Source organism: Telmatospirillum siberiense, assembly GCF_002845745.1.
Classification (GTDB): domain Bacteria; phylum Pseudomonadota; class Alphaproteobacteria; order Rhodospirillales; family Magnetospirillaceae; genus Telmatospirillum; species Telmatospirillum siberiense.
In genome coordinates this window covers 1-46,954 of record NZ_PIUM01000043.1, presented here as the reverse complement: position 1 = coordinate 46,954, position 46,954 = coordinate 1, and the positions used below count along the sequence as shown (strand labels likewise).

The window sequence follows — 46,954 nt, the reverse complement described above, 5'->3', positions numbered from 1 at the left end:
GACCAAGGCGCCCCGCCCTTTCGGCATTGACGCAGGCCGGCCTTGCCTCCCCCGAGGCGGTGGTGGCCGCCGTCTGCATGGCGCGGCGCCTTGGTCCGACCCGCATGGAAACCCTGATGAACTCCCGCCGGGCGGAAAGCTTTCTGCTGGACCTGACCAGCCACGTCCGCAAAAGCAACATGCGATCCCTGGAATCCGCCGAGGAAATCCAACGGGCGCTGAAAGAAATTCTCGACCCGCTGATCACCAGCTATTTCAGGGCCTGATACCAGATTTCGCTGAGGGCGCCCGCGCCTCACCGGGCCGACAGCGCCGCCTGAGCCTGCCAGGCCAGCTTCAAGGTGGTGAACAGGACGATTTCCTTGATCTGGTCCGTGCTCATCACGCCGGCCAGTTCCCCCCGGGCGAGATGCACCAATTCGGTGGGCGCGCTGGTTGACGACAGAAGGTTGGTCAGCAATTCCTTGCGGATCAGCGGCGGGAACCGCAGAACCTCCTTCAGCAGGAAGGTCTTTACCGGCAAAGGCACGTTCTCGCTGCCGAACAGGCGGTCGACACACATGGAATAGATGCCGAAATCCAGCTTTCCGGCGACGACATGGGTGAATTCGACGAACTCGTCCAGAAATGCGGCTCCGGATATGCGCTTGTCGACCAGCATGCGGATGATGTCGAGAAAAGCCCGGTAGCGAATCCGCGCGGGCCCGACCACTCCCCCCAATTCATCGACCAATTCGCGGATCTGCGATTCGCGAAAGCGGGAAACGATCAAGGCGTCGGCCGATTCGCGTATGGCCGGGTCGAAGGCGGACTCCTCGATCAATTGAAACAGCCGCTCGAAGCGCTGCCGGTCGAGATGCCCCGCCCCGCTGGCGGCGACGCTCAAGGGAATCATCGCCGCCCGGGCCACCTGGCCATCGCGGGAAACGATGGCGGCGATGGTCAGGGCGGCCGGATCGGCGATGGTTCCATTCAACAAATCGTCAGTAATCACCAAACGCTTTCCGGGCGCCAGGCTGAGATTGGTATTGAGCGCCCCGCACTCCAGGAAATGGCTCGCCAAATCCGCAGATGGACTGAGTGTGATTGGCGGAGAAATATTGTACGGTATTTCCATCGGGACATTGAGACATAAGCCAAGACCGGCGACAAGACCATTGCCGCCCGATCTGCCCTATGCCACGCGCACCTTTTCCAGAAATGTCCGCACCAGCGCCCTCATCTGCTCGGCCTCCCGCGATAACTGCGTCGAGGCGGCCAGAACGTCATGGGCGGAATGCCCTGTGTCGCCGGCGGCCTGGTTGACCCCTTCGATATTGGCCGTCACGGTTCCGGTGCCTTCGGCGGCCTGTTCGACATTGCGGGCGATTTCCAGGGTGGCGGCGCCCTGTTCCTCGACGGCGGCCGCCACCGCGGTGGAAATCTGGGCGATGTCCTGAATGGTCGTGGTGATCGCGCCAATGGCGCCGACGGCCTGTTCGGTCGCCTGCTGAACCGAGGCGATCTGCTGTGAAATGTCATCCGTCGCCCGGGCGGTCTGATTGGCCAGGTTTTTGACCTCGCCGGCGACCACGGCGAAGCCTTTGCCGGCGTCCCCCGCCCTGGCCGCCTCGATGGTGGCGTTCAGGGCCAGCAGATTGGTTTGGCTGGCGATGTCGTTGATCAGCGAAACCACTTCGCCGATCCGCCGGGCGGCCGCTTCCAGCCCGCTGACGATTTCGGACGTGCGGGTCGCCTGGTCGACGGCCTTCTGACTGACCATCGACGCTTGGGAAACCTGCCGGGAGATCTCACCGATCGAGGAACTCAGCTCCTCCGCCGCCGAAGCCACCGTCTGCACATTGCTCGACGCCTCCTGCGCCGCCATCGCGACGGCGGTGGCTTGCCGGCTGGTCTGTTCGGCCGCGGAAGACAGACCGCTGGCCGTCGCCTGCATGTCGCCGGCCGCGGCGGCCACCATATCGATCACCGAACTGGCGGCCTGATCGAATTCCTGGGTCAGGTCGGTCACCATCGATGCCCGGCGCTCCTTCTCGGCGCGTTCGGCCTCCTGTTGCGCGGCCAGGCGGTTGGCCGCCAGCATGCCGTCCTTGAATACCAGCACGGCCCGCGCCATGGCGCCGACCTCGTCCCCACGGTCGACGGCGGGGATGGAAACGTTGGTATCGTGCCTGGCAAGCTGTCCCATGGCGCCATCCAACTGTATCAACGGCCGGGCGATGACGGTCCGCAGGACAATCCCCAGGGCGACGGCCAGAGCGGTAACCACGGCGAGGACCAGGGCGATGATGGTCTTGGCGTTGTCATAGGATTTTTCCGCCGCTTCGATCGAGCGCTTCGCCCCTTCGTTGTTCAGGGCCACCAATTTGTCGGCGTCCTCCAGAACCACGCGGAACAACAGGCGGACCTCCTTGACGGCGGCGTCGATGGCGTCTTCTCCCCGCGCGTCGCGAACGGCGGCGAACATCTTGTTGGAGGCCGTATCGAAGGTCGAATAATCACTCATGAGCTTGTTGAAGGCATCCCGTTCCACCTGCGACGAGATCAACGGCTCGTAAGATTTCCGCGTTTCCTCGAACGATTTCTGGACGGTCACCACCATCTTATAGGTGTCATCCCGATCACCGGGCTTGGCGAGCAAAACGGCCAGCTGGTTGGTGCGGAGCCGGGCCACCTGATATTGCATCGCTCGCGACTTTTCGACGCTGGGCAGCCAATCTCTCGACAATTCGAGAGCGGCGGCATTCGAATCACCAAGAGCCGAAAAGGCCACCCCTCCCAAAATAGCGACGAGAAGTAGAATAGCCGAGAATGCTACAAGAAGTTTCCGACCAACGGACAGATTGTTAAACCAAGCCATTGGCTCCTCTCCAAATTACTTAAAATTACTACAAATAAGTGACGCAACAATACTGCACACCCATAATATATGCAAATCCGTTTCCGGCGGCGGGAACGGCCTTTCGGACGGAGGTCTGAAACGAAGGCGCGGAGAGGAAGGCGGGGGCGTCAGGCCAGGCCGGCGAGACGCAGCGCTTCGGCCTGACGACGCGCCAGCGCGGCGACGTCGAAATCCCGGATCAGATCGTGAAACAACCGATGCCAATTGATTTCGGCCTTGAGGCGCAGAAACACCGAGCCCAGGCCGATGGCGGCGCGATCGACCAGAACGAATTCGCGGGGAGGCTTGACGCCGCCCACCCGCCGCAATTCGGCATGAACCTTTTCGGCGACCGCGCGGCCGTAGGATCCCCCGGCCGTTTCCTGAATGGGCCGCGACCGGTCATCGAGAAGCGGCCCATAGACGAATCCGGCCCAAAGATTGAGGACGTCGATCATTTCGTTGGACAGATTGGCGAACCCCCATCGTTCGTAAGCATGGACGGCCAACTGCCGGTCGTTCGACTGCAAGGCCCGATAGAGATCGATCACGCCCTCGACAAACCCCGGTGAAAAAACCCGGACGCACCCGAAATCCAGCAGATTGACGTCATTGTCGGGCCGCACCGTATAATTGCCGAGGTGGGGATCGCCGTGAATGACGCCGAAATTATAGAAAGGCACATACCAGGCCCGGAACATGTTGTAGGCGATGGCGTTGCGGACATCCTGGCCGGCATCGACAAATCCGAGAAGCGACGAACCGTCGAGCCAGGTCATCGTCAGCAGACGGCCCGTCGACAGATCCGGCACGACCTCCGGAACATGCACATGCGGCTCGCCGGCCAGCATATGTCCATAGAGACGCATATGCCCGGCCTCGCGGACATAATCGACCTCTTCGCGCAAGCGCTCGCTCAATTCGGCATGGGCATTGGACGGATCGATGGCATTGTCGTAGCCGCGGTACAGATTGAAGATGAGTTGCAACTGCCAAAGATCGGCCTCGACCGCCGAGGCCATGTCGGGATATTGCAGCTTGCAGGCCAATTGCCGGCCATCGAACCCTTGCGCCCGATGCACCTGGCCGAGCGAGGCCGCCGCCGAAGCCTCGTGATCGAAAGAGGCGAAACGCCCCTGCCAATCGGCGCCCAGTTCGGCGGCCATCCGCCGTTTGACGAACAGCCACCCCATCTGCGGCGCATTGGCCTGCAACTGGGCCAATTCGTCGGCATATTCGCGAGGCAGGACATCGGGAATGGTGGAGAGTATCTGCGCCACCTTCATCAACGGCCCCTTCAGGCCACCCAACGCCGTCCGCAATTCGGCGGCGCGCCGGGCATTGTCGCCCTTGATCCCCAGCACCTTCTCGCCCGCCACCCGCGCCGCCAAACCGCCGACGGCCGTCGACACCTTGGCATAGCGCTTCACCCGCCCCCCCAGCGAACTGGCTTCGGCCCGGGGCGGCGGCGGGGGTTTTTGTTCGGTCATAACGGAAAATGCACCGGAATTGAGGAAGGGGCTTCGGTCTTTAGGTGTGACAGGAGAAGCCTTCCGTCAAGCGATGGGGCGCCGGACCGTCGCATTACGGTGATATGGGCGGAGGGAACGGAGAGCTTTTGGGGCGCAAACCCTGGACGATTGGCCGGATAGCATGGAGCGCGCTTTCCTGGTAGAGCCGGACCAAACGGATAGCTACCTCGCGGTATTCGCAAGCTGCTCCAGTTCGATGCAGACATTTTCAATTACAGACTGCCAATCGCCCGATTTTGGTTGTCTAAACAACCGAGCGCTCGGATACCAGGGGGAATTCTCGCGATCCAGTAGCCAACGCCAGCATCCGTTAAAACGCGACAAGATCCAGACGGGTTTATTAAGCGCACCAGCCAAATGGGCGACCGAAGTATCAACCGTGATTACAAGGTCTAGATTTTCCACCAAGGCGGCAGTGTCACTAAAATTTGTAATCTCAGCCATGTAGTCGACCGGCCGTGATTCGGGTGGGACATGTTGTAGCTGAGATGCTGGCGTCCCCTTCTGCAGACTGATGAAACTCACACCCGAAACCCTCAACAGCGGCGCCATCTGTGCCCAATGTAGGCTTCTGCGGCGATCCATCGTTGCCGCGTCAGGATCGTGAGGGCGCGGATTTCCACCCCACACAAGCCCGACTTTCAGGCCGGGGAGATGCGCAAGCTTCCTTTCCCAGATAGAGACCTTCGCAGGATCGGCCGAGATGTACGGCACTAAAGATGGCACCGTGTCCAATCTGGTTCCAAGGACGAAAGGAGCGCTCATGAGAGGAAGATGAAAGTCGCATTCAGGAATTTCGTCGCCCACCCCGATAACTTGGTCTACGCCCCTTATCGTTCCTAACAATGCAGCGAGTGACCGGTCCACGAGGACCACCGTCCGCGCCCCAAGATCTGCAATGATGGAAATATATCGTGCGAATTGCAGCGTATCTCCAAAACCGTCCTCTCCATCATATAGAAGTATACTTCTGTTATGAAGGCTTTCCCCTTTCCAACGTGGGAATTTATATTTCGATTTCTCTCTATCAAAGATAGACCCACTATCCCGCCATTCCAACTCCTTCCATCCAGAAGTAAAGTCCCCTTTCAAAAGGAGCGCGATACCAAGATTTCTGTGAGCCGGCGCATAGTCTGTATTGGAGTGAATTGCCATGTGATAACACTCCAATGATTCTTCCAGACATCCCAACTCCTGTAGTATATAACCTCGATTATTATGTGCTTCAGGCAGATCCGGTTTAAGGAGGATGGCCCGTTCGGAGCATATTATTGCATTGTCTAATTTATCATGTTCCTGAAACACAGCAGCGAGATTGTTATATCCCTCGGCATAGTCCGGTTTAAGAGTGATGACGCGCTCATAGCATGAAACAGCTTCATCAAAATTTCCCTGATCCCGAAATGCATTTCCCAGGTTATAATAGGTGTCAACATCATTCTGCACGTGCATTAGGGCTTGCTTATAGGCAGAAATGGCTTCATTTAACTGTCCAAGGCCTTGAAACATGCGACCAATATTGTAATGTCCGACCGCGTAGTCCGGCTTAAGTGTGACGGCACGCTGATAACATTTAATTGCTTCGGCCATTCTGTTTTGTTTTTGGAGAGCATTTCCGAGATTGCAGTAATATTTTTGCGCTGTGCTGTTGATAGCGATTGCCTTGCGAATCCGATCCACTGCAACATCATTTTGGCCAGCCTGATATGCGACAATCCCAAGACAATGCAATGCATCGGCATTGTAAGGATCTGAATCAAGAATTTGCCGATAAAGCCGCTCGGCATCGGCCATTTGACCCGCACGATGGTACTGCATTGCTGAGGCGAACAGGTTAGCAGGGGGAGAAGACCTAAACATCTTCATTGAAATTTCTCCTGTCTCCTTAGGAAATGGCGCTGAGTTTATCGTATTATTTGGGAGTTAACTGGTAAAATACTATAACGATCTTCTGCCGACTATTTTTCCGATGCGTCGAGTTTTAAGTCCATGGTCACGAAGCCAATCGCTTCAGGCAAGGTCAAAACTCTCTTAGGGCCGATGTTCGAAACACAACGTTTCTTCAATTGATGCCCATTCCTGAGCTTGTCCAGGGCCTTGGATCATCGCATTATGGTGATACTGGCGGAGCGGAGAGCCTTTCAGGCTCAAACCTGGACCGATTGGCCAGGGTCGACACGGCCCATCACCAACCCGGGATGGCATGGAGCGCGCTTTCCTGGTAGAGCCGGACCAAACGGACATAGCCAAACAGCGTCGTGACCTGTTTATGGCCCGTGGTGGCCTGGATGGCGGGCACCGAGGCGCCAGCCGCCGCAACGCTTGAGACGAATCCCGCCCGCATGGAATGGCCGGCATAAAATCGTGGATCGAACCCAAGCCGCTTTGCCGCCTTCTTAACAATTCGAGCGACCGAGCCGGCCTTCAACCGCGCCCTTCCCAATTTTCCGGAATTCAGATCGATCGGACGGAAAAGAGGCCCTGAGCGAAGCTTAGCCACCTGCATCCATTTCTGCAGCAAACGCACCGGGCATTTCCGCCCATCGCGGCGAAGCGGAATAGCGATGGTCCGCCCCGCCCCCTCCTGGTCCGTCTTGCTGCGATTCAGCACGATCTCCATCCCCTGGCTGGTAAACCGGACAAAACCCGGCGCCGTCTCGGCCTCATCGCAATCGAGACCGACAACCTCCGACCGCCGCAGCCCTGCCGCCCAGGCTACGGCAAGAATGGCACGGTCGCGATGTTCACGTATGGACTTGGGCGTGTCCGCCAGGACTTTTTCCAGATCGTCGAGCAAAAGCGGGCGCTTTTTCGTCGGCGCGACGCGCTTACAGCGATTGATGCCGGAAAGCCAAAATCGCAGCGACAGCCACTGGTATCCGACTGCTCGGCTATTTCACCAGATGCAGCGCGGAAATTGGGCATCGGTGGTTAATGATGTTAGAAATTCGCTAAGTACATTTCTTATGCAGAGTCTCAGGGTGCCGTAACCGCCCAGGACCCGCTAACACATGTTATAATATACTGTAACTCTTGATCCACATAAGTGAGTGGAAACGAAAAACCGTTGGCCGCGACGGATTTATAGGTGTTTAAAGTGAACTCCCATACGGCACCGGGAATAATATAGGTGCCACCGTGTGTTACTTCGGAGTCTGGGAGCGTAATGTTGTAAACATACAAGCCATTTATCTGGCCAACGTATGTCCATGGACAACTCGCTGCAGCGCTTGCCGCGCTGCTGCTCGCATAACCGGCGTTATTAGCATATCCGCTGCTGTTCGCATAAGTGGCATTGGCCGCGTTCGTTGCATTCGCTGCGTTGGTGGCATTGGCCACCGCGCCGGAGACTTGGGTGCCGGAAATCGTGCAGGTCGGGCAGAGGGCGTTTGCCGTGGTCGCGGTGGCGGCGTTTTGGGCCTGGCCGGCGTTGGTGGCGTAGGTGGCGCTGTCGGCGGTCGAAGCCGAGGGTTTTTGCCAGGGGATGTTGACGGGGGCGTAGCTGGTCGAATCGGCGGCCAGCCCGTGGGTGACGGGAAGCGCGCAAAAAGTGGCGAGGACGAGCGAGCCCAGGAGCCGCGAGGGGGTTTTCCAATGCATGACGTTCTCCTTCAACTGCGTCAGCCGCATTTGGTGAATGCCAGAAGTTTGCCGTAGGTGCTGTTCGGATAGACCCAGCCGCTTTCGGTGCGCAGGCGAAAGCCGACGGTCCAGCTGCTGGTGCCGTTGGGGGTGGCCCAGGCCTGATAGCCGGCGAGCGTGCCGCCCGTGTCGTTGTCGGAGCCGACCGACTGGGCGAGCCCGATGGACGGCCCGGTGCTGGTGCCGGGGCACGTCGGCATGGCGACCGTATCGCCATTGGACACCAGCCCGAACCAGTAGACGCCCTGACTGGCCTTGACGCTGCCGGCGTCGGTCAAGGTGACGTCCTTGGCCTCGATTTGTCCGGCGGAGGTGATGTCGTTGCCATTCATGATGATGGCGGTGTGCATGGTGTTGTCTTCGAGATTGCCGGTATTGAAGCGGTTCAGATATTCGCTGATCAAATCGCCGCCGTTGAAGAACATGCCGAGCGACAGGCCGCCCGCGGCTGGGGCGGCATAGGCATAGGCCGGCGCGCTCAGCGCGTCGCTGCGGCTGTCCCTGGCGTCGGGGGCGCAACTGGCCGAATGGGTGGCCCCGCCGAACAGCCCCAGATCCACGCACCAGCCGCCGTAGGAGCCGCGCGCGGTTCCCCCGTCGACGACGATGCCGGCGTTGGCGCCGGCGGTGACGGCAATATGGCTGGCATGGGCGGCATCGAGGGCGGCGCCGCCGGTGGTCACCACGACGGCCTCGAGCAGAGCTTTGCAATTGATGCCGTCGGGCTTCTGGACCAGGGTTTTCGTCGTGCAGCCCGAACTGTTGTCGGCGACGATCCGCAGCAAGACCACCGGCTTCTGCTTGAAGGGATTTTCCGTCGCGAAATTGGCGGACAGATAGCCCGCACCGGCCAACTCGGGGATTGTCAGCAGATCGCCCCCAAGGCCACCGCTGTAAATTCCGGCATAAAGCGCGGCGAAATGATCTTTGACATAGGCGCGCGTCGCCTCGCCCACCGCCTTCAATTGCAGGGCGGCCACCTGATCCTGCGTCTCGCGCGTCTGCTGATTGACGATGGCGATCACGCCCGGCAGGGCAATGGCGGCCACCGCTATTCCCAGCAGGACATCCGTCAGGCCGATCACACCGGCCTGGGCGCGCCGCCGACGCCGACGCGCCCCATGGGACACACCCCACCGGCAGTTCCGCGTCGGCATCTCAGCTGAGAGTAAAGACGATGACGTTCGCCGCGCCCGCATTGCAGGCCGCGGTCGCGCCGGCCATCGAGAAGGCGGCGGGGGCCGCCCCGTTGACCGATGTCGCGCCGGCCACCGTGCTGTCGGACATGGTGTTCCACACGGTGGTCAGGAACTTCACGCAGGCGTCGTCGGGAATGGAGGTATAGCTGATGGTGAAAGTCGTGCCCGTTCCGGCGCCGGCCACGGTGATCGGATGATTGAAGGCCGACATCAGGGAATTGCCGCTGCGGATCAGCGGTCCCGGCGCGATCTTGCTGGTCGCCAGGGTGACATCGGTCATTCCGGCGTAGTTCGACCCGGCGGCGTAATAGGCCGAGCGGATGTTGCCGACCAGAGCGGTGAAATTGGCGACTTCGTTGTTGGTCTTGGCATTGACCGAACTGGTCTGGAAAAACCCGACGACGCCGACCAGGGTCAGCGTTCCCACCACGACGGCCAGGGCGGTATCCGACAAACCACCGATCGCCCCGGCTTCACCGGGATAACGGCGGGAAAGATCCCTTCGCCGGCCGAGACGTTGCGATGAGCATAATGCGACCGCTTGGCCCTCATGCATGGCTTCCCTCCTGTTGACCACCCGCACCCGGAATGAAGGCGGAGCGGACGAATTCACAAATCGCCGCCACCCTATCATGCGTTGACAAAAGAATCCATTTAGGAAACACGAGGGGACAAAAAAACCCGCCTGTGGGCAAACCGGCGGGCGCCATGACTTTGATTGAGAAGATCAGGAACCGCCCCCATCGGGGGAAAGGGTCAGCCGATCAGATCGAGAGACCGTTTCTCGGTGCGCGAGATCGAGCCCAGGGCGGCGGCGGCGGCCTGATAGCTCTCCGAGGCGGTGGTCAAATCCACCAGCTGACTGGTGGTATCGACCTCCTGTCCGGTCGGCTGGACGGCCACCCGCATGCCGGGCGCCATGGAAACGGCATTGGCGCGAAAGGCCTTATAGCCCGTGCTCTCGACATTGGCGATGTTGGAGGCCGTGGTGGAGACCTGGGTCTCATAACCCTTCAACGCCGAAGCGAGCGTGGGGACGGAAGAACCAACGGATGAAACGGGTGTCGTCATGAAAGGCACCATAGCATTTTTCGCGGCGGCCGGAAACGATTGCGTTCCCTGGGTCCGGGCGATGGCGCCCTTCCCGACAGGTTTTGACGAGGGATCGGGAAAGGAAGGGTCATCGCGCCGGCAGCGCCGCCAGCCCGGCAAGCAGCGCCTTGTGAAAGGCCTCCGGATCCTGCATCTGCGGAGCATGCCCGAGATCGGGAAACTCCACCAGCGTGGCATGGGGAATAGCCGCGGCGGTCCGCTTGGCCAAGTCCGGATAATGACCGATCCGCGCGCGAACCTCGGGCGAGGCGAATTGCTTCCCGATGGCCGTGGTATCCTTGTCGCCAATCAGCAGCAGGGTCGGCATCGACAGGCGCCCCAACTCATAGACCACCGGCTGGGTGAAAATCATGTCGTAGAGAAGCGCCGAATTCCAGGCGACGATCCGCCTCCCCGGCCCACGATACATTCCGGCCAGCATCCGCACCCAGGGCTCGAAGTCGGGACGCCATTGTCCGGCGTAATAGGTCGACTGCTCATAAGAACGGATCGTATCGGCCGACGTCTTCAGCTCGCGTTCGAACCATTGATCGACGCTCTGCCATGGAACGCCTTCGGCCTTCCAATCCTCGAGCCCGATCGGATTGGTCAGCACCAGTTGCTCGACCTGTTCGGGATATGCCAGGGCATAACGGACCGCCAGCATGCCTCCCGTCGAATGACCGACCAAAGTCACCCGCCCGACCCCGATGGAGTCCAGAAGCGCCCGCGTATTGGCCGCCAATTGCTGGAAACTGTACTGGTAATGCGCGGGCTTGCTGGATTTGCAAAAACCGATCTGATCGGGCACGACAACCCGGTATCCCGCCTGGGAAAGCGCAATCATGCTGGCCTCCCAGGTAGCCCCGCAGAAATTCTTGCCATGCAGCAGGACCACCGTCCGGCCGTTGGGCCTGGCCGGCTGAATGTCCATGAAAGCCATATGCAGACCGGCGCCCTGCGAGGCGAATTTGAATTGATTGACCGGAGCGGGATAGGAGAAGCCCTCCAATTCGGCACCGTAGGCCGGCCCATCGGCGGCCGACGCCGACGCCGGCAGGACGACGGCGAGGATCAGAAGCAACAGCGCATGACGAAACATTGGCGGGGCCTTCAGCGGAAAACGGAAATTAAAGACGAGACGTCGGGAAAGCCGACCGGGGGGGGGCCGCCATCTCACGTCATCAGTTCGGCGAGCAATGCCAAGTTGGCCCCGCAAATAATCGCAAATAAGGCCCAGCCGGCAAAAGCCGCCACCCGCGAATTGCCCAGCGCCCCCATCACGGCGCGACTGGAGGTGAAGCTGATCAGCGGGAAGAGCGCGAACGGCAACTGAAGACTGAGCGCCACCTGACTGAGAACGAGCAGTTTTCCGACCGACTGATCCCCCAGCCAGGCCACTCCGGCGAATGCCGGAAGCAGGGCCAGCGCGCGGGTGATCAGGCGCCGCTGCCAGCAAGGGATCTTAATATCGAGGAACCCCTCGAGGATCACCTGTCCGGCGATCGTCCCGGTAAAGGTCGAATTCTGGCCGGACGCCAGAAGGGCGATGGCGAACAGTCCTCCGGCAAGGGAGGTGCCCACGATCGGATCGAGCAGATGGTAGGCGTCCTCGATATCGGCGACCGTTTGATAGCCGTTGGCATGGAACGCGGCGCCGGCCAGGATGAGAATGGCGGCATTGACCAGCACGGCGAGGAAGAGCGACACCACCGTATCGAGCCCGAGATAGCGGATCGCCTGCCGCTTGGCTTGCTCGCCCTGGCCGACCACCCGGGTCTGCACGATGGAGGAATGCAGATAGAGATTATGGGGCATGACCGTGGCCCCCAGAACGCCGATCGCCAGATAGAGGGCATCCTTGTCGGCAAGCACCCGCCAGTCCGGCAGCAGTCCACGCGCCACGTCGGGCCAAACGGGCCGGATCAGCCATAACTCGACCAGATAACTGGCGCCGATGGTCAGGATCAGACCGAGGACGATCGCCTCCAGCTCACGGAATTTTTGTCCCTTCAGCCCAAGGACGAGCAGGGTATCGAGGGCCGTCAGGGCGATGCCCACCAGCAACGAAACCCCCAGCAACATATGAAAAGCCAGGGCGCCGCCCAGCACCTCGGCCAGATCGCAGGCCACGATGGAAAGTTCGGCCAACAGCCAAAGGCAGAGATTGGCCTTCCGGCCATAGCGTTGACGCGACATCTGCGCCAGATCCCTGCCCGTCACGACGCCGAGACGCATCGACATCCACTGCAGCAGCATCGCCGCCAATCCGGCCAACACCACGATGAACAGCAGGTCATAGCCGTATTTCGAGCCGGCCTCGATGTCGGTCGCCCAATTGCCGGGATCCATATAGCCGACCGAAACCAGAAGACCCGGCCCGGCGAAGCGGGCCAGTTTCGACCAGGGGGACGCCCCCGGAGCGACTTGGACCGAACCGCGGACTTCGGAGGGACAAAAGGGAGCTGTGGCGGTTTTAGGCAACCGGAACATCGGGCAATCGCATCCAAATTTGAAGACGGGCGGGGCAATCGCCGGAGGACCGGCGACCGGGCGATCAGTTAAGCTATAGATTCGCCACGTTTGTCCGGAATCAAGCGTCTTGTCGAGGTTTTCCTGATCGTCCGTCCCGGGGCAAGCGGAAAACCCGCTTGCCCCGGTTTAAATTGGTGTCCCTCAGGCGCCGGGCGGTGGACATCCGTCCACCTTGGCTGCCTCCGCTAAAGCTTCGGGGCAAGCGGCAAACCCGCATGCCCCGGTTTAAATTGGTGTCCCTCAGGCGCCGGGCGGTGGACATCCGTCCACCTTGGCTGCCTCCGCTAAAGCTTCGGGGCAAGCGGCAAACCCGCATGCCCCGGTTTAAATTGGTGTCCCTCAGGCGCCGGGCGGTGGACATCCGTCCACCTTGGCTGCCTCCGCTAAAGCTTCGGGGCGCGCAGTGCGCCAACGCGGCGAGTAAAGCTTCGAAAGGGCAGCTCGCGCGCGTTTAGCCGATTACCCTGGTCGTCCGCCCCGGTGAAATCTTTGTCCCGATCCGCCAACTCGGCTATTCTCCCCCGCGTTCCCATTCTGGCGGCCGTTTCTCCCATGTCCAACCCCGCTTCCGCCTCGTTCATCGACGCCATGACCCACCACCAGGCAGGGCGCCTCGCCGCCGCCGCCGATGGCTATCGGCGCGTCCTCGCCGAAATGCCCGGCTATCCTTACGCGCTGCACGGACTGGGGGTGATCGCCTTGCAGTCCGGACGGAGCGACGAGGCCCTGGCGTTGATCGAACGCGCCCTCGCCATCGAGCCGGAATTTGCCGAAGCCTATGTCAACCGCGGCAATCTGCTGCGTAAGGCAGGCCGCATGGCGGAGGCGCGGCAAAGTTACCGCCATGCCACGGATCTCCGGCCCGGCGACGCCGAAGCGCCCTACAATCTCGGCACGCTCCTGCAGATGACCGGGGAAGGAACCGCCGCTTCGATCTGCTACCGGCGGACCCTGGACTTGATCCCCGCCCATGCGAAGGCTCTCAACAATCTGGGCATCCAATACAAGCTGGAGGGACGCAACGAACAGGCGCTTCGCTGTTTCCGCCGCGCCGCCGCGGCCCAACCGGAGTTCGCCGAGGCCTGGTACAATCAAGGTGTAACGCTCGCCGGATTCGTCGACGCCTTTCCCGAGGCCAGCCGGGCCTACCGCAACGCCATCGCACTCCGGCCGGCCTATGCCGAGGCCCATAACAATCTGGGACTGGCGCTTTCCCATCTGGGGCGGGCCGGAGAGGCCGAAACCGTCCTGGTCCGCGCCCTTGTCCTCTCCCCCGGCCGCCCCGAGATTCTGAACAACCTGGGGATGGCCTGCCAGGGCCAGCGGAAACTGGATGAAGCGCTCGCCTGCTATGACCAAGCGCTGGCGCTCCGTCCCGATTTCGCCGAGGCGCACAACAACCGGGGCATGGCGCTTCTCACCGCCGGCGATTTCGAGGAAGGATGGCGGGAACGGGAATGGCGTTGGCGTACCCCGCATCTCGCCCAATCCCAGCAATCCTTTGCACAGCCTCTCTGGCGGGGCGAACCGGCGGCCGGCGCGCGCATCCTGATCCATGCCGAACAGGGGTTCGGCGACAGCATCCAGTTTTGCCGTTACATACCGCGACTCGCCGATCGCGGCCTGCGCGTGATCTTGAGCGTTCCCCAGGAACTGCGCCGGCTGTTGTCCGGCCTGCCGGGGATCGAACAGCTCCTGGAGGAAGGGGACGCCCTTCCCCCTTTCGACCTGCACTGCCCGATGATGAGCCTGCCGCTGGCCTTCTCCTCCACCTTGGCCGACATTCCCTCCCGGGTCCCCTATCTCTCCGCCGCCGACCGCTCCGTCGACGCATGGCGTCGGCGCCTCCCCGACGACGGGCGCTGCAGGGTCGGACTGGCCTGGGCGGGCAATTCTCGATCGCACATGGCCGATCTCGCCGCCCTGGACCGCAGGCGCTCCCTGCCTGCGGAACGGCTGACCATCCTTGGCGATCGGCCGGACGTCACCGCCTACAGCTTACAGAAAACCGAGCCGCTCCCGCCGCCGGGTTCGCCCGTTGTCGACCATATGGGAAGCATCGACGATTTCGCCGAGGCGGCGGCCTTGATCGCCAATCTCGATCTGGTGATCTCGGTCGACACGGCGGTCGCCCATCTGGCCGGCGCCTTGGGCAAACCGATCTGGCTGCTCAACCGCTTCGACAACTGCTGGCGCTGGCTTCAGGGGCGCGACGACAGTCCCTGGTACCCGACGCTTCGGCAGTTCCGTCAGCCGCGCCCCGGCGACTGGGAAGCCGTGCTGGCCGCCGTCAGCCAAGCCTTGACGGAACAAGCCCCGTCGCTGACCCGGTGGCGCCGGACGAAGCCCTGACTCCATCGGGGACACACCGGGCGGAATGGGACGCACAGGCCACGGAAGTGGCCGCGCGATGTGACGCCCCGTCCACCAGGCCGGAAACGATCATCGCGAACAGCAAGGCGACGCCGGCCATGGTTACGACCCGGCGGGAGGCGCGCCGACGCGACGGCGAGCCGGAATTGTTTTTTCTGGAACCGAACATGTCCTGCATCCTGAACCGATTCAAGCCACGCGAAATCCGTGGTGGAGAACAGGAATAGCAGAGCTGGATGTCACGGCGAATTCAGTCCGGTTTCACCGTGTAACAGCCAATCCCGGACCAACCGGGCCTATGAATTCATATAAAGAAACCGCCCGGAACGAAACCGTTCCGGGCGGTTTTATTTTGTCGAAAGGCGGTCCTACTGCAGCATGTCGTGCAGCCACATGGACGTGCCGGGCACCAGGGTAATGATGATCAGCGTGACCCACAGAGCCAACATGAAGGGCCAGATCGACTTGACCACCTTGCCGACCGAGACCTCGCCGATGGCGCAGCCGAGATAGAAGCAAACGCCAACCGGCGGCGTGTTGAGGCCGATGCAGCAGTTCAAGAGGACGATGATGCCGAACTGGACCGGGCTCATGCCGTAATGCACGACGATCGGCAGCAGGATCGGGGTGCAGACCAGGATGTGGGCAGCCATGTCGAGGAAGATGCCGAAGAAGAACAGCACCAGATCGACCAGGATGAAGATGACCCAGGGCGTCGTGCTGATCTTGGCCAAGCCTTCACCGGCCAGTTCGGCCACGCCGTAAAGGCTCATCAGATAGCCGAACATGGTCGAAATGCCGACCAGCAGCAGCACGATGCCGGTGGTCTTGCAAGCTTTCGCCGCCGCCTTCAGGAAAGCTTCCCAAGACAGACTGCGATAGACGAAGATGGTCAGCAGCAGCGCATAGGCGACCGCCACCGCTCCGGCCTCGGCCGCGGTGAAGATACCCGACAAGATACCGCCGGTGATGATGACCATGATGAACAGGCCGGGCAAAGCGGCCGCGGTGCTCCGCCCCACCTCGCGCCAGCCGGGGAAGGCGCCGGCCTTGTAGCCGCGCGAAACGGCGACGAAGTATGCCACCAGCACATTGGCGACGGTCAGCAATGCCGCTGGCAAGGCGCCGGCCAGGATCAGCGATGTCATGGACACCGTGCCGCCGGCCGCCAGCGAATAGATGATCATGTTGTGGCTGGTCGGCAGCAAGGCGCCGACGAGGGAGGAATAGGTGGTGACGTTGACCGCGTAATCGGCCTCGTAGCCTTCCTTCTTCATCAGCGGGATCATCGCCGAGCCCATCGCCGAGACGTCGGCGGCCGGCGAACCGGACACACCGCCGAACATGGTGCAGGCCACCACGTTGGTCATGCCCAGACCGCCCCGGACATGTCCCACCGTCGCCTTGGCGCAACGGATGATACGGTCGGCGATGCCGCCGTACATCATCAGTTCACCGGTGAAGATGAAGAAGGGAATGGTCAGGAAGGCGAAGACGTTCATGCCGGCGGCCATGCGCTGGAAGACGATGGCCATCGGCAGGCCTTCGTAAGCGATGGTCGCGATGGAGGACACACCGATGGCGAAAACCACGGGCATTCCGAGAAGCAGGCCGACCACGAAAGTCAGGCAGAGAATGGTCAGTGCCATGATGGGACAACCTTTACATTCACGAGACGCGCGATGATTTGTTCAACGGCGAAATAGGCGATCAGGAGCCCTCCGCCGCACAGGGGGACATAGCTCCACCCCTGAGAAATCGGCAGGCCGGGATTCATGTAGTCCCAAACTTCGAAAGCCAGGATGCCGCCACCGTAGGACATCGCCGCCCCGAAGAAGATCATCGACAGATAGACGAAGATCTCGATCCTCTTCCGCCCCGTTTCCCCGAGGAAGATCACGATGGATTCCATTCCGATATGCCGCGAGTCGCGAACACCGACCGCCGCCGACAGGCAGGTGACGTAAAGCACCACCACCAGGGCGAAGATTTCGGTCCAAGTGGGCGAGTCGTTCAGGACATAACGCCCGAAGATCTGGGTCAGCACGGCACCGAGAATGGTGCACAGACCGAACACCGAGATGCGAAGGCACTGCTTCGACAACCATCCATTGAAACGGAAATACGTTGCCAGCGCTTTCGGAATGGAAGCCGACTCCGGCAGCGGTGGTGGGGAGGCGGCTTGAGTTTCTACAGCCATTCGAGAGGCTCCTTGAGGAAAATCCCGGGAAGATCGGCGGGCCGCCCGATTCGAAAGAGCGGCACGCCGAAAATCCGATTACGGTTGGTCAGTTGACGGCTTGCATACGGACAAGCAGGTCCTTCAGCTTCGGATCCGTCACGAATTGGTCGTAGATCGGCTTGACGGCCTCCTGGAACTGCGCCTTGTCGATCTGCTCCACGGTCACGCCGGCCTTCTCGACCTCGGCCCGCGAAGACACTTCCATGGCCTGCCACAGGTTGCGCATGTAGGGGACGGAATCCTTGGCGGCTTGTTTGACGGCCTTCTGGTCGTCGGGGGACAGGCTGTCCCAGACCTTCTTCGAGATCAGCACCACCTCGGGCGCCATGGAATGTTCGTCCAGCGTGAAGTACTTGGCCACTTCATAATGGTGGGTCGACTGATAGCTGGGCCAATTGTTCTCGGCACCATCGATCAGACCGGTCTTCAGACCGGTGAAGACCTCGCCATAAGGCATCGGAGTGGCGTTGACACCCAGCGCCTTCATCACGGCCACCCACAGATCGGTCTGCTGGACGCGGATCTTCAGGCCCTTGAGGTCGGCCAGGCTCTTGATCGGCTTCTTGGTGTAGAAGGAACGGGCGCCCGAGTCGTAATAGGCCAAACCGACCATACCCTGGGCTTCACAGTATTTGAGGATTTCCTCGCCGATCGGGCCGTCGACGACGTGATGCATCTGGTCGATGCTCTTGAACACGTAGGGCAGCACCGGCAGCACCGTCGCCTTGCAGACCTCGTTGAGCGCGCCCGTATTGATACGCAGAATATCGATGGCGCCCAGCTTCAACTGCTCGATGGTGTCCTTTTCGCTGCCCAACTGGCCGCTGTGATACACCTTGATCGAATATTTTCCGTTGGTCTGCTTGCCCAGATCCTCACCCATGAATTTGAGGGCCTTGACGGTCGGATAGTCTTCCGGCTGCACATCCGCAGCCCGAAACTCGCGCGCCTGGGCCTGGACACCGAACATCAACGTTCCCGCGAACGCGGTGATGATCAGTTTTTTAGTGGCTTTCATCGGTTCAGTCTCCATTTCTATAGTTCTTTGCGGTTCCGTTAAGCTTCTCGAAAATCCCCAATCCACCGAGGCAAACGGCTTGGCGCCGCAGGTCCGAATTCAAGGACCGCCGCAGCCGAACCTGTCGCGATGTTTTCAGGAAATGTCTTGTCGCTCGTTCTCCCCCAGTGCCGACGCCGGTTCCCCCCCGGGCTTGTCGTGCGCGGCCAATATAAGATGTAATTGGGCCAAGTGGCCAGACCAATTTCACCAATAATAACAGACCACCCTTTTTCAAGGCCGATCATCAAGCCGGCAGAAATCTGCGGCGCGCAATAATTGAGAAAACAGCCCCAGACCCGAGCAGGCGCCCCGGCTCGGCCAACAGCGGAAAACATCAAGCAAAATAAGGTCTTTTGCAAGTCCGTCGTGATCATGAGAGACGGAATGGCCCGGTGGAGAAAGCGGTCCTGGCGCATCCCCGCCTCGCGCTCAGGTTATTATTTACCCGACGCCTCGTCATCCTGCCCGAAGGTCATCAAGGCATCGCGCAGCCTGCTGACGTCACCTTGAAGCTGTTGCAACTTCTCGATTCCCAGTCCCGACGCCTCGATGATGCAACCGGGTAGAACAGCCGCCTGGCCCCGCAATTGCCGCCCCGAATCGGTCAGCCGCACACGCACCTGACGCTCATCCGACATGTCGCGCTCGCGGCGGAGATAACCCGCCGCCTCCAACCGCTTCAGCAACGGCGTCAATGTGCTGGATTCGAGATAGAGCCGTTCGCCGATCCGCCCGACCGTCTGGTCATCGTCTTCCCACAGGATGACCATCACCAGATACTGAGGATAGGTCAGTCCCAGCTTGTCGAGCAGCGGCTTGTAGACCCGGTTGAACGCGTGGTTGGCCGAATATATCGCGAAGCACAGAAACCGGCCGAGGGTCAATTGTTCGTCTGCCATGGGAACTCCGGGGTAAAACCGCTGAACTCTATCGCACACGATTAAATCGCAAAAAACTCAATATGCATGGCAGCCATGCGAACAGTTATATAGCGCACGATTGAATCGCGTAATAATGATTAATCCAAGGTCAACGCCGCCTCGTTTCCCAATGGAACTGATTGGCGGAACGCAACCGAACCGCTATCCAAGATCACGCAGCTCTATTCAGAAGGAGTTTCTCATGCCCGTCACCGTTCTCTATAAGACCAGTGCAACCGCCACCGGCGGCCGCGACGGCCACGCCGCCACCACCGACGGCAGCCTCGACGTCAAGCTGAGCACCCCGAAGGAACTGGGCGGCGCGGGCGGCCCCGGCAACAACCCCGAGCAGTTGTTTGCCGCCGGCTATTCGGCCTGTTTCCTCGGCGCCATGAAATTCGTCGCCTCGCAAGGCGGACCGAAGGTTCCGGCGGACACCACCGTCAAGGCCACCGTCGGCATCGGACCGCGTTCCGAAGGCGGTTTCGGCATCGACGTCGAACTGGAAATCGCCCTGCCCGGACTTTCGAAAGACGACGCCCAAGCCCTGGTCGACAAGGCGCACCAGGTGTGCCCCTATTCGAACGCGACCCGTAACAACGTGCCCGTACGCCTGATCCTCGCCTGATCGGAGTGTTGCCAACCCCGAGGGGAAGAGAGGCGCCTTAAGCCCGAGCGGCGCCTGAGCCCGCCCAAGCCGGAGGCGCAGGCGTCATTCACAACCTAAGGACCTGACGCGATTATTTCGCGTCAGGTCCTTAGGCGTCGCCCCCCTCGGGCAAGGGTTTAAAACCACCGCCCAGCCTTGCGTTTTAGGAAGAGTCCTTTTCTTTGTCGCGCAGGCCGGCGTGTGGCAGGCTGTGCCGATGAAAGCCAATATCTATAGTGGTGGCTCCCTCGATCGGGCGGGGGAACTGCGTGGCGACGCCGGATGGCTGGCCGAACGGCTCAAGCATCCTACGACACGCCTGATCCCGATCTGGCGTACCCAGAATCTGATCTGTCGCGAACAGACCACGGTCCGGGCGGCGCGCCTTTCCTATGCGGACTCCGCCTGGCTCACCGAACAGGGCTCGGCGCCGCTGTTCCTGGGGATGGACCAGGGGGCGGCTCATTTTGCGCTGGATTTGCACCGCCTCGCCGATCCGGCCGAATTACCGGAACTGGACACCCTTGGCGAATTCGCCGAACTGCGGGAAGTCGGCCCCCTGTTGCCGCAGAGCGACGGCGCCCTGCTCGCCTATGCCCGGGGAATGGTGCATTGGCACCGCACACACGGGTTCTGCGGACGTTGCGGCGCCCCGACGGTCAGCACCCATGGGGGGCATACGCGCCGATGCACCAACGCCGATTGCGATGCCGAACATTATCCTCGGACCGATCCGGCGGTGATCGTTCTCGTTTCGGCCGGCGACCACTGCATTCTCGGCCGGCAGGCACGCTGGCGGCCGGGCATGTTCTCCACGCTCGCCGGATTCGTCGAGCCCGGGGAAAGCCTTGAGGAAGCCGTCGCCCGCGAGGTCATGGAGGAAGTCGGCGTCCCCGTCTCGCGGCTGCGCTATCATTCCTCGCAACCCTGGCCGTTCCCCAGTTCCCTGATGCTGGGCTACACCGCCGAGACCGATGCGGTCATTCCCCTACGCATCGATACCACCGAACTTGAAACGGCGGAGTGGTTCACCCGCGCCGATCTCCGGCGTTTGGCCGAAAGCGGGCGCAGCCTGCCGAACCCGGATTCCATCGCCCGGCGACTGGTCGAAGACTGGCTCGCCAACGGTTGAAGACGGGGGCGGGGGACGTTATTCCCCTGCCTTTGCCGGTCCCTTGATAAAATCGATGAAGACGCGAAGCGCCGCCGGGACATGGCGACGGCTGGCGTAATATTAAGGAAGGGACCGGAAGAACATTACCGATCGGAAACCTCCTCCGCCGGCCCATGGATAACCGGCAGTTTGCGCAAAGCGTCACCCGCATGGTCGAGAAAGGCCCGGATCTTCGGCGCCATGTGACGACCGCCGCGGACGACGAGTTGCACCGGCCAGGGAGGGGGTTCGAACGCCGGCAGCAGGCGAACCAGGGAGCCCGTCGCCACGTCGTCGGCGACCTGGTAGGACAGCAACCGGGCAATCCCCCTTCCCGCTCGCGCGGCGATAAGCTGCGCCTCGATTTCATTGACCAGCAGCCGAGGCCTCAGGCGCACCACCGTCGTCCGCCCTCCGACCTCGAAACGCCATTCGAGGGAACCCGAGCGCAGCGTTCCGAAAATGGTCGCATGACGGGAAAGATCCTCCGGCGTCTGCGGCGCACCATGACGGGCCAGATAGTCGGGACTGGCCACCAGAACCCGCCTGACCTCGCCGACGCGTCGGACCAGCAAGGTCGAATCGTCGAGATGCCCGATGCGCACCGCCACATCGAGCCCCTCCTCGATGAGATCGAGATTGCGGTCGTTCAACACCAGTTCGACCTGCATATCGGGGAAGGCGTCGAGAAAGCTTGAAACCAGCGGGGCGACATGCCGGCGTCCGAACTGCACCGGCGCCGTCACCCGCAAGAGACCGCACAATGGGCCAAAGCCACCCTCGGTCATCATGGCCTCGTATTCGGTGAGCATGGTCCGCGCCCGTTCCGCCAGCCGGAACCCACGCTCAGTCGCCGAAAGCTTCCGCGTCGTCCGCTCCACCAAACGCTCGCCGACGCGGTCCTCCAGCATGGCCAGCGTCCGCGTTACCGCCGGCGGCGAACGACGCAACCGACGGGCGGCACCGATCAGGCTGCCTTCATCGATGATGGCGATCAGCACCTCCAGTTCGTCGAGACGATCCATAAATTATTCCCATAAGTGGAATTATGAATTTCAAATTCGGCCAATTTTCTAAATTTTTTGCAAGAATTATCTTGTGCCCGGTTATCACGCATCCAGTCAAGGACGACATCATGACCTCAGATCCCATCATTGTTCTGCATGGCCTGCCGTTGTCGGGACACACCCATCGGGTTGAATTGCTGCTGGCGATGCTGGATCTGCCCTATCGGCTGATTCCGGCCCCCGACGAGGTCCGGCAAGGCCCGGCCTTCCGCCGGCTTAATCCGTTGGGACAGATTCCGGTGCTGGAAGACGGCGGTCTCGTGCTGGCCGACAGCAATGCGATCCTGGTCTATCTGGCCAAGCGCTACGCTCCGGGAAGCCCTTGGCTGCCCGAGGATCCGGTCGCGGCCGCCCATGTCCAGCGCTGGCTGTCGATCGCCGCGGGCGAACTGCGATATGGTCCGGCGGCCGCCCGGATCGTCGCACTGTGGTCCCTGGACGGCGACGCGATCCGTGCAGCCGGGATCGCAGCGACGCTGCTCGCCTTCATGGAAGCGCACCTGGCCGGGCGGCGCTATCTGGCGACGGATCATCCGACCATCGCCGATCTCGCCTGTTATGCCTATGTCGCCCATGCCCCGGAGGGTGGTATCTCCCTCGCGCCCTACCCCGCCGTCGGCGAATGGCTGCACCGTATCGAGGCATTGCCGAAATTCCGCGCCATGCCCGCCTCACCGCTTCCTCGGGCCGGGTGAGGCGCCGATGAGCGGCTTTCTCCCCTTCCACGCCGACGAGTTGACCGCCCAGCGGCAGGCTGGCGGCGGGCCGGCGGGTGCGGCCATCCGCGAGCGCATGCCGGAACAGCATCGCGACTTCTTCGCCGGACTCCGCTATCTACCGGTCGGCATCGTCGCCACCGACGGTTGGCCCGCCGCGACGATGCTGACCGGGGATCCCGGCTTCATTCAGTCACCCGACGCAGCCACCCTGCGCATCGAGTTGCCGCCAGAACCCGGCGATCCCACCGTGGCGGCCATCACGTCCGGCCTGGATATCGGTATCCTCGGCATCGATTTCGCGACACGCAGACGCAACCGGGCCAATGGACGGGTATCGGCGCGCGATGAACGAGCCCTGACCGTCGCCGTGCATCAAAGCTTCGGCAACTGTCCGAAATATATCCAACAGCGTTCCGTCGTTGCGCTGGCGCGTCCCGCCGGCGAGACGGACCGGCTGGCCTCGCTCGACGCGCGGGCGCAAATCCTGATCTCCCAAGCCGACACCTTTTTCGTCGCCAGCCGGTCGAGGAACAGGCTGGAGGACAATGGCGGCGCCGACATTTCCCATCGCGGCGGACGTCCCGGCTTCGTGCGCATCGCCGGCGACGTCCTGACCATTCCCGATTTCCGGGGCAACCGCTATTTCAACACGCTCGGCAATCTTCTCGGAGAGCCCCGGACGGCCTTGCTTTTCCTGGATTTCGAGCAGGGCGACCTGCTGCATCTGCAGGGCGAGGCGGAAATAGACTGGAGCGCCGCCGCCGGAGGCGAGTTTCCGGGCGCGGAACGTCTCTGGCGCTTCCATGTCGCACGGGGATGGCGCCGCCCGGCCGCCGTGCCGCTCTGCTGGAGCTTCATCGAACAGGCCCCGTCCACCGCGCGGACGGGGCTTTGGCGTCCTCAAAAAGCCACCGCCTGACCATCCTTGCGGGGATCGGAACCAGCGACGTAATGGCCGGACTCGCCATCGCGCAGCACAATCTGGGCCCCGCCGAAAGCGAAGGAGGTATCGGGAGCCTCCACCACCACATCATGGCCACGAGCCCGCAGGCCTTCGATCAGCGACGGATCCATGCTGTCCTCGACGGCGATCTTCCGTCCGGCCAGCACGCGCCAGCGCGGCGCGTCGGCGGCGGCCTGCGGATTCTGGCCATAGGCCATGATGCGCAGAGCCATCTGCAAATGGCCCTGCGCCTGGATCGGGCCGCCCATGACGCCGAACGACATCAGGGGCGAACCGTCGGCATTGGTGGCGAAACCCGGGATGATGGTGTGGAACGTCCGCTTGCGAGGCGCCACCTGGTTGGCGTGTCCCGGCGTCAACATGAAATCCGCGCCGCGGTTCTGCAGGCTGACGCCCACCCCCGGCACCACCACGCCGGAACCGAACCCCATATAGTTCGACTGGATGAAAGACACCATCATGCCGTTGGCGTCGGCGGCGGCCATATAGACGGTGCCGCCGGGACGCGGCTGGCCGTGGCCGGGATCGCCCGCGCGCGCCGGATCGATGAGGCGGGCGCGCTCGGCCAGATAGGCGGGATCGAGCAGCAGGCCGGGGTCGAGGGCCATGGCGGCGGGATCGGTGACGTAATGGCGGGTGTCGGCCAGGGCGATCTTGGTCGCCTCGATCGCCGCATGGAGGGTTTCGATATCGTCCACCGGCGCCTTGCCGATACCGGCCGCCTTGAGAAGCCCAAGCCCGATCAGCGTGGCGATGCCCTGCCCGTTCGGCGGCAGTTCATGCACGGCGCCGCCGGCGAAATCCTGGCGCATCACCTCGACCCAGTCGGCCTGGTGACTGCCCAGATCGTCGAGGCTGAGCGCACCGCCGCCCGCCTTGGCGAAAGCGACGATCCTCTCGGCGACGTCACCCCGGTAGAATGCCTCGCCACGGGTCTCGACGATGCGCTCCAAGGTATGGGCATGCCCTTCCGAGCGGAACAGCTCGCCCGCCTTGGGCGCCCGCCCGCCGGGCAGAAAAGTCTCGGCGAAACCGGGCTGTTCGCCCAGAACGGCGGCGCCCCGCGCCCACAGGGTGGCGATGATCGGACTGACCGGATAGCCATGGCGGGCGTAACCGATGGCCGGCGCCGCGATGACCTCGAGCGGCAGCGAACCGAAACGCTCATGCAGCGCGATCCAGCCGGAAACGACGCCCGGCGTCGTCACCGCATCCCAGCCCCGCTGCGGCATGGTCGAAAGGCCGGCGAAACGTTCCGCCGTCCAGGCCGAGGGAGAACGGCCGGAAGCGTTCAATCCATGCAGTCGCTTTCCATCCCAGACGATGGCGAAGGCGTCGCTGCCCAACCCGCATCCCGTGGGTTCCACCACCGTCAGGGTCATGGCGGTGGCCAGCGCCGCATCCACCGCGTTGCCCCCTTTCTGCAACATGCTCAGGCCGGCCTGGGCGGCCAGGGGCTGCGAGGTGGCAACCATGTTCCGCCCCATCACCGCCGAGCGGGCGGAAGGATAGGAGACGAGATAGTCGAGCGATGCGGCCTTCAAGACGGACTCCTTCATGACACGGACGAAAGGGATTGGGACTTGGTTTCAATCGCCCCTTGGATCAAGGGCATCCCTGAGACCGTCGCCTAGCAGATTGAGCCCCAGGACGACAAGAAAGATCGCGATGCCCGGTGAAACCGACATCCAGGGCGCCTGTTCGAGAAAATTCTTGGCGACATTCAACATGGCGCCCCAGGACGGAGCCGGAGGCTGCTGGCCCAGGCCCAGAAAGGACAGGCTGGCCTCGGCGATGATCGCCGTGGCCACGGTCAGGGTGGCCTGCACCAGGAGCGGCGAGAGGATGTTGGGCAAAACGTAACGGATGATGATCCAACGGTGCGGCAATCCGATGGCCCGGGCGCCGTCCACATAATCCTCGCGGCTCACCGACATCACCTCGCCCCGGGTCAGCCGGATGAAGATCGGCGCCGCCGACAAGGCGATGGCGATCATCGCATTGCCGAGGCTGGGCCCCAGGAAGGCGCCCAGGGTGATGGCCAGGATGAGAAAGGGACAAGACAGCATGGCTTCGGTCAGGCGGGAGATCACCATATCGGTCGCCTTGCCGAAATAACCGGCGATCAGTCCCAGCGGCACGCCGACCGCCATGGCGATGACGACCGAAATGCCGCCGGCCAGCAGGGAGGCCCGCGCCCCCAACATCATCCGCGACAGGATGTCCCGCCCGAGTTCGTCGGTGCCCAGCCAATGGGCCATTGACGGCGCCTTGCGAACCGCCAGGAAATTCGTCTTCAGCGGATCGTCCGGCATTATCAGCGGAGCCAGGATGGCGACGGCGACGAAGAAGGCGACGACGGCCAACCCGGCAACCGCGCTGTGATGGCGCAGGAACTTACCCAGCCGGCGACTTTTCATCGCGGCCTCCTGAGACGGGGATTGATCAGCATATAGACCACGTCGGCGGCCAGATTGAGCAGCAGGAAGGCGGCGGCCACGCAGAGGACCACGCCCTGGACCACCGCGTAATCGCGGTTGAACACCGCATCGACCATCAGCTTGCCGAATCCGGGAATGGTGAACACCTGCTCGGTCAGCACGGCGCCCCCCAGCAGTTCGCCGAACAGCAGGGTGCTCATGGTGACGATGGGAAACAGCGCGTTGCGGAAGGCGTGACGCAGAATCACCGCGCGGAACAGCAAGCCCTTGGCGCGGGCCGTACGAACGTAATCGCTGTTCAGCACACCCAGCATGGCGCTGCGGGTATGACGCATGAGAACCGCCGCCAAGCCGCCGCCGACCACCACGGCCGGCATGATCATGGCGATCAGATTGCCGGCGGGATCGCCCGCGAAAGGCACGTAGCCGACGGCCGGCAGCCAGCGAAGGGTCACAGAAAACAGCAAAATCAGCAGAATTCCCAACCAGAAATGCGGAATCGACAGACCCGAGAGGGCGACGACATTGGCCACATGGTCGGTCATCGTCCCCTTGCGCACCGCCGACGCGATACCGGCGGGAATGCCGACGACCAGGGCGACCAGCAGGGACAATATGGCCAGTTCGATGGTGGGTGGCAGCTTCTCGGCCAGCAGTGCCGCGACGGTCTGGTGGGTGCGCAGGGACATGCCGAGATCGCCATGAGCCACCTGCCGCGCCCAATGCAGATACTGGACGGGCACCGGATCATTGAAGCCGTACCGCTCACGCAATTGGGCGATGACGGCGGGATCCCTGTCCTCGCCGGCCATCGCCAGCACCGGATCGCCCGGCAGCAGCTTCTGCAACGAGAAGACCAGCATCGAGACCAGGACAAGGGTCGGCGCCATCACGGCAAGACGGCGGAGAACGAAGCTCAGCATGATGGCGCCTCGGCGACGATGGCCATTTCTCAGTTGCTCAAGGAAACGCCGCGCAGGCGGACCAGCCCGTCAGGATGGGCGGCAAACCCGGAGACCTTCTTCGAAACCGCGAAAAGACGCGTCTCGTGATAGAGATAGAGGATCGGCAGATCCTCCAGGTAATGGGCCGCCGCCTTGGCATAGAAGGCTTTCCGCTCGTCGGGCGATGAGGTGCCGCGGGCGCTGGCCAGCGCCTTGTCGACATCGGCGTTGCAATAACGCGGATCGTTGAGACCGGCCCCGCAAGCCATGAAGGGGCCGATGTTGCCGTCGGGATCGGTTCGCCCCGACCAGGCGAACAGCGCGGCCTGGAAATTGCCCTTCTGGGTATCGCTGAGCAGGGTGGCGAACTCGGTCGCTTTCAGGCTGACCTCGAAGCCGGCTTCACCAACCATCGCCTGGATCACCTGAGCGACCTGCATCAGGACGGGATTGTTGGGGGTCAGCATTTCGATGGCGACCGGCCCGCCGCCCGCTTGCTTCACCAATTGCCTGGCTCTTTCGATGTCCCGTCCCTGCACGGGGAAATCCTTGGCGTAATAGGGATTGGAGGGCGGCAGCGACTGATTGCCGGGCGTGAAGACGCCGTCGAAAACCGCCTGATTGATCGCCTCGCGGTCGATGGCCAGCGAGAAGGCCTGCCGCAACAGCTTGTTCTGTCCGAAGGCCGTCTTGGATTTGTCGCCATTGCCGACATTGATCTCGATCGATTGATAGCCGAGCCCCGGCGAGGTCGCCAGTTGCAGGCCGGGCGAGGCCTTGATCGACCTGATGTCGCTGGCGGCCACACGCTCGATGAGGTCGAGGCCGCCCGATTTCAGATTGGCCAGCCGTACCGTGGTGTCGGGGATCGGCAGAAACTCGACCCGGTCGATCCGGTAAGCGTCCTTGTCCCAGTAGTCGGCGAATTTCTGCAAGACGATCCGGCCCTGCTGCACGCGTTCGACGAACTGGTAGGGGCCGGCGCAGACCGGATGGGTGGCGAAATCGGATTTGGCGGCGGCGGCCGGCGAGATCATCATGCCGGCGCGGTCCGACAATTGGGCAAGCAGAGTGACGTCGGGCTGCTTCAGTTCGAAGACGACGGTCAACGGCCCCTCCACCGTCACCTTGTCGACCATGGACAACTCGTTCTTGCGCACCGATTCCGGCAGGGTCTTGGCGCGTTCGATATTGGCCTTCACCGCCGCCGCGTCGAAGCTCGTCCCATCATGGAATTTGACACCGGGACGCAGCTTCATGGTCAGCGTCTTGCCGTTGTTGCCCCAGTTCCATTCGGTGGCCAGCTGGGGAACGAATTTCAGCGAGGCGTCGACATCGACCAGCTTGTCGCACAGCGAAGCGAAAACGATCCGTCCGACATAACTCCTCGACAGATGGGGATCGAGGGCGTCGGCATCGTCCTGAAGGCCGATGCGCAGGGTGGTTGCCGCCGTGGCGGCGCCGGAGCCGAGGAACAAGGCGGCAAGACCGGCGATCGCCGCCGGACGCCAACGGGATGGGAGAAAGGAAAAAGTCATCGGCATTGGTCCTTATTCCTCGTGACGAAGATGGGCGTTCGACGACTCGCTGAACAGCGCGAGCCGCCGGGTAAGAGCGGGGGGGCGGACGGGAGACGGGAGGTGCGCGACCTCGCCTTCGGCGATCTCGGCCCAGAAATGACAGGCCACCTGGCGTGGCGCCGTACCCGCCGGGGCCAGCCGCGGGCGGCTCTCCGCGCAAATCGCCTGGGCATGGGGGCAGCGGGTGTGGAACCGGCAGCCCGACGGGGGGGCCGTCGGGCTGGGCACCTCGCCCTCCAGCAGGCGGCGCGGCCGCCGGTCCCCCGCGACGGCGCGCGGATTGGCCGCCAGCAAGGCCCGGCTGTAGGGATGCAAAGGAGAGTCGAACAAGGCGTCGGTCTCCGCCATCTCGACGATTTCCCCCAGATACATCACCGCCACGCGATCGCTCATGTGACGGATCACCCCCAAGCCATGAGCCACCACGATCAGGGTCAGCCCCAGCCGCTCCTTGAGATCCTCCAGCAGATTGACGATCTGCGCCTGCACCGAGATATCGAGGGCCGAGACGGGTTCGTCGCCGACGATCACTTTGGGCCCGCAGGCCAGGGCGCGGGCAATGCCGATGCGCTGGCGCTGGCCGCCCGAAAATTCATGGGGATAGCGTTCGCCATGCTCGGGCGACAGACCGACCAGGGAAAGCAGTTCGGCCACCCGCTCGCCGCGCGCTCGCCGGCCAAGCCCCTCATGCAGCCACAGGGGCTCGCCGACAATGTCCGAGACCAGCATCCGCGGATTGAGCGAGGAGAACGGATCCTGGAAGATGATCTGCAACTCCCGGCGCAAGCTGCGCAACTCCGGCCTGGTGAAGGCGGCCAGATTGCGACCCCGATAGACGACGTCGCCGCCGGAGGGATCCAGCAGGCCGACCAGCATCCGCCCCAAGGTGGACTTGCCGCAGCCGGACTCACCGACCAGTGCCAGCGTCTCGCCTTCCCTGACGGCAAGATCGATACCGTCCACAGCACGCAAGGTGGCTGCCGGCCGGAACGGTCCCGCCGGAAGATGGAAATGCTTTTCGAGACCGACCGTCTCGATGATCGGGCGGGAAAGCGGCGTCATGACGGCAGATACTCTTCCAGGGGGGCCTTCCAGCAGCGCACGGCGTGCCCCGGGCCGGCCTCGACCATCGGCGGCTTTTGGGCATGGCAACGGTCGTCGGCGAAGGGACAGCGGGTGGCGAACCGGCAGCCGGCGGGAAAGCGGGACGGCGGCGGCACGGCCCCCGGAATGGACAGGAGCCGTCCCTCGCGGCGCCCCATCGACGGCATCGCTCCCATCAGTCCGATGGTGTAGGGATGCTGGGGGTCGGAAAACAGCGCCTCGACCGGCCCGCTTTCGACGACGCGTCCGGCATACATGACGATCACGTCATGCGCGGTTTCGGCGACCACGCCCAAATCATGGGTGATCAAGAGGACGGCCGTTCCCGTCGTCGCCTGCAACTCTTCGATCAGACTGAGGATCTGCGCCTGGATGGTGACGTCGAGGGCGGTGGTCGGCTCATCGGCGATCAGGAGATCGGGCTGATTGACCAGGGCCATGGCGATCATCACCCTTTGACGCATTCCGCCCGACAATTCGTGAGGATAGGCACCGAGGCGCCGTTCCGCCCCGGCGATCCGCACCCGGGCGAGCATGGCCACCGCCCGCGCCCGGGCCTCGTTCCAACCGACATCCTTATGGCGCAGGACGCCCTCGATGATCTGCTGGCCGACGGTGAACACCGGATTGAGCGAGGTCATCGGCTCCTGAAAGATCATCGCCATGCGGTCGCCGCGAAGATCGGCGAAAGCCCGTTGGCCCAGGGTCAGCGGGTCGCGCCCGAGAAAGCGGGCCGAGCGATGGGCGATCCGGGCCGGCGGCGATGGCAGCAGGCCCATCAGGGCCAGCGAGGTGATGCTTTTGCCGCAGCCCGACTCACCGACGATGGCCAGGGTCCGTCCCCGTCCCACGCGGAAAGAGACGTCGTCGACCAGATCGACGGGAGAGGAACCGAAGCCGATGGATAAGCCCTCGACGGCGAGAACGGTATCCTCGGCCTGGCCGCAAGCTTGGGAGAGCGTCACGTCAGCCGCCGTCATTCCCGTCCTCCGTCAGGCATGCCGTCAAAGCCTCCTGCAAGGCCCTCAGATGCTCGCGCATGGCCGCGCCGGCGGCCATGGCGTCACGGGCGGCGATCGCCTGAACGATCCGCTCGTGATGTTCGATATAAACGGCGTGCCGGGCCTGCGACCGCGCCCTTTGACGCAGGACTCGCCAGGGCTGGTGTTCACGGACATGGTCTACGGCGTCGAACAGAGCCAGGAACAACGAGTTCCCGGCCGCCTGCGCGATCTTGCGATGGAAGGCCCCGTCCCATAGCTCGTGGCCGTCGGCGTCCTCGCTCGCCGCCGCTTTGTCGGCCAGGCGGCGCAATTGCTCGATATCGTCCCGGCGCGCCTTCAGCGCCGCCAGCCGCGCCAGAGCCGGCTCGACATGCAGGCGCACCTCCATCACCTCGATCGGCGTCGAGCGCTCCGCAATGTCGAACAGCGCCGTCTCTCCCGGCGGCTCGGCGACCGGCGGCCCGGATCGAAGCGCGATGAAGTTGCCGCTGCCGTGACGGCGCCGCAGCACGCCTTCGGCATCCAGCACTTCAAGAGCACGCCGCACCGCCCGCCGACCGACCTTGAAATCTTCGGCAAGACGCCGTTCCGGTGGCAACCGTTGATCGCCGGCTGCGATCAATCTATCGATAAGCCGCCTGATCTCGGCCAAGGCCAGATTGGAATTCTGCGCACCGTCCTGGGGGGCAACCGTAGGGTCCATCCGCAAACCAATTCTCAAAGTGGTTCCCCAACGACTCGGGAACCAATGAGAAGGTCATCAGCAAGATCCGGACCAATTCTAAAATTGGTCCGGAGTTGCGCCATTTTGCCGATCAGGTTTTCCCCGGATGGGCGAAGATCGACACCTCCGCCCAAGAAACAGGCAGCACTCCCCGCCCGCCGCTCAAGAAATGCGCGTCACCAGACGCTTTTCAGTGCGGAAAACTGCTGGGTCGTCATGCTGACGATCTGGGTATCGGTCAAGGCATGGGCCTGGGTGCTGCTCAAAGCCCCGATCTCGGTCGTCGTCAAGGCACTGAGAGTGGTGGTCGACAAATTGGCGATCTGCGACGTCTTCAGGCTGCTGATCTGAGCCGTCGTCAAGGCGGCGATTTCGCTGGACGTGAGACTGTTGAGCTCGGTCGTGGCCAGGGAACTGATCTGGGACGGCGTCAAGGCGGTAATTTGCGTCGTCGTCAAAGCGTCGATCGCCGTCGTCGTCAGGCCGTTAAGCTGCGTGCTGGACAACGACGCGATCTGGGTGGTCCCCAGGGAGTCCAATTGAGCCGTGGACAGGGCATTCAGTTGCGCCTTCACCAAGCCGGCCAACTGAGTAACAGTCATCGCCGAGATGTCGGCCGTCGTCAGAGCCCCGAGTTCCGTCGACGTCAACACCCCTACCTGCGTGGCCGTGAAACCACTCAATTGCGTGATGCTCAGAGCGGCGATCTGGGCGGCGGTCAGACCCGTCAACGCCGCCGTGCTCAGGGCTCCCATCTGGGTTGGCGACAAGACGCCGATCTGTGTCGTCGAAAGAGCCGCAACGCCCGTTGCCGCCAGTCCCTTGACCTGGGTGGTCGACAAAGTGGCGACGTCCGTCGTCGACAAAGCGCCGAGCTGTGACGTGGTAAGGGCACTGATCTGCGTCATCGTCAGGCCGGTAAGTTGCGTCGATGTCAGCAAGGAAACCTGGCTGGAAGACAATTCCTTGATCTGTACGACGCTCATGGCTCCGAGCTGTGTCGCCGTCAGCGCTCCGAATTGTGTCGCCGTCAGTGCGCCCAGTTGGGTCAAGCTCAGAGCGGTGATCTGCGTATTGGCCAAGGCGCCGACGTCGGTGGCGTCCAGTCCGGAAAGCTGCGCGGTCGTCAAGGCGGTGATCTGCGAGGAGGTCAGCCCCCCCAGCTGCGTCGTCGTCAAACCAGCGATCGCCGTCGCGCTGAGGCCGCCCAATGCCGCCGTGGTCAGGGCACCAAGCTGTGCCGAGCTCAGGGCCGCGAGTTGCGTCGCCGTCAGATTGGCCACTTCGCTGCTGACCAGTCCCTTGATCTGGGTACCGCTCAAGGCTGCAACGTCCGTCGTACTGAAACCGGCGAGCTGAGTCGCGGCCAATGCGGCCATTTGAGTGGCCGTCAGGCCGGCGAGCTGGGTGACCGTCAAATCACCGACCTGGGTCGAGGTCAGGCCGCCCAATGCGGTGGTGGTCAACGCCCCGATCTGGGTTGCCGACAAGGCCCCGAGCTGGGTCGCAGCCAAACTGCCGACTTCGGTACTGCTCATGCCTTTGATCTGGGTGACGGTCAACCCGCTGATCGCCGTGGTGTTCAATCCACCGATCTGCGTCGCGCCGATGGCGCTGATCTGCGTTGCCGTCAAACCACCGAGCTGGGTTGCCGTCAAATCACCGATTTGCGTCGCCGTCAGACCGGACAACGCCGTCGTTGTCAGCGACGCCATCTGAGACGAGGTCAGGCCGCCAAGCTGGGTCGTCGTCAAATCGGCGACCACCGTCGCGGTCAACCCTCCCACCGCCGTTGTCGTCAGTCCTCCGATCTGCGTTGCCGACAAGGCCGCGAGCTGGGTTGTCGTTAAATTGACGAGTTCCGTTCCGGTCAGGCCTTTCAATTGAGTGCCGTTCAGCGAGCCGATTTCCACCGTACTCAAGCCCGCGATCTCCGTCGTCGTCAAAGCCCCCAGCTGAGTGGCGGTCAGGCCGCCGAGCTGGGTCGTCGTCAAGGCGCCGATCTGGCTCGCGGACAAGGTCTTGATCTGCGCTGTCGTCAATACGGCCAACTGCGACGAGGCCAACGCCGCCAATTGAGTTCCCGCCAACGACGATAGTTGTGTGCCCGTCAGCCCAAGAAGCTGCGTATTGGTCAGTTCGCCGACTTCCGTCGTGGTCAGGCCGCCCATCTGCGTCGTCGTCAGGCCGGAGATCTGCGTCGCCGCCAGACCGGAAAGCTGCGTCGCCGCCAGGCTGCCGATCGAGGTCGAGGTCAGGCCGCCCAAGGCCGTCACCGTCAAGGCCGCCAACTGCGTCGAGGTCACCACCCCCAACTGCGCAGCGGACAAGGCCGCCACCGCCGTCGAGGTCAGCCCCTTCATCTGCGTCGCGCTCAAGGCACTGACATCCGTCGTGCTCAAGCCGCCGATCTGCGTCGCCGTGACCGATCCCAGCTGGGACGCCGTCAAGCCGGCGAGCTGCGTCGTCGTCAGATCGGAGACTTCCGTCGCGCTTAAGCCCGACAGTTGCGTCGTCGTCAGCGATGCCAACTGGGTCGAGGTCAAGCCGCCCAGTTGCGTCGTCGTCAGATTGGAAAGCGCCGTCGCGTTCAGGCCGCCCAGTGCGGACGTGCTCAGGACCCCCAGCTGGGTCGGTGACAAGGCCCCCAGTTGCGCCCCGGTCAGCGCCCCGATCTCGCTCGACGTCAACCCCTTGACCTGCGTCGTCGTCATGACGCCGATCTCCGCCGCGCTTAAGCCTCCGATCTGCGTCGTGCTCAACGAACCCAACTGGGTCGCCGTCAGGCCGGAGAATTGCGTCGTCGTCAGCGACGTCACCTGAGTGCTCGACAGCGTCTTGATCTGCGCCGCGCTGAGAGCCGCCAGCTGCGTCGCCGTCAAGGCGCCGAGCTGGGTGGCATCGAGCGCGGCCAGTTGCGTGGCGGTCAGGCCGGCGACCTGCGTATTGGTCAGCTCACCGACTTCCACCGCGGTCAAGCCGCCCAGCTGCGTCGTCGTCAGGCCGGCGATCTGCGTCGCCGCCAGACCGGAAAGCTGCGTCGCCGCCAGACTGCCGATCGAGGTCGAGGTCAGGCCGCCCAAGGCCGTCACCGTCAGGGCCGCCAGCTGCGTCGAGGTCACCACCCCCAACTGCGCCGCCGATAGGGCCGCAACCGCCGTCGAGGTCAGCCCCTTCATCTGCGTCACGCTCAAGGCACTGACATCCGTCGTGCTCAAGCCGGAAATCTGCGTCGCCGTCAGGCCGCCGGCCTGCGTTGCCGTCAACCCGGCGAGTTGCGTCGTCGTCAAGCTCGACAGCTGCGTCGAGGTCAGGCCGGCCAAGGCCGTCGTCGTCAAGGCCGCCAGCTGCGTCGAGGTCACCACCCCCAGCTGCGCAGCGGACAAGGCCGCCACCGCCGTCGAGGTCAACCCCTTCATCTGCGTCACGCTCAAGGCACTGACATCCGTCGTGCTCAAGCCGCCGATCTGCGTCGCCGTGACCGATCCCAGCTGGGACGCCGTCAAGCCGGCGAGCTGCGTCGTCGTCAGATCGGAGACTTCCGTCGCGCTTAAGCCCGACAGCTGCGTCGTCGTCAGCGATGCCAACTGGGTCGAGGTCAAGCCGCCAAGCTGGGTCGTCGTCAGATTGGAAAGCGCTGTCGCGTTCAGGCCGCCCAGCGCCGACGTGCTCAGAACCCCCAGCTGGGTCGGTGACAAGGCCCCCAGTTGCGCCCCAGTCAGCGCCCCGATCTCGCTCGACGTCAACCCCTTGACCTGCGTCGTCGTCATGACGCCGATCTCCGCCGCGCTTAAGCCTCCGATCTGCGTCGTGCTCAACGAACCCAACTGGGTCGCCGTCAGGCCGGAGAATTGCGTCGTCGTCAGCGACGTCACCTGAGTGCTCGACAGCGTCTTGATCTGCGCCGCGCTGAGAGCCGCCAGCTGCGTCGCCGTCAAGGCGCCGAGCTGGGTGGCATCGAGTGCGGCCAGTTGCGTGGCGGTCAGGCCGGCGACCTGCGTATTGGTCAGCTCACCGACTTCCACCGCGGTCAAGCCGCCCAGCTGCGTCGTCGTCAGGCCGGCGATCTGCGTCGCCGCCAGACCGGAAAGCTGTGTCGCCGCCAGGCTGCCGATCGAGGTCGAGGTCAGGCCGCCCAAGGCCGTCACCGTCAGGGCCGCCAGCTGCGTCGAGGTCACCACCCCCAACTGCGCCGCCGACAGGGCCGCAACCGCCGTCGAGGTCAGCCCCTTCATCTGCGTCACGCTCAAGGCACTGACATCCGTCGTGCTCAAGCCGGAAATCTGCGTCGCCGTCAGGCCGCCGGCCTGCGTTGCCGTCAACCCGGCGAGTTGCGTCGTCGTCAAGCTCGACAGCTGCGTCGAGGTCAGGCCGGCCAATGCCGTCGTCGTCAGGGCCGCCAACTGGGTCGAGGTCATCACCCCCAACTGCGCCGCCGACAAGGCCGCCACCGCCGTCGAACTCAACCCCTTGACTTGCGTCGCGCTCAAGGCGCTGACATCCGTCGTGCTCAAGCCGCCGATCTGCGTCGCCGTGACCGATCCCAGCTGGGACGCCGTCAAGCCGGCGAGCTGCGTCGTCGTCAGATCGGAGACTTCCGTCGCGCTTAAGCCCGACAGTTGCGTCGTCGTCAGCGATGCCAACTGGGTCGAGGTCAAGCCGCCCAGTTGCGTCGTCGTCAGATTGGAAAGCGCCGTCGCGTTCAGGCCACCCAGCGCCGACGTGCTCAGAACCCCCAACTGGGTCGGCGACAAGGCCCCCAGTTGCGCCCCGGTCAGCGCCCCGATCTCGCTCGACGTCAATCCCTTGACCTGCGTCGTCGTCATGACGCCGATCTCCGCCGCGCTTAAGCCTCCGATCTGCGTCGTGCTCAACGAACCCAACTGGGTCGCCGTCAGGCCGGAGAATTGCGTCGTCGTCAGCGACGTCACCTGAGCGCTCGACAGCGTCTTGATCTGCGCCGCGCTGAGAGCTGCCAGCTGCGTCGCCGTCAAGGCGCCGAGCTGGGTGGCATCGAGTGCGGCCAGTTGCGTGGCGGTCAGGCCGGCGACCTGCGTATTGCTCAGCTCACCGACTTCCACCGCGGTCAAGCCGCCCAGCTGCGTCGTCGTCAGGCCGGCGATCTGCGTCGCCGCCAGGCCGGAAAGCTGTGTCGCCGCCAGGCTGCCGATCGAGGTCGAGGTCAGGCCGCCCAAGGCCGTCACCGTCAGGGCCGATAACTGGGTCGAGGTCACCACCCCCAACTGCGCCGCCGACAAGGCCGCAACCGCCGTCGAGGTCAGACCCTTCATCTGCGTCGCGCTCAAGGCACTGACCTCCGTCGTGCTCAAGCCGCCAATCTGCGTCGCCGTCAGGCTGCCGATTTGCGTCGCCGTCAGGCCGGAGAACTGCGTCGTCGTCAGATCGGGAAGCTGCGTCGCCGTCAATCCGCCAAGGGCCGTCGTCGACAACCAGGCCAACTGAGTCGCGGTAAATCCACCCAATTGCGCCGTCGTCAAAAGGCCTAGGTCCGTCGACGTCAAACCACCGACGCCGGCCTGGGTCAGCGCGGCGATTTCCGAGGACTGCAAGGCGCCGATCTGCGTCGCGTTCAAAGCCGCCACCTCGGTGCCCAGCAACCCCTTGATCTGGGTCGAGGTCATCTCGCCGATTTCGGCGGCATTCAGAGAACCGAGCAATGTCGTGGTCAAGGCTCCGATCTGGGTAGAGCTCAGACCGGCGAATTGCGTCGAGGTCAGGGTTGAGATCTGCGTGGTCGACAACAGTTTGACCTGCGCGCTCGTCAATGCTCCGATCTGGGTGGAGCTCAGAGCGCCGAATTGCGTGGCATCGAGGGCCGCCAGCTGCGTGGCGGTCAGGCTGGCAACCTGCGTATTGGTCAGTTCACCGACTTCCGTCGAGCTCAAACCCGCAAGCTGCCCGGTCGTCAGCGACGCTACCTGACTGGTCGTCAGAGCGACCAGTTGCGTCGATGTCAGATTTCCCAGCTGTGTCGAGGTCAGGCCGGAGAGCGCCGCCGTCGTCAGCGACGCCAATTGAGTGGCGGACAAGGCGGCCAGCTGTATCGAGGTCAAGCCCCCAACGTCGGTCGACGTCAAAGCCTTGAGCTGCGTCGTCGTGAGCACTCCGATGTCGGTCGTATTCAAACCGCCGAATTGCGTCACCGTCAGAACGCCGATCTGCGCCTGGCTCAGGCCCCCAAGCTGGGTTGTCGAAAGTGACGCGAGCTGCGTCGATGACAACCCCGTTATGGCCGACGTCGACAAGACGGCTATCTGCGTTGAGGCCAGGGCGCCCAACTGCGCCGCGGTCAGCGCGCCAATCTCCGTCGAGGTCAAGCCGGCCAATGCCGTCTGGGTCAATGCTCCGATTTCGGTGGGCGTCAGGGCGCCGAGTTGGGTGGTGCTCAGCGCCGCCACCTCGGTGCTGCTCAATCCCTTGACCTGGGTCGAGGTCATCTCGCCGACTTCGGCCGTGTCCAGCGCACCGAACAGGGCCGAGGTCAGCGCTCCGATCTGGATCGCCGTCAGACCGCTGAATTGCGTCGATGTCAGGGAGGCGATCTGAGTGGTCGATAACACCTTGATCTGGGCGGTTGTCAGGGCGCCGACCTGGGTCGAGGTCAGGGCGCCGAATTGCGTGCTGTCCAGGGACGACAACTGGTCGGCTGTCAGGCCGATGATTTGCGTGGTGGCGAGTTCGCCGATCTCCGTTGCGGTAACTCCGGCAAGCTGCGCCAGGGAGAGGGAGGCGATCTGCGTCGACGCAAAGCCGGAAAGCTGCGTGGAAGTCAGGTTGCCGAGTATCGAGGCGCTCATTCCCGACATCGCCGTCGTCGTCAAGGCGCCGATCTGCGTCGCCGCCAGACCGGACAGCTGCGTCGCCGATATGGCAGCCATCTCGGTGGAAGTCAGGCCTTTCATCTGCGCGGTGCTGAGACTGGCGAGCTGGGTCGATGCCAGGACCGCGAACTGGACCGGCGTCAGGGCGGCCAATTCGGTGGTCGTCAGCCCCTTCATCTCGGTGCTGGTCAGGTTGGCGATCACATCGGTGCCGAAGGCTTCGAACTGCGTAATGTTCAGAACCGCCAGCTGAGCCGCGCTGAAGGCGACTTGCCCAGACGTCATTGCGGCGATCTGGGTGGTCATCAGCGCCGATACCTGGCGTGTCGACAGTTCGGAAAGCTGGGTGGCGCTGAGCTCGGTGATTTCCGTGGTGGTCAGGGCGTCGATCTGGGTCGTCGCCAGAGCCGCCATATCCGTCGCCGTCAGCCCTTGGATATCGGTCAGCGTCATACTCTGGATTTGAGCAGTGCTGTACGACGAGATAGCCGAAACCATAGCGATTAGCCCCTTAATCTTCACCGGCAAGCGAAAGCCACATCCACGAACGACGTTTCCCTACAAAACATCGCGATGGCCTATTACCGGGTGCCCTACGGGAGGATATGTTGCAATAGTCATGCCATTCTATCGAGACCGAGCCAAACCGGACTCCTCCCCTCTTTTGCTCGCCTTATCCAGGCTCATCGAGCCGGCAATCATAGGCAATATTCCACCGCAGACCGGGCATTTGCTGCCGGGTAAATCATTTGTTTGCGAGTCCTCCTTTCCGCAACCCCGGGATTGTTTTCCGGTGCCGTCCCCCCTATTAATAAAAAGAACTCTGTGGTACAGAGTACTTTTTACAACATGAGGTTCCGCGATCATGAATCTCGATCGACAGGATGCCCTGACCGCCCTGGCGGATATTGAACGCGTCGAGCGGCGGACCTGGGAGACGGTGTTTTATGGAATCAGCGGATCGATCCTTATCCTGTGGGGGACCATCACTACCATCGGTTATGCCATCGGCCAGGCTTACCCACGCCTTGCCGGGACGGCATGGCCCATCCTCCAAGGTGTGGGTTTCATCGCCATGCCGTTCCTGCTGCGCCGTCGAGCCCGGGGTCTGACGCCCACGCAAATGCGGCTGGGATGGCGCCTGGTATTCGCCCAGTGCGCCCTGACGGCTTTCGGCCTTCTGGTGGTTTATGTTCTCGGCCCATTCGATGGCCGGCACCTGGACGCCTTTTGGGCGTTGCTGTTCATGCTGGGCTATGTATTGGCCGGTCTTTGGGTAGGGCGCATCTTCATCGTCTTCGGCATCGTCGTCACGGTGCTCACCTTGGCCGGTTTCTGGTATAGCGGCGCCTCGTTTTCCGCCTGGATGATGGTCTTCAACGGCGGCACGCTGATCCTTGCCGGCCTTTGGCTACGCCACAGGGGCGCCTCGCTATGAGCGACGGTAATCCCATCATCCATCAGGCGACCAGGCTCAAGATAATGGCCTCGCTGAACCGCCTCGGGCCCAACGCCTCCCTGGAATTCACCCACCTCAGGGCCATCGTGGAAACCACCGACGGCAACTTGGGCACCCATCTCGCCACCCTGGAAAAAGCCGGCTACGTCGAGATCGAGAAACGATTTGAGGGACGCAAGCCGCAGACCCGGGTGATGGCCACCCCCTCCGGACGCAGGGCCTTTACCGAACATGTCGCCTATCTGTGCGAAATCATCGAGACAGGAGGACAATCATGAACAAATCCCACTTGGCGGCCATCGTCCTGACCATTCTGGGCCTCTGTCCGGCCGGGCCGGCGGAAGCCGTCGGTTTCCAGTGGGGCACCGCGTCGGATCCCGACGGCAAACCGTTGCAACTGGCGATCTGGTATCCGAGCGATGACGAAGCCGGTGAACAAATCTTCGGACCCTTCCGCCAAACCGTAACCCAGAACGGAACCGTCCACGGCGATCACCTGCCGCTTATCGTGTTGTCCCACGGCACCGGCGGATCGCTTTTTAATTCCCACGATTCCGCCATCGCCTTTGCCAAGGCGGGATTCGTCGCCGTCGCCGTAACCCATACCGGCGACAATTATCAGGATCAGGCAAATTCCTTCACCTCCGCCAATCTGACCAACCGGGTCCGGCATGTTCGTCGGGTGATCGATTATATGTTGACCGATTGGTCACGGCACGTCGTCATCGATCCGGCACGCATCGGCATCTTCGGCCATTCGGCCGGTGGGACCACCGCCCTGGTCGCCATTGGCGGCAGGGCGGAACTCGGCCGGCTTGTCGCCTACTGCCAAGACAATCCCGACGACTGGGGATGCAATAAGGCCAGACAGCGCAATGGAGAGGCGTTGAATGGCACGCCGCTGCCATCGATACTCGCCCCCGACCGGCGAATCGGAGCGGCGGTGCTCATGGCGCCGGCGATGGCCGCGGCTTTCACTCCCGACGGATTAGCCTCCGTCAGGGTGCCGGTGCAATTGTGGATCGCCGAACGGGACGAGGTGGCCCCGGACGCCGAACAAGTCGCCCATCTGCTCCCCGGCCCGGTGGAGGTGCATCGGATCGAAGGCGCCGGACATTTCGCCTTCCTGTCCCCCTGCAGCGACATCCTCCTCGCCCGCGCCCCCGAAATCTGCACCGATCCGCCCGGCTTCGACCGCCCCGCCTTTCTCGCGGACCTGCAACGCAGGGCGATCACCTTCTTCAAGAGAACGCTGAAGACGCAATAGGTGGCAAGGCTCCGCCCACGACACCGCTTCTCGGCACAGACGGCTTCGGCTATGGTGGGAGACACCGGGCGGCTGGCCTGCCCATCTGGACATGGTAGCGAGCAATGGCCGACGGAACTCCCGAGAGCAAGCCGGAACGACCGGCCGGGTCACGCCTGATTGGACTGACCCAGCATCCGCAGCGTCTGGCGCTGGCGGGAGAGGTTCATGCGCGCCCCTTCGAAATGCTGGAGGCTCCGGTACGGGCGTCGCATCTGGCGCTGCTGGGCCCCTCGGCGGCGAACGAATTGCGGCATCTCGGCCAACTGCTGGAGGCCCACGGCGCCGAACCACCGGGCGACAGCGCCATCTATTTCAGCCGCGACCTCGGCGGCATCCGTCTGCGTTGGGAACGTCACAGCGAATTTTCCACCTATACCTTCCTGCGCTTCGATGCCGCCTCGACGCCGTTCAGCGAAACGGCGATCGATCTGGTCCCTGCCGATTGGCTGGAACGGATGCCTGGACAGTTGCTGACGGCGATCCATGTCGCCGTGCTGCGCGACCAGATGGACGACATGACCCCTATTTTCGGCGGCAATCCCCTGATCGGGAGCCGGGTCCAGGGCGGCAGCGCCGAATTATGGACCGATTTCCGCCTGCACGCCGACGGCTTCGGCCGCATGCTGGTACGCGACAACGGCTTGACCCCCGGTCAAACCGGACGTCTGGTGCAGCGGCTGACGGAAATCGAGACCTACCGCATGATGGCGCTGCTGTCCTTTCCGCTGGCCCGCCAGACCTCGGCCGAGATCGCACGCGTCGACCGGGACCTGGCCGGCATCGTCACCCAACTGGCCGATCCGGCGATACAGCAGAACGACCGTGAACTGCTGGAACGGCTGACCCGCATGGCGGCCGAGGCGGAACAGCTCGACGCCGCTTCCGGCTTCCGGCTGTCGGCCGCCCGTGCCTATAACGCCATCGTCCAGAGTCGCATCGCCGAATTGCGGGAAGAGCGCATCGCCGGCAGCCAAATAGTGGAAGAATTCATGGAAAGGCGCCTGGACCCCGCCATGAAGACCTGCGAGTCGGCCGCAGAAAGACTGCAGTTGCTGGCCCGGCGCGTGTCCCGGGTGGGCGGGCTGCTGCGCACCCGGGTCGACATCGCCCTGGAGGAGAAAAACCGCGATCTGCTGAAATCGATGAATCGCCGGGCCAAACTGCAGCTTCGCCTGCAACAGACGGTGGAAGGCCTGTCGGTGGTGGCGATCAGCTATTATCTGCTGGGACTTTTGGGGTATGTCTCCAAAGGTCTGAAGGCCGCCGGACTGCCGATGGACAGCGACATCGCCGGACTGGTCGGCCTGCCGGTGATGGCCGGCATGGCCTGGCTGGGCATCCATCGCCTGCGCCGGGCCATCGGCGACGGAAGCGAGAAGGAATGACCTCACCGCCGCCGCTCCGCTTTCGGCGGGCTCGGGCTTCGGAGGCCCGGCCTGGCGGATTTCAGTAAACAGGAAGAATGGAACAATGGATCTGAAATGGCTTGAGGACTTCATCAGCCTCGCCAACACGGGCAGCTTTTCCCGCTCCGCCGCCGAACGCAACGTCACTCAGCCGGCATTCAGCCGGCGGATCAGGGCGCTGGAAGTCTGGCTGGGCACGGAACTCATCGATCGCTCGACCTATCCCACCACCATGACCGCCGCCGGCCGGGCCTTCCGCACCACCGCCGAGGAAGTGCTGACCCTTCTGGGCCAGCAGAGGGACGAATTCCAGTTGGAGCGGGCTCGCACCCGCCCGGCGCTCCGCTTCGCCGCCTTGAGCACGATCACCCTCACCTTCTTTCCCCGATGGCTGCGCGATATCGAAAGCTATCTGGGCACGCTGACGACGCGGCTGTTTTCCGGAGACATGCATGATTGCGTCGAGGCCTTGAGCGAAGGCCATTGCGACTTTCTTCTCTCCTTTTCCCATCAGGCCGTTCCCATCATGCTGGATCCGACGCAGTTCCCGTCGGTCCTGGTGGGACAGGACCGCCTGTTGCCGGTGGTCGCCCAAGCCACCGATCGATCGGGATTTCCCGGCACCAAGGAAGATCCCGTCCGCTACATGGCCTATTCGGCCAACACCTATCTCTGCCGGATCGTCGAACATATTCTGAAGCGCAATCCGGACCATCAATTCGAGACCTGCTACGAGAATTCCATGGCGGAAGCGTTGAAGGCGATGGTTCTCGAAGGTCATGGGCTGGCCTGGCTGCCGGTCAGCTCGATCGCCCAGGAACTGGAACGCAAGAAGCTGGTGCCGGTCGGCGGACCGGCATGGGAACTGTCACTCGACATCCGCCTTTATCGATCGGCCAACCGCCTGCCGCCGGCCGCCGCCGCCGTTTGGGAGCATGCCGTTTTGACATCGCGGCAGTCGGCCGGCATCGGCTGACGATTGAGCGTTCGTCCGGAAAAACGGGCTCGCTCAACCGCCATGCCATCCCGCGCGAAACAAAGCAATGACGCCGTTTATGTCCGGACCGGCCATCAGGCCGGTCGTCGGGCTCGCCCCCGTTCTCCGCAACGGAAAAACTATAAATTTCCCGCATAACCCTTTCCGTTTCGGCATTGGACAGGTCAGGCCACATGACCCAGCATGCCCATATTGAATCTGGGTCTTTCCAACGATTAAGGGATTAGCCCGATCGCGCCGGACATTGGGTGAAGGCTCCTCGGGCAAAACCGGGGAAATTTTTATTCTAAATGGAAATTCTATTCCATTTTTGAATAGCAGGCCAAACAGCTCCCAAGCCGATTTTTTTTGAGGAATCGAAGATGAAGGACGCCGCTCTCCGCTATCACCGCTCCCCCAATCCGGGCAAGCTGGCCATCGTCGCCACCAAGCCGATGGACACCCAGAACGATCTGGCCCTGGCCTATTCGCCGGGCGTCGCCGTGCCTTGCGAAATGATCGCCAAGGAACCGGCCCTGGCCGCGGAATATACCGCACGCAGCAATCTGGTCGCCGTGATCAGCAACGGCACCGCCGTTCTCGGGCTTGGCGACATCGGCGCGCTGGCCTCCAAGCCGGTGATGGAGGGCAAGGCCGTCCTGTTCAAGAAATTCGCCAATGTCGATGTTTTCGACATCGAGGTCGACGAAAAGGATCCGGCCATGCTGGTCGAGGTCATCGCCCGCCTGGAGCCGACCTTCGGCGGCATCAATCTGGAAGACATCAAGGCGCCGGAATGCTTCGAGGTCGAACAGAAGCTGCGCCAGCGCATGAAGATCCCCGTCTTCCATGACGATCAGCACGGTACCGCCATCGTCGTCTGCGCCGCCGCGCTGAACGCCCTGCATCTGGTCGGCAAGAAGATCGAAGACATCAAGCTGGTCACCATCGGTGCCGGCGCCGCCGGAATCGCCTGCCTCAATCTGCTGCACAGCTTAGGGCTGAAGCGAGAAAACGTGACGCTGGTCGACAGCAAGGGCGTCGTCTACGCCGGTCGCACCATCGGCATGAACAGCTTCAAGCAATCCTACGCGCGGGAGACCGAGGCCCGGACCCTGGACGACGCCATCAAGGGAGCCGACGTGTTCCTGGGGCTGGCCGCCGCCGGTGTCCTGAAGCCGGAGATGGTCGCCAAGATGGCCGACCAGCCCCTGATCTTCGCCCTGGCCAATCCGGAACCGGAAATCCGTCCGGAACTCGCCCGCCAGGCGCGTCCCAACGCCATCGTCGCCACCGGACGCTCGGACTATCCGAACCAGGTCAACAACGTGCTGTGCTTCCCCTTCCTGTTCCGTGGCACGCTGGACGTCGGCGCCACCACCATCAACGAAGAGATGAAGCTGGCCGCCGTTCGCGCCATTGCCGAGTTGGCCCGGGCCGAGCCCCTGCCGGTGGTCGCCGCCGCCTATCCCGGTGAAAGCCTCACCTTCGGACGCGACAACATCCTGCCCAAACCCTTCGACCCTCGCCTGATCGTCGAAGTGGCCAGCGCGGTGGCCAAGGCCGCCATGGACAGCGGGGTCGCCACCCGCCCCATTCAGGACTTCGACGCCTACAAAGCCCATCTGGTCCGGATCATGACCCCGGCGGCTTCCGGCTTCGCCGCCAAGGCTGCCGAATAAACCCCAGGGAAGAGCCTGATTCACAAGCTGATCGAATCAGGCTCTTCCTCCTTTGGGGCATTTTTTCGAATACCCCTACCGGCCCGAATCTCGCCGCCGGGACCGTGGCCGGCCGGCGTTTACCTGCTCCCCTCCGCTTTTAGCCCTTTTCCCCTCGTGGTACCGGCGCCTATGGGCAGAGACGTCGGGATTGCTTCGCCATAGCCCAGCTCCGAGGATGTTGCCCGCCGAAAATAGAGAGGCATGCGCTTAGCCAAACGAGGCGTTTGTTGTTATCTTTTTTTCCGCACGACATCCGAATAAACGCCTGTCGGCGCCAATGCATCACGAGGACGACGACCATGAATCAGACCAAGCCAATCCAGATACAAGGCAAGCCGTTGGGTGGCGGAGCGCTGCCGATCATCATCACGCCACTGGTCGGGAAAACGACGCCGGCCATCCTCGAAGAGGTCGCGGCGATCGTGCCGAAGCGGCCGGACCTACTGGAATGGCGGATCGATTTCTTTGGCGGCATCGGCGACAGCTTGGCCGTGATCGAGACCGCGCAGGCCATCCGCCGGGCCGCGGGCGGCATTCCCGTCCTCTTGACCCGACGTAACGCGACCGAGGGGGGAGAACCGATCGCCATCGCCGAAGCCGCGGTCGTCGAGATGTATGCCGCGGCCTGTCAGGCCCGTTGCGTGGAAATGATCGACTATGAATTGTCCAATGCGCCCGACGACCTGCGACGGCTGCGCGAGGTGTCGGTGGCCAACGGCATCGGGCTGATCATGTCCTATCACAATTTCCAGATGACGCCGGATGCGGCCACGCTGGACAGCAAATTCGCGGACGCCCAACGGTTGGGGGCCGACGTCGCCAAGGTGGCGGTCATGCCGAAAGACGTCCAGGACGTGCTGGCGCTGCTGGCGGCAACCGATCGAGCCCGGCAGACCATCCAGCTACCCTTGATCAGCATGTCGATGGGCGGTATCGGTTCGCTGTCGCGGATCATGGGATGGGTCTATGGCTCGGCGGCGACGTTTGCCGTCGGCAAAAGCAGCTCCGCGCCCGGACAAATCGCCATCGAGGACTTGCGCGCGACGCTCGCCACCGTCCGCAAGGCGGTAACCGGTCAGTAAGGGCCTGTTGATAAATTATTGAATCAACAGGCCCTGAGCCCGCTGGAGCGGAGCGGAAGCGTCATATGAAACGAAGGGTTTGGAGCGATTATTTCGCGACAAGCCCTAATCGGTCCCGGTGGCGCCGGCAATCCGGCCGGCGCCACCGGGCATTGAATCACACGGCCTTCGCCATCCGGGTGAATTCATCGATCTGATCGAAGTTCATGTAGCGATAGATGTCCTTGGCCTTCTCGCCGATGACTCCGGTCCGCGCGACATATTCCTCCACCGTCGGGATCCGGCCGAGCAGGGCGCAGACGGCGGCCAGTTCGGCGGAGCCCAGATAGAC

Annotated in this window: 36 protein-coding genes and 1 pseudogene; 13 read left to right on the top strand and 24 right to left on the bottom strand. The window is 62.9% G+C overall.

All coding sequences use genetic code 11. From position 1 onward, the window contains the following. The coding region (locus CWS72_RS27965) for a hypothetical protein (protein ID WP_158240811.1) at positions 1–266 on the top strand (266 nt) is incomplete at its 5' end. 29 nt (positions 267–295) lie between these two features. Here the strand turns inward: CWS72_RS27965 and CWS72_RS24900 are convergent. The 11 genes from CWS72_RS24900 to CWS72_RS24850 all read right to left on the bottom strand — a co-directional run bounded on the left by CWS72_RS24900 (position 296) and on the right by CWS72_RS24850 (position 12,839). Next, positions 296–994, bottom strand: a complete 699-nt coding sequence (locus CWS72_RS24900; protein WP_241911881.1) for a hypothetical protein — start codon at positions 992–994, stop codon at positions 296–298. 180 nt (positions 995–1,174) lie between these two features. After that, positions 1,175–2,860 (bottom strand): methyl-accepting chemotaxis protein, encoded by a 1,686-nt coding sequence (locus CWS72_RS24895; protein ID WP_101253363.1) that lies wholly within the window; start codon positions 2,858–2,860, stop codon positions 1,175–1,177. A 149-nt stretch (positions 2,861–3,009) separates the two neighbouring features. Beyond that, positions 3,010–4,371 carry an ABC1 kinase family protein gene (locus tag CWS72_RS24890; RefSeq protein WP_101253362.1) on the bottom strand — a complete coding sequence of 454 codons (1,362 nt, stop codon included), beginning with the start codon at positions 4,369–4,371 and terminating at the stop codon, positions 3,010–3,012. Between the two features lie 204 nt (positions 4,372–4,575). Further along, positions 4,576–6,279, bottom strand: coding sequence for a tetratricopeptide repeat protein (locus tag CWS72_RS24885; protein WP_101253361.1), 1,704 nt, complete (start codon positions 6,277–6,279; stop codon positions 4,576–4,578). Between the two features lie 319 nt (positions 6,280–6,598). Then, positions 6,599–7,210 (bottom strand): site-specific integrase, encoded by a 612-nt coding sequence (locus CWS72_RS24880; protein ID WP_158240810.1) that lies wholly within the window; start codon positions 7,208–7,210, stop codon positions 6,599–6,601. Between the two features lie 179 nt (positions 7,211–7,389). After that, a complete protein-coding gene (locus tag CWS72_RS24875) occupies positions 7,390–8,013 on the bottom strand; it encodes a hypothetical protein (protein WP_146002879.1) in 624 nt (207 codons plus the stop codon). Positions 8,014–8,033: 20 nt separating this feature from the next. After that, positions 8,034–9,212, bottom strand: coding sequence for a shufflon system plasmid conjugative transfer pilus tip adhesin PilV (gene pilV / locus CWS72_RS24870; RefSeq protein WP_101253358.1), 1,179 nt, complete (start codon positions 9,210–9,212; stop codon positions 8,034–8,036). A gap of 1 nt (position 9,213) precedes the next feature. Further along, positions 9,214–9,810, bottom strand: coding sequence for a type 4 pilus major pilin (locus CWS72_RS24865; protein WP_158240809.1), 597 nt, complete (start codon positions 9,808–9,810; stop codon positions 9,214–9,216). A 200-nt stretch (positions 9,811–10,010) separates the two neighbouring features. Further along, positions 10,011–10,325 carry a flagellar basal body protein gene (locus CWS72_RS27960; RefSeq protein WP_158240808.1) on the bottom strand — a complete coding sequence of 105 codons (315 nt, stop codon included), beginning with the start codon at positions 10,323–10,325 and terminating at the stop codon, positions 10,011–10,013. Positions 10,326–10,434: 109 nt separating this feature from the next. Continuing rightward, on the bottom strand, positions 10,435–11,448 hold the full coding sequence (locus CWS72_RS24855; RefSeq protein WP_101253355.1) for an alpha/beta fold hydrolase: 1,014 nt from the start codon (positions 11,446–11,448) through the stop codon (positions 10,435–10,437). Positions 11,449–11,522: 74 nt separating this feature from the next. After that, positions 11,523–12,839: an Nramp family divalent metal transporter gene (locus CWS72_RS24850; RefSeq protein ID WP_101253354.1), complete on the bottom strand. Its 1,317-nt coding sequence runs from the start codon at positions 12,837–12,839 to the stop codon at positions 11,523–11,525. A gap of 594 nt (positions 12,840–13,433) precedes the next feature. On the opposite strand from CWS72_RS24850, the gene CWS72_RS24845 reads away from it, so the two are divergent. Next, positions 13,434–15,233, top strand: a complete 1,800-nt coding sequence (locus tag CWS72_RS24845; protein WP_101253353.1) for a tetratricopeptide repeat protein — start codon at positions 13,434–13,436, stop codon at positions 15,231–15,233. Positions 15,234–15,622: 389 nt separating this feature from the next. On the opposite strand, the gene CWS72_RS24835 is transcribed toward CWS72_RS24845, so the two are convergent. The 4 genes from CWS72_RS24835 to CWS72_RS24820 all read right to left on the bottom strand — a co-directional run bounded on the left by CWS72_RS24835 (position 15,623) and on the right by CWS72_RS24820 (position 19,455). Continuing rightward, a complete protein-coding gene (locus CWS72_RS24835; protein WP_101253351.1) occupies positions 15,623–16,903 on the bottom strand; it encodes a TRAP transporter large permease in 1,281 nt (426 codons plus the stop codon). After that, positions 16,894–17,454: a TRAP transporter small permease gene (locus CWS72_RS24830; RefSeq protein ID WP_101253350.1), complete on the bottom strand. Its 561-nt coding sequence runs from the start codon at positions 17,452–17,454 to the stop codon at positions 16,894–16,896. The genes CWS72_RS24835 and CWS72_RS24830 overlap by 10 nt, the downstream gene beginning before the upstream one ends. 88 nt (positions 17,455–17,542) lie before the next feature. Then, entirely contained in the window at positions 17,543–18,514 is a 972-nt protein-coding gene (locus tag CWS72_RS24825) for a TRAP transporter substrate-binding protein (RefSeq protein WP_101253369.1), read from the bottom strand. 479 nt (positions 18,515–18,993) lie between these two features. After that, entirely contained in the window at positions 18,994–19,455 is a 462-nt protein-coding gene (locus CWS72_RS24820; protein WP_101253349.1) for a MarR family winged helix-turn-helix transcriptional regulator, read from the bottom strand. Positions 19,456–19,678: 223 nt separating this feature from the next. On the opposite strand from CWS72_RS24820, the gene CWS72_RS24815 reads away from it, so the two are divergent. Next, entirely contained in the window at positions 19,679–20,104 is a 426-nt protein-coding gene (locus CWS72_RS24815) for an organic hydroperoxide resistance protein (protein WP_101253348.1), read from the top strand. Positions 20,105–20,342: 238 nt separating this feature from the next. Next, complete coding sequence (gene nudC, locus CWS72_RS24810) at positions 20,343–21,257, top strand: NAD(+) diphosphatase (RefSeq protein WP_101253347.1); 915 nt, start codon at positions 20,343–20,345, stop codon at positions 21,255–21,257. A gap of 125 nt (positions 21,258–21,382) precedes the next feature. Here the strand turns inward: nudC and CWS72_RS24805 are convergent, their stop codons facing one another. Then, entirely contained in the window at positions 21,383–22,303 is a 921-nt protein-coding gene (locus CWS72_RS24805) for a LysR family transcriptional regulator (RefSeq protein ID WP_101253346.1), read from the bottom strand. 110 nt (positions 22,304–22,413) lie between these two features. Here CWS72_RS24805 and CWS72_RS24800 point away from each other — a divergent pair, with 110 nt between their 5' ends. Further along, the gene (locus CWS72_RS24800; RefSeq protein WP_101253368.1) at positions 22,414–23,040 is read left to right on the top strand and encodes a glutathione S-transferase family protein; all 627 of its coding nucleotides are present in this window, start codon (positions 22,414–22,416) and stop codon (positions 23,038–23,040) included. 7 nt (positions 23,041–23,047) lie between these two features. After that, positions 23,048–23,983 carry a pyridoxamine 5'-phosphate oxidase family protein gene (locus CWS72_RS24795; RefSeq protein ID WP_101253345.1) on the top strand — a complete coding sequence of 312 codons (936 nt, stop codon included), beginning with the start codon at positions 23,048–23,050 and terminating at the stop codon, positions 23,981–23,983. On the opposite strand, the gene CWS72_RS24790 is transcribed toward CWS72_RS24795, so the two are convergent. From CWS72_RS24790 to CWS72_RS24755, 8 genes are all read right to left on the bottom strand, one after another. After that, positions 23,965–25,572, bottom strand: coding sequence for a gamma-glutamyltransferase family protein (locus CWS72_RS24790; RefSeq protein WP_274540620.1), 1,608 nt, complete (start codon positions 25,570–25,572; stop codon positions 23,965–23,967). The two genes, CWS72_RS24795 and CWS72_RS24790, sit on opposite strands and share 19 nt — an antisense overlap. 45 nt (positions 25,573–25,617) lie before the next feature. Next, positions 25,618–26,448: an ABC transporter permease gene (locus CWS72_RS24785; RefSeq protein ID WP_101253344.1), complete on the bottom strand. Its 831-nt coding sequence runs from the start codon at positions 26,446–26,448 to the stop codon at positions 25,618–25,620. Beyond that, positions 26,445–27,392: an ABC transporter permease gene (locus CWS72_RS24780; protein WP_101253343.1), complete on the bottom strand. Its 948-nt coding sequence runs from the start codon at positions 27,390–27,392 to the stop codon at positions 26,445–26,447. The genes CWS72_RS24785 and CWS72_RS24780 overlap by 4 nt, the downstream gene beginning before the upstream one ends. Positions 27,393–27,421: 29 nt before the next feature. Beyond that, a complete protein-coding gene (locus CWS72_RS24775) occupies positions 27,422–28,951 on the bottom strand; it encodes an ABC transporter substrate-binding protein (RefSeq protein WP_101253366.1) in 1,530 nt (509 codons plus the stop codon). Between the two features lie 12 nt (positions 28,952–28,963). Next, complete coding sequence (locus CWS72_RS24770; RefSeq protein WP_101253342.1) at positions 28,964–30,055, bottom strand: ABC transporter ATP-binding protein; 1,092 nt, start codon at positions 30,053–30,055, stop codon at positions 28,964–28,966. Further along, a complete protein-coding gene (locus tag CWS72_RS24765) occupies positions 30,052–31,077 on the bottom strand; it encodes an ABC transporter ATP-binding protein (RefSeq protein WP_101253341.1) in 1,026 nt (341 codons plus the stop codon). The genes CWS72_RS24770 and CWS72_RS24765 overlap by 4 nt, the downstream gene beginning before the upstream one ends. Next, positions 31,064–31,804: a FadR/GntR family transcriptional regulator gene (locus CWS72_RS24760; RefSeq protein WP_101253340.1), complete on the bottom strand. Its 741-nt coding sequence runs from the start codon at positions 31,802–31,804 to the stop codon at positions 31,064–31,066. The genes CWS72_RS24765 and CWS72_RS24760 overlap by 14 nt, the downstream gene beginning before the upstream one ends. Positions 31,805–32,001: 197 nt before the next feature. Then, positions 32,002–39,120 (bottom strand): ice nucleation protein, encoded by a 7,119-nt coding sequence (locus CWS72_RS24755; protein ID WP_101253339.1) that lies wholly within the window; start codon positions 39,118–39,120, stop codon positions 32,002–32,004. A 412-nt stretch (positions 39,121–39,532) separates the two neighbouring features. Between CWS72_RS24755 and CWS72_RS24750 the strand changes: the two genes are divergently transcribed. The 7 genes and pseudogenes from CWS72_RS24750 (at position 39,533) to aroD (ending at position 46,623) form a co-directional block, all read left to right on the top strand. After that, positions 39,533–40,105 carry a hypothetical protein gene (locus CWS72_RS24750; RefSeq protein WP_101253338.1) on the top strand — a complete coding sequence of 191 codons (573 nt, stop codon included), beginning with the start codon at positions 39,533–39,535 and terminating at the stop codon, positions 40,103–40,105. Further along, positions 40,102–40,404 carry a winged helix-turn-helix domain-containing protein gene (locus CWS72_RS24745; protein WP_101253337.1) on the top strand — a complete coding sequence of 101 codons (303 nt, stop codon included), beginning with the start codon at positions 40,102–40,104 and terminating at the stop codon, positions 40,402–40,404. Before CWS72_RS24750 ends, CWS72_RS24745 begins: the two co-directional genes overlap by 4 nt. After that, on the top strand, positions 40,401–41,393 hold the full coding sequence (locus tag CWS72_RS24740) for an alpha/beta hydrolase family protein (protein ID WP_101253336.1): 993 nt from the start codon (positions 40,401–40,403) through the stop codon (positions 41,391–41,393). The genes CWS72_RS24745 and CWS72_RS24740 overlap by 4 nt, the downstream gene beginning before the upstream one ends. A gap of 104 nt (positions 41,394–41,497) precedes the next feature. Further along, entirely contained in the window at positions 41,498–42,820 is a 1,323-nt protein-coding gene (locus tag CWS72_RS24735; RefSeq protein ID WP_101253335.1) for a DUF3422 family protein, read from the top strand. An 85-nt stretch (positions 42,821–42,905) separates the two neighbouring features. Further along, positions 42,906–43,817, top strand: coding sequence for a LysR substrate-binding domain-containing protein (locus tag CWS72_RS24730; protein WP_101253334.1), 912 nt, complete (start codon positions 42,906–42,908; stop codon positions 43,815–43,817). Positions 43,818–44,200: 383 nt separating this feature from the next. After that, positions 44,201–45,445 (top strand): annotated as a pseudogene (locus tag CWS72_RS24725) (malic enzyme-like NAD(P)-binding protein); the annotation flags it as partial. Between the two features lie 395 nt (positions 45,446–45,840). Beyond that, positions 45,841–46,623 carry a type I 3-dehydroquinate dehydratase gene (gene aroD / locus CWS72_RS24720; protein ID WP_101253332.1) on the top strand — a complete coding sequence of 261 codons (783 nt, stop codon included), beginning with the start codon at positions 45,841–45,843 and terminating at the stop codon, positions 46,621–46,623. Positions 46,624–46,954 lie beyond the last annotated feature (331 nt).

Coding starts and splice junctions, on each gene's coding strand:
- CWS72_RS24750 (WP_101253338.1), top strand. CDS start 39,533: ATGAATCTCGATCGACAGGATGCCCTGACCGCCCTGGCGGATATTGAA.
- CWS72_RS24825 (WP_101253369.1), bottom strand. CDS start 18,514: ATGAAAGCCACTAAAAAACTGATCATCACCGCGTTCGCGGGAACGTTG.
- CWS72_RS24765 (WP_101253341.1), bottom strand. CDS start 31,077: ATGACGGCGGCTGACGTGACGCTCTCCCAAGCTTGCGGCCAGGCCGAG.
- aroD (WP_101253332.1), top strand. CDS start 45,841: ATGAATCAGACCAAGCCAATCCAGATACAAGGCAAGCCGTTGGGTGGC.
- CWS72_RS24785 (WP_101253344.1), bottom strand. CDS start 26,448: ATGAAAAGTCGCCGGCTGGGTAAGTTCCTGCGCCATCACAGCGCGGTT.
- pilV (WP_101253358.1), bottom strand. CDS start 9,212: ATGCCGACGCGGAACTGCCGGTGGGGTGTGTCCCATGGGGCGCGTCGG.
- CWS72_RS24800 (WP_101253368.1), top strand. CDS start 22,414: ATGACCTCAGATCCCATCATTGTTCTGCATGGCCTGCCGTTGTCGGGA.
- CWS72_RS24770 (WP_101253342.1), bottom strand. CDS start 30,055: ATGACGCCGCTTTCCCGCCCGATCATCGAGACGGTCGGTCTCGAAAAG.
- CWS72_RS24815 (WP_101253348.1), top strand. CDS start 19,679: ATGCCCGTCACCGTTCTCTATAAGACCAGTGCAACCGCCACCGGCGGC.
- CWS72_RS24755 (WP_101253339.1), bottom strand. CDS start 39,120: ATGACGCTGACCGATATCCAAGGGCTGACGGCGACGGATATGGCGGCT.
- CWS72_RS24735 (WP_101253335.1), top strand. CDS start 41,498: ATGGCCGACGGAACTCCCGAGAGCAAGCCGGAACGACCGGCCGGGTCA.
- CWS72_RS24820 (WP_101253349.1), bottom strand. CDS start 19,455: ATGGCAGACGAACAATTGACCCTCGGCCGGTTTCTGTGCTTCGCGATA.
- CWS72_RS27960 (WP_158240808.1), bottom strand. CDS start 10,325: ATGACGACACCCGTTTCATCCGTTGGTTCTTCCGTCCCCACGCTCGCT.
- CWS72_RS24760 (WP_101253340.1), bottom strand. CDS start 31,804: ATGGACCCTACGGTTGCCCCCCAGGACGGTGCGCAGAATTCCAATCTG.
- CWS72_RS24830 (WP_101253350.1), bottom strand. CDS start 17,454: ATGGCTGTAGAAACTCAAGCCGCCTCCCCACCACCGCTGCCGGAGTCG.
- CWS72_RS24855 (WP_101253355.1), bottom strand. CDS start 11,448: ATGTTTCGTCATGCGCTGTTGCTTCTGATCCTCGCCGTCGTCCTGCCG.
- CWS72_RS24890 (WP_101253362.1), bottom strand. CDS start 4,371: ATGACCGAACAAAAACCCCCGCCGCCGCCCCGGGCCGAAGCCAGTTCG.
- CWS72_RS24845 (WP_101253353.1), top strand. CDS start 13,434: ATGTCCAACCCCGCTTCCGCCTCGTTCATCGACGCCATGACCCACCAC.
- CWS72_RS24850 (WP_101253354.1), bottom strand. CDS start 12,839: ATGTTCCGGTTGCCTAAAACCGCCACAGCTCCCTTTTGTCCCTCCGAA.
- CWS72_RS24795 (WP_101253345.1), top strand. CDS start 23,048: ATGAGCGGCTTTCTCCCCTTCCACGCCGACGAGTTGACCGCCCAGCGG.
- CWS72_RS24835 (WP_101253351.1), bottom strand. CDS start 16,903: ATGGCACTGACCATTCTCTGCCTGACTTTCGTGGTCGGCCTGCTTCTC.
- CWS72_RS24865 (WP_158240809.1), bottom strand. CDS start 9,810: ATGCATGAGGGCCAAGCGGTCGCATTATGCTCATCGCAACGTCTCGGC.
- CWS72_RS24885 (WP_101253361.1), bottom strand. CDS start 6,279: ATGAAGATGTTTAGGTCTTCTCCCCCTGCTAACCTGTTCGCCTCAGCA.
- CWS72_RS24875 (WP_146002879.1), bottom strand. CDS start 8,013: ATGCATTGGAAAACCCCCTCGCGGCTCCTGGGCTCGCTCGTCCTCGCC.
- CWS72_RS24895 (WP_101253363.1), bottom strand. CDS start 2,860: ATGGCTTGGTTTAACAATCTGTCCGTTGGTCGGAAACTTCTTGTAGCA.
- CWS72_RS24740 (WP_101253336.1), top strand. CDS start 40,401: ATGAACAAATCCCACTTGGCGGCCATCGTCCTGACCATTCTGGGCCTC.
- CWS72_RS24805 (WP_101253346.1), bottom strand. CDS start 22,303: ATGGATCGTCTCGACGAACTGGAGGTGCTGATCGCCATCATCGATGAA.
- CWS72_RS24780 (WP_101253343.1), bottom strand. CDS start 27,392: ATGCTGAGCTTCGTTCTCCGCCGTCTTGCCGTGATGGCGCCGACCCTT.
- CWS72_RS24775 (WP_101253366.1), bottom strand. CDS start 28,951: ATGACTTTTTCCTTTCTCCCATCCCGTTGGCGTCCGGCGGCGATCGCC.
- CWS72_RS24730 (WP_101253334.1), top strand. CDS start 42,906: ATGGATCTGAAATGGCTTGAGGACTTCATCAGCCTCGCCAACACGGGC.
- CWS72_RS24745 (WP_101253337.1), top strand. CDS start 40,102: ATGAGCGACGGTAATCCCATCATCCATCAGGCGACCAGGCTCAAGATA.
- nudC (WP_101253347.1), top strand. CDS start 20,343: ATGAAAGCCAATATCTATAGTGGTGGCTCCCTCGATCGGGCGGGGGAA.